The organism is Psychrobacter sp. I-STPA6b, from assembly GCF_020662265.1.
GTDB lineage: Bacteria > Pseudomonadota > Gammaproteobacteria > Pseudomonadales > Moraxellaceae > Psychrobacter.
Map to the genome: position 1 here is coordinate 57,672 of NZ_VEWM01000080.1, position 57,671 is coordinate 115,342.

The 57,671-nt window shown below is 40.5% G+C and carries 55 protein-coding genes (2 of these 55 cut by a window edge); 27 read left to right on the forward strand and 28 right to left on the reverse strand.

Annotated elements, in window-relative coordinates:
- From FHK88_RS10030 to FHK88_RS10070, 9 genes are all read left to right on the forward strand, one after another.
- Positions 1–754: the 3' portion of a hypothetical protein gene (locus tag FHK88_RS10030; RefSeq protein ID WP_227430613.1), read on the forward strand. 5 nt of this gene lie to the left of the window's left edge; only the last 754 of its 759 coding nucleotides appear in the window; the start codon falls outside the window, past its left edge; the stop codon is at positions 752–754.
- Entirely contained in the window at positions 754–1,653 is a 900-nt protein-coding gene (locus tag FHK88_RS10035; protein ID WP_227430614.1) for a hypothetical protein, read from the forward strand. The genes FHK88_RS10030 and FHK88_RS10035 overlap by 1 nt, the downstream gene beginning before the upstream one ends.
- Positions 1,640–2,359, forward strand: coding sequence for a putative nucleotide-diphospho-sugar transferase (locus tag FHK88_RS10040; RefSeq protein WP_227430615.1), 720 nt, complete (start codon positions 1,640–1,642; stop codon positions 2,357–2,359). The genes FHK88_RS10035 and FHK88_RS10040 overlap by 14 nt, the downstream gene beginning before the upstream one ends.
- Before the next feature lie 52 nt (positions 2,360–2,411).
- Positions 2,412–3,491 (forward strand): glycosyltransferase family 8 protein, encoded by a 1,080-nt coding sequence (locus FHK88_RS10045; protein ID WP_227430616.1) that lies wholly within the window; start codon positions 2,412–2,414, stop codon positions 3,489–3,491.
- A 23-nt stretch (positions 3,492–3,514) separates the two neighbouring features.
- The gene (locus tag FHK88_RS10050) at positions 3,515–4,855 is read left to right on the forward strand and encodes a glycosyltransferase (protein WP_227430617.1); all 1,341 of its coding nucleotides are present in this window, start codon (positions 3,515–3,517) and stop codon (positions 4,853–4,855) included.
- Between the two features lie 215 nt (positions 4,856–5,070).
- Positions 5,071–6,606 (forward strand): glycosyltransferase family 39 protein, encoded by a 1,536-nt coding sequence (locus FHK88_RS10055; RefSeq protein ID WP_227430618.1) that lies wholly within the window; start codon positions 5,071–5,073, stop codon positions 6,604–6,606.
- 153 nt (positions 6,607–6,759) lie between these two features.
- Positions 6,760–7,812 (forward strand): glycosyltransferase family 2 protein, encoded by a 1,053-nt coding sequence (locus tag FHK88_RS10060; protein WP_227430619.1) that lies wholly within the window; start codon positions 6,760–6,762, stop codon positions 7,810–7,812.
- The gene (locus tag FHK88_RS10065; RefSeq protein WP_227430620.1) at positions 7,809–8,282 is read left to right on the forward strand and encodes a GtrA family protein; all 474 of its coding nucleotides are present in this window, start codon (positions 7,809–7,811) and stop codon (positions 8,280–8,282) included. Before FHK88_RS10060 ends, FHK88_RS10065 begins: the two co-directional genes overlap by 4 nt.
- The gene (locus FHK88_RS10070) at positions 8,267–9,193 is read left to right on the forward strand and encodes a ChbG/HpnK family deacetylase (protein ID WP_227430621.1); all 927 of its coding nucleotides are present in this window, start codon (positions 8,267–8,269) and stop codon (positions 9,191–9,193) included. The genes FHK88_RS10065 and FHK88_RS10070 overlap by 16 nt, the downstream gene beginning before the upstream one ends.
- 143 nt (positions 9,194–9,336) lie before the next feature.
- Here FHK88_RS10070 and FHK88_RS10075 read toward each other — a convergent pair whose 3' ends face one another.
- The 4 genes from FHK88_RS10075 to FHK88_RS10090 form a co-directional block, all read right to left on the reverse strand.
- Positions 9,337–10,269 (reverse strand): branched-chain amino acid transaminase, encoded by a 933-nt coding sequence (locus FHK88_RS10075; RefSeq protein WP_227430622.1) that lies wholly within the window; start codon positions 10,267–10,269, stop codon positions 9,337–9,339.
- 507 nt (positions 10,270–10,776) lie between these two features.
- Positions 10,777–13,677 carry a bifunctional [glutamate--ammonia ligase]-adenylyl-L-tyrosine phosphorylase/[glutamate--ammonia-ligase] adenylyltransferase gene (glnE, locus tag FHK88_RS10080; protein ID WP_227430623.1) on the reverse strand — a complete coding sequence of 967 codons (2,901 nt, stop codon included), beginning with the start codon at positions 13,675–13,677 and terminating at the stop codon, positions 10,777–10,779.
- 156 nt (positions 13,678–13,833) lie between these two features.
- Positions 13,834–14,379: a phosphatase PAP2 family protein gene (locus FHK88_RS10085; RefSeq protein WP_227430857.1), complete on the reverse strand. Its 546-nt coding sequence runs from the start codon at positions 14,377–14,379 to the stop codon at positions 13,834–13,836.
- Between the two features lie 369 nt (positions 14,380–14,748).
- Positions 14,749–16,185, reverse strand: a complete 1,437-nt coding sequence (locus FHK88_RS10090) for a glycosyltransferase family 4 protein (protein WP_227430624.1) — start codon at positions 16,183–16,185, stop codon at positions 14,749–14,751.
- 183 nt (positions 16,186–16,368) lie between these two features.
- Here FHK88_RS10090 and tusD point away from each other — a divergent pair, with 183 nt between their 5' ends.
- The 6 genes from tusD to FHK88_RS10120 all read left to right on the forward strand — a co-directional run bounded on the left by tusD (position 16,369) and on the right by FHK88_RS10120 (position 20,562).
- Complete coding sequence (tusD, locus tag FHK88_RS10095; protein ID WP_227430625.1) at positions 16,369–16,791, forward strand: sulfurtransferase complex subunit TusD; 423 nt, start codon at positions 16,369–16,371, stop codon at positions 16,789–16,791.
- A gap of 31 nt (positions 16,792–16,822) precedes the next feature.
- Positions 16,823–17,143 (forward strand): hypothetical protein, encoded by a 321-nt coding sequence (locus tag FHK88_RS10100; RefSeq protein WP_227430626.1) that lies wholly within the window; start codon positions 16,823–16,825, stop codon positions 17,141–17,143.
- A 50-nt stretch (positions 17,144–17,193) separates the two neighbouring features.
- A complete protein-coding gene (locus FHK88_RS10105) occupies positions 17,194–17,559 on the forward strand; it encodes a hypothetical protein (RefSeq protein ID WP_227430627.1) in 366 nt (121 codons plus the stop codon).
- Between the two features lie 94 nt (positions 17,560–17,653).
- Complete coding sequence (locus tag FHK88_RS10110) at positions 17,654–18,022, forward strand: TusE/DsrC/DsvC family sulfur relay protein (RefSeq protein WP_227430858.1); 369 nt, start codon at positions 17,654–17,656, stop codon at positions 18,020–18,022.
- A 103-nt stretch (positions 18,023–18,125) separates the two neighbouring features.
- On the forward strand, positions 18,126–19,031 hold the full coding sequence (locus tag FHK88_RS10115; protein ID WP_227430628.1) for a biotin--[acetyl-CoA-carboxylase] ligase: 906 nt from the start codon (positions 18,126–18,128) through the stop codon (positions 19,029–19,031).
- A 109-nt stretch (positions 19,032–19,140) separates the two neighbouring features.
- Positions 19,141–20,562 (forward strand): FAD-binding oxidoreductase, encoded by a 1,422-nt coding sequence (locus tag FHK88_RS10120; RefSeq protein WP_227430629.1) that lies wholly within the window; start codon positions 19,141–19,143, stop codon positions 20,560–20,562.
- Between the two features lie 104 nt (positions 20,563–20,666).
- Here FHK88_RS10120 and FHK88_RS10125 read toward each other — a convergent pair whose 3' ends face one another.
- Entirely contained in the window at positions 20,667–21,842 is a 1,176-nt protein-coding gene (locus FHK88_RS10125) for an isovaleryl-CoA dehydrogenase (protein ID WP_227430630.1), read from the reverse strand.
- 130 nt (positions 21,843–21,972) lie between these two features.
- On the opposite strand from FHK88_RS10125, the gene FHK88_RS10130 reads away from it, so the two are divergent.
- Positions 21,973–22,134 carry a hypothetical protein gene (locus tag FHK88_RS10130; RefSeq protein WP_227430631.1) on the forward strand — a complete coding sequence of 54 codons (162 nt, stop codon included), beginning with the start codon at positions 21,973–21,975 and terminating at the stop codon, positions 22,132–22,134.
- Here FHK88_RS10130 and FHK88_RS10135 read toward each other — a convergent pair.
- The 8 genes from FHK88_RS10135 to FHK88_RS10170 all read right to left on the reverse strand — a co-directional run bounded on the left by FHK88_RS10135 (position 22,096) and on the right by FHK88_RS10170 (position 32,246).
- Positions 22,096–23,013, reverse strand: a complete 918-nt coding sequence (locus tag FHK88_RS10135; protein WP_264480660.1) for a hydroxymethylglutaryl-CoA lyase — start codon at positions 23,011–23,013, stop codon at positions 22,096–22,098. The two genes, FHK88_RS10130 and FHK88_RS10135, sit on opposite strands and share 39 nt — an antisense overlap.
- 53 nt (positions 23,014–23,066) lie before the next feature.
- Positions 23,067–25,289 carry an acetyl/propionyl/methylcrotonyl-CoA carboxylase subunit alpha gene (locus tag FHK88_RS10140; RefSeq protein WP_227430632.1) on the reverse strand — a complete coding sequence of 741 codons (2,223 nt, stop codon included), beginning with the start codon at positions 25,287–25,289 and terminating at the stop codon, positions 23,067–23,069.
- A 116-nt stretch (positions 25,290–25,405) separates the two neighbouring features.
- Complete coding sequence (locus tag FHK88_RS10145; protein ID WP_227430633.1) at positions 25,406–26,254, reverse strand: hypothetical protein; 849 nt, start codon at positions 26,252–26,254, stop codon at positions 25,406–25,408.
- Between the two features lie 23 nt (positions 26,255–26,277).
- Positions 26,278–27,099 (reverse strand): enoyl-CoA hydratase/isomerase family protein, encoded by an 822-nt coding sequence (locus tag FHK88_RS10150; RefSeq protein WP_227430634.1) that lies wholly within the window; start codon positions 27,097–27,099, stop codon positions 26,278–26,280.
- A gap of 66 nt (positions 27,100–27,165) precedes the next feature.
- A complete protein-coding gene (locus FHK88_RS10155) occupies positions 27,166–28,776 on the reverse strand; it encodes a carboxyl transferase domain-containing protein (RefSeq protein WP_227430635.1) in 1,611 nt (536 codons plus the stop codon).
- A gap of 266 nt (positions 28,777–29,042) precedes the next feature.
- Positions 29,043–30,803: an AMP-binding protein gene (locus tag FHK88_RS10160; protein WP_227430636.1), complete on the reverse strand. Its 1,761-nt coding sequence runs from the start codon at positions 30,801–30,803 to the stop codon at positions 29,043–29,045.
- A 249-nt stretch (positions 30,804–31,052) separates the two neighbouring features.
- The gene (locus tag FHK88_RS10165; RefSeq protein WP_227430637.1) at positions 31,053–31,481 is read right to left on the reverse strand and encodes an acyl-CoA thioesterase; all 429 of its coding nucleotides are present in this window, start codon (positions 31,479–31,481) and stop codon (positions 31,053–31,055) included.
- Between the two features lie 186 nt (positions 31,482–31,667).
- The gene (locus tag FHK88_RS10170; protein WP_227430638.1) at positions 31,668–32,246 is read right to left on the reverse strand and encodes a tRNA (cytidine(34)-2'-O)-methyltransferase; all 579 of its coding nucleotides are present in this window, start codon (positions 32,244–32,246) and stop codon (positions 31,668–31,670) included.
- A 210-nt stretch (positions 32,247–32,456) separates the two neighbouring features.
- Between FHK88_RS10170 and FHK88_RS10175 the strand changes: the two genes are divergently transcribed.
- Entirely contained in the window at positions 32,457–32,597 is a 141-nt protein-coding gene (locus FHK88_RS10175; RefSeq protein ID WP_227430639.1) for an entericidin A/B family lipoprotein, read from the forward strand.
- Between the two features lie 276 nt (positions 32,598–32,873).
- Here the strand turns inward: FHK88_RS10175 and hemW are convergent, their stop codons facing one another.
- On the reverse strand, positions 32,874–34,097 hold the full coding sequence (gene hemW / locus FHK88_RS10180; RefSeq protein WP_227430640.1) for a radical SAM family heme chaperone HemW: 1,224 nt from the start codon (positions 34,095–34,097) through the stop codon (positions 32,874–32,876).
- 139 nt (positions 34,098–34,236) lie between these two features.
- Between hemW and FHK88_RS10185 the strand changes: the two genes are divergently transcribed.
- From FHK88_RS10185 to accC, 4 genes are all read left to right on the forward strand, one after another.
- Entirely contained in the window at positions 34,237–34,710 is a 474-nt protein-coding gene (locus FHK88_RS10185; protein ID WP_227430641.1) for an EVE domain-containing protein, read from the forward strand.
- 270 nt (positions 34,711–34,980) lie between these two features.
- A complete protein-coding gene (locus FHK88_RS10190) occupies positions 34,981–36,357 on the forward strand; it encodes an MATE family efflux transporter (protein WP_227430642.1) in 1,377 nt (458 codons plus the stop codon).
- A 225-nt stretch (positions 36,358–36,582) separates the two neighbouring features.
- On the forward strand, positions 36,583–37,011 hold the full coding sequence (gene accB, locus FHK88_RS10195; protein ID WP_227430643.1) for an acetyl-CoA carboxylase biotin carboxyl carrier protein: 429 nt from the start codon (positions 36,583–36,585) through the stop codon (positions 37,009–37,011).
- An 87-nt stretch (positions 37,012–37,098) separates the two neighbouring features.
- On the forward strand, positions 37,099–38,451 hold the full coding sequence (gene accC / locus FHK88_RS10200; RefSeq protein ID WP_227430644.1) for an acetyl-CoA carboxylase biotin carboxylase subunit: 1,353 nt from the start codon (positions 37,099–37,101) through the stop codon (positions 38,449–38,451).
- Positions 38,452–38,544: 93 nt separating this feature from the next.
- On the opposite strand, the gene FHK88_RS10205 is transcribed toward accC, so the two are convergent.
- The 10 genes from FHK88_RS10205 to FHK88_RS10250 all read right to left on the reverse strand — a co-directional run bounded on the left by FHK88_RS10205 (position 38,545) and on the right by FHK88_RS10250 (position 46,813).
- On the reverse strand, positions 38,545–39,066 hold the full coding sequence (locus FHK88_RS10205; RefSeq protein WP_227430645.1) for a hypothetical protein: 522 nt from the start codon (positions 39,064–39,066) through the stop codon (positions 38,545–38,547).
- A gap of 116 nt (positions 39,067–39,182) precedes the next feature.
- Positions 39,183–40,022, reverse strand: a complete 840-nt coding sequence (locus FHK88_RS10210; protein WP_227430646.1) for a sulfite exporter TauE/SafE family protein — start codon at positions 40,020–40,022, stop codon at positions 39,183–39,185.
- 139 nt (positions 40,023–40,161) lie between these two features.
- Positions 40,162–40,386, reverse strand: a complete 225-nt coding sequence (ccoS, locus tag FHK88_RS10215) for a cbb3-type cytochrome oxidase assembly protein CcoS (protein ID WP_227430647.1) — start codon at positions 40,384–40,386, stop codon at positions 40,162–40,164.
- 151 nt (positions 40,387–40,537) lie between these two features.
- Positions 40,538–41,359 carry a YdcF family protein gene (locus FHK88_RS10220; RefSeq protein ID WP_227430648.1) on the reverse strand — a complete coding sequence of 274 codons (822 nt, stop codon included), beginning with the start codon at positions 41,357–41,359 and terminating at the stop codon, positions 40,538–40,540.
- 20 nt (positions 41,360–41,379) lie between these two features.
- Positions 41,380–42,474 carry a UDP-N-acetylmuramate dehydrogenase gene (gene murB, locus FHK88_RS10225; RefSeq protein WP_227430649.1) on the reverse strand — a complete coding sequence of 365 codons (1,095 nt, stop codon included), beginning with the start codon at positions 42,472–42,474 and terminating at the stop codon, positions 41,380–41,382.
- Between the two features lie 2 nt (positions 42,475–42,476).
- Positions 42,477–42,986 (reverse strand): low molecular weight protein-tyrosine-phosphatase, encoded by a 510-nt coding sequence (locus FHK88_RS10230; protein WP_227430650.1) that lies wholly within the window; start codon positions 42,984–42,986, stop codon positions 42,477–42,479.
- Positions 42,987–43,027: 41 nt separating this feature from the next.
- Complete coding sequence (locus FHK88_RS10235; RefSeq protein ID WP_227430651.1) at positions 43,028–43,444, reverse strand: RNA-binding S4 domain-containing protein; 417 nt, start codon at positions 43,442–43,444, stop codon at positions 43,028–43,030.
- Between the two features lie 29 nt (positions 43,445–43,473).
- Positions 43,474–44,004: an energy transducer TonB gene (locus FHK88_RS10240; RefSeq protein ID WP_227430652.1), complete on the reverse strand. Its 531-nt coding sequence runs from the start codon at positions 44,002–44,004 to the stop codon at positions 43,474–43,476.
- A 12-nt stretch (positions 44,005–44,016) separates the two neighbouring features.
- The gene (ilvA, locus tag FHK88_RS10245) at positions 44,017–45,570 is read right to left on the reverse strand and encodes a threonine ammonia-lyase, biosynthetic (protein WP_227430653.1); all 1,554 of its coding nucleotides are present in this window, start codon (positions 45,568–45,570) and stop codon (positions 44,017–44,019) included.
- 145 nt (positions 45,571–45,715) lie between these two features.
- Positions 45,716–46,813 carry a leucine-rich repeat domain-containing protein gene (locus FHK88_RS10250; protein ID WP_227430654.1) on the reverse strand — a complete coding sequence of 366 codons (1,098 nt, stop codon included), beginning with the start codon at positions 46,811–46,813 and terminating at the stop codon, positions 45,716–45,718.
- A gap of 98 nt (positions 46,814–46,911) precedes the next feature.
- Here FHK88_RS10250 and rpiA point away from each other — a divergent pair, with 98 nt between their 5' ends.
- A complete protein-coding gene (gene rpiA, locus FHK88_RS10255; protein WP_227430655.1) occupies positions 46,912–47,583 on the forward strand; it encodes a ribose-5-phosphate isomerase RpiA in 672 nt (223 codons plus the stop codon).
- 90 nt (positions 47,584–47,673) lie between these two features.
- Here rpiA and argF read toward each other — a convergent pair whose 3' ends face one another.
- Together argF and FHK88_RS10265 are read right to left on the reverse strand one after the other, a co-directional pair.
- Entirely contained in the window at positions 47,674–48,591 is a 918-nt protein-coding gene (gene argF / locus FHK88_RS10260; RefSeq protein WP_227430656.1) for an ornithine carbamoyltransferase, read from the reverse strand.
- A 513-nt stretch (positions 48,592–49,104) separates the two neighbouring features.
- Complete coding sequence (locus tag FHK88_RS10265) at positions 49,105–49,617, reverse strand: Lrp/AsnC family transcriptional regulator (protein WP_227430657.1); 513 nt, start codon at positions 49,615–49,617, stop codon at positions 49,105–49,107.
- Between the two features lie 302 nt (positions 49,618–49,919).
- Between FHK88_RS10265 and leuA the strand changes: the two genes are divergently transcribed.
- Complete coding sequence (gene leuA, locus FHK88_RS10270) at positions 49,920–51,683, forward strand: 2-isopropylmalate synthase (RefSeq protein ID WP_227430658.1); 1,764 nt, start codon at positions 49,920–49,922, stop codon at positions 51,681–51,683.
- A gap of 104 nt (positions 51,684–51,787) precedes the next feature.
- Here leuA and FHK88_RS10275 read toward each other — a convergent pair whose 3' ends face one another.
- On the reverse strand, positions 51,788–52,276 hold the full coding sequence (locus tag FHK88_RS10275) for a glutathione peroxidase (protein WP_227430659.1): 489 nt from the start codon (positions 52,274–52,276) through the stop codon (positions 51,788–51,790).
- Between the two features lie 69 nt (positions 52,277–52,345).
- Positions 52,346–52,771 (reverse strand): peptide-methionine (R)-S-oxide reductase MsrB, encoded by a 426-nt coding sequence (gene msrB / locus FHK88_RS10280; protein ID WP_227430660.1) that lies wholly within the window; start codon positions 52,769–52,771, stop codon positions 52,346–52,348.
- A 333-nt stretch (positions 52,772–53,104) separates the two neighbouring features.
- Between msrB and FHK88_RS10285 the strand changes: the two genes are divergently transcribed.
- From FHK88_RS10285 to FHK88_RS10300, 4 genes are all read left to right on the forward strand, one after another.
- Positions 53,105–54,676, forward strand: coding sequence for an aminotransferase class I/II-fold pyridoxal phosphate-dependent enzyme (locus tag FHK88_RS10285; protein WP_227430661.1), 1,572 nt, complete (start codon positions 53,105–53,107; stop codon positions 54,674–54,676).
- A gap of 405 nt (positions 54,677–55,081) precedes the next feature.
- Positions 55,082–56,071 carry a PP2C family protein-serine/threonine phosphatase gene (locus tag FHK88_RS10290; RefSeq protein ID WP_227430662.1) on the forward strand — a complete coding sequence of 330 codons (990 nt, stop codon included), beginning with the start codon at positions 55,082–55,084 and terminating at the stop codon, positions 56,069–56,071.
- 92 nt (positions 56,072–56,163) lie between these two features.
- Complete coding sequence (locus FHK88_RS10295) at positions 56,164–57,258, forward strand: helix-turn-helix transcriptional regulator (protein ID WP_227430663.1); 1,095 nt, start codon at positions 56,164–56,166, stop codon at positions 57,256–57,258.
- A 286-nt stretch (positions 57,259–57,544) separates the two neighbouring features.
- Positions 57,545–57,671, forward strand: partial view of a DIP1984 family protein gene (locus tag FHK88_RS10300; RefSeq protein WP_227430664.1) — the start only. 344 nt of this gene lie beyond the right edge of the window; only the first 127 of its 471 coding nucleotides appear in the window; the start codon lies at positions 57,545–57,547; its stop codon lies off the right edge, out of view.

A 57,671-nucleotide genomic window follows, 5' to 3' on the forward strand; every position in this document is an offset into this window, starting at 1 on the left:
AAAACGTAAAAGAAGCAAATTTGAAAACTTCTTTAATCTTAATCGTTATCGCAAACGCCAAGGCGCTACTGTCATCTCACAGCAACTGGCAGAAGTAGACTATGAACAACTTAAAACTACCATCATCACTGGTGAGCCTGTTGAAAACTTCCAATCATTAATGATAAAAGACCTTAATGAACATTTAGAACATCTCAAGCTCAATTTTATCGGACAGCCTGAAATTTGTTATTACCATGCCAAGCTGATTGTCCTTATTCGCCGAGAAGCACAAACTAAGCAAAACTTTGCACGCTTTAATGAGTTGTGGCATCAGCAAGCTGATTTTTTACTAGAACACCTCAACATGCGCTGGCTAATATCAGCCTGTGATACATTTATTGACCACAGTGATGACGAAACACTAAAAGCTATCTTATTAAATGCCGTCACCATGATAAACACCATCAAACTATATGAAACAGAGTATTTTTTGCTAAACCTGCAAGATACAACTCCCGCAGACTATGTGCCAAAGCAACTACACAAAGCACAGCACTGTTTTAATTTATTTGATGAATTACCTAGCTTTCGAGTCGGCGTTGATGATACTTTGCGTAATATGCGCTGGCGTATGGATGAAATCACTCAAGATCATCCATTAGCGCATAAAATTTTAACTCATATTTTTGATGTGGTGAATACACAAGGCAGTGTGTATACTCGTTTTCGTGCGTGTCATCACAAACCTAGAAATGCTTGGTGGAGTGAATAATGAGCCAGCGCCAGACACAACAGCCTCAGCCCATCACCACCTTGACTTATCATATTGATAATCAACCCTACTCTATTAAAACCATTTGTCACCCACAAAGCCAGCTCAGTCTATTACAAAGCCAACAACCAACCCCCGAAGCCATTAATATTTACGCATCAGGGGCATCTATTGAGCAGGTTGACTTTTCAATACAACGATGCCAAACACCTGCTATCTTTGTGAATGGCAGTATTACATTGACCGAAAAACACTCATTCTCTCAGATTTATGCTTATGTCATCACTGATGCCAGATTTGTCCAAAATGGGCTAGATGTTTTACGGCAACACTATCAAGGACAACCTCTCTATCTGACTCAGCCAGTATTAGAAGCACTTATCACCCATCTGCCCAATTTAGTGACACAATATCATACTCGTATCTGTGTTATTTTTGCCGTTGATCGTCCATTGCTACCACCACCCGATAGCTTATGGCAAAAACTGTGCTCTAAATGGCTTGAAAAACGTAAAAGAATTGCATTAGAGCAAATACAAAATTCTTTTGCCTTTGTCATCGAGTCACAACATACTCCAGTTTTGGGGGTATCTTTGGACATACGACACGGATTCGTGGAGGCAGGAACGGTTGCTTATGTCGCTTGCCAGCTTGCCTTTAGCATGGGTTCAACTGCCATTCATATTTTTGGTGTGGATTTGCTTAACCATAACCAACCCAGATTTTATGAAAGTCCACAAAAAAATGCACCTTGCAAATTAGACAAAGCCATTTATAATCGAATCGCACCTTCTTTTGCACTGTTAGCAACAACCTATGCACAGCATCAGGTCAGTATTTATAATCACTCTCCCATTTCAAAAGACTTATTAACTGGTTTAATTTATGCCGACGACTAGCGTACTGCTTCCTGACAGCTTAACCTTTTCTGGTGATAGCATACTTGTCGACCATCATGACCAAAACTTCTTGGTCTGTTGTTTTTATACACCTAACTATCAACAACATGCACAGCAATTAAAGCAGTCACTAGACAATCTTAACATCAATCACTATTTACAAAGTGTTCCTGACCAAGGCTACTGGGAAGCTAATACTCGAATCAAACCCTATTTTTTGCAACACTGCCTGACACGCTTTGCCAATAAAAACATCTTATATTTAGATGCTGATGCCGTTGTTAAACGCCCATTAGATTATTTTGAAAATATTGATACAGACATTGCTGTTTATGAAACGCATCGAGCAAAAGGTATGTCACATGACTATCTAACAGGTACGATATTTTTACGTCAGACACCAGCCACACATGATCTAGTTGAAAAATGGTGTATGGCACAACAACCAGAGAAAAAAACTCAAGTAGACCAAGATAGCTTTGATAGCGCCATGCAACAAATGAAAGCACAGCTTAGTATCGAACCATTGCCTCTTGGCTATATCAAAATCTTTGATAAAGACTACTCAGGTACAGTATATATCGAGCAGTATCAAGCCAGCCGTGGACAAACCAAACTACGCCGCCAGCGCATACGCCGACGCAATCAAATACTAGCAGGTGTTGTGATTATTCTGATTATCATCACTGCTCTAAAAATATTCTAAAATATTATCTAGACACTACTAATTAGTATAAGAAGACTCAAGGATATTATTCATGCCTCAAACTTCAGTATTATCCCAGCTTAACGCCAACATTACTGAACAAAACCGTCCTGCCACTCATGATAATGCATTGGCATTTTGTGTTGATAATAACTACTTGCCTTATGCCTTATTTGTCGCTCATCAATTTATAGCACATCATCCAGACAATCCTTGTGATATTTGTATTTGTTTACCAGATATCAGTCAAATCCCTCAACACTTGCTATCTTCAAGTATTCGCTTTGTCGAGCTACAAATAGAAGGTATGGATAATCTGCCTGTTGGACGACTAAGCTTAGCAGCCTATCATCGTTTATTTTTACCACAGCTTTTTGCTGAGGATTATGATTATATTATTTATCTTGATGCTGATGCCTATATCATGCGTCCTTTTTATACACAGATTATGCAACTGATACAAAGTTATCCAGAAGACTTTAGTGTGGCCGCTGCAGCTGATGTCATGGAGCTAAAACTACAAATTACTCCTAGTAGAAAATTTAGCAAAGTTGAAAGCTACGTTCTCAAATATCACCAACATAAGCATTTATACCGAAACTCTGGGGTCTTAATTCTTAATACCAAAAACTACCGTCAACAAGATGTCTTACCCAGAGTGTTTGGCTATGCTTTTGAGCATATCAACGAGCTACAGTGCCATGACCAGTCTGCACTCAATGGAGCATTGCTTCATGAGATAGCAATTCTACCTTTTATGTTCAACTGGCAAGTACATAGCCTAACTTATGAGCTAACCGATGAATTTAAGCCTTATATCATTCATTTTATTGGTAATAATAAGCCTTGGCGCTTAACCAACCGCTATACACAGCCCTTTCAAGAGAGTTATCAACAATTTATTGAAAAAAACTTCCCAAAACAAGAGTTTTCAGTTTATACAGAATATGAAAAACGACAAAAACAACCTAAATATGACAACTCAATACGAGAGCTTATTTCACAAAAAAATATTTTATTTCAAAACTTTATTGATAATAAAAGATCATGGTTACCTTATAGTATAAAAAACAGCAAGGTTAGAAACTTGTTAAAATTACCTTCATTCACAGGATGTAATACAAAACTCTAAACTAATTATTAAACTGGAGATTAATGTTGTCACAACCTAATATATTAAAATCAGAAAGTAATAATATTCTTTTTTCTTATCATCGCTTAGATTGTATTGGAGGTATAGAAACTCGGCTAATAGATGAATTTGATTATTTACAGAGGCAAAATTTTCAAGTTTTTTTCTTAACCAATAAAAACCGTTGTGATCCACAAGTTTGTGAGATATTCTCACACTGCCAATTTATCACTATTGATATTGATAATATCTCTTATGCACCTGATTTTATTAAACTAGTTGATAGTACTATCAATGCTATAGAAATACATGGTATCACTCTAGTTAGTATTCATGCCCTTGATCTATTTACCTTAGCCACTGTCATGGCAGCTCAAATATGCAAAGTTCCAGTGATTGCAACTGTACATGGTGTTATTGATATTTATCGACAACCTTTTTATCAAATACTTATTCAACAGTTTACTAATAAAAGCTTCAGCCAGCTCATCTTTGTATCTAAAACCACACAGAACTTAGGAGCACATATTGGCTCTTGCCAGTCATACTTGATACCAAATTTGATTAATCTTGATAAATATCAATTTCATAATCAGGATGAACAAAATGGCTGGCTCATTGTAAGCCGTATTAGCCATGAAAAATTCCCTTCAATTATGGCTTTTTTAAAAGCCGCAGAGACCTGTAATATCAATAAAGTTAGCATTGCTGGGGGAGGTAACCCAGAAGCTCTACAACAACGTATAATACAAGCTAACATAACAATAACCATTGAATTTTTAGGAGAACGTACTGATATTGCCACATTAATCCCTCAATATGAAGGGATTGCTGGTATGGCACGTGTGGCATTGGAGGGTCTTGCCTGTAAAAAGCCTGTCTGTATTATTTCTCCTGAGGGTACATTAAAAGGCTTAGTAATGCCTAATAACTTTATGCGATTAAAAGATTATAACTTCACTGGAAAGTCATTATTAACAATTTCAGAAAATGATTTTGTAAACCAACTACAGAATCTACGCCCAAAAGATATTCAAACAAATTATGAGTTATTAAATCAGCATTTATCTACTAAAAAGTGGCTGGAATATATACCTATCTATAAAAAAGCTAGTTTTATTGACAATCCTGAACTAGAGGCGTTATATCATAAAATTGCTTACTATGCTCCTATGTTACAAACCCCATTTGAAAAGGATGAGTTCTTTCATCAATTATTTATAGAAACACTCAGACAATTTGAATTAAAAGAAGTTGAAAACAGCTGGTGGTTACACAAACAAGATAATGATTTATTTAAATCTTATCCAAGTCCATTTTCACCGAGAAAAAAAGAAAAGTTTTATAAGAAACTATTGAAATAAGATGAGCATATCTATAGTCAATTTAAGATAATACTGTTACAAGGAAAACGAGCGAAGGTGTACAAGTAGTACTGAGAGCGAGTTTGACGATGTAACAGTTTTGTATTGAGCCGACTATAGCTACAACCAAACTACACTTAGATTAATATACAAATAGTTTCAGAAATAGCTAATAATTCAACTCCGTTAAAGTCTACTAGTAAGGCTTATGTATTATGATATCTGGTCAACAATCGACTAAACGAAGTAGTATGCACTCTCGTAAACCTTGGCATTATTTTCTATTTTTCTTAAGCATTTACTTCACCATCTGGGTAGTTGCTCCAACCTTACTTGCCAGCAGTGTGCCACTAGATGTCAGTGAGGGCGTAAATTGGGGCAGTGAGTGGCAGTGGGGATATTATAAGCATCCTCCACTTTCGTCATGGGTTTTGTATTCGTTTTATGCATTGTTTGGACATCTAGGGGTATATCTACTTAGTCAGTTAACTGTCATACTGACACTGGTGCTGGTTTACGCTCTGACAACCAAGTTATGGTCAAAAACAACAGCTTATCTGGCAGTTTTATTTACCCTATTGATATTGTACTATGGCTATCCTAGCCTAGAGTTTAACCATAATGTCGCTCAGTTTCCGATTTGGGTGGGCTTATGTTTGTGTTTTTTTAATGCCGTCACCCGCCAGCGTTTATCTGACTGGCTATGGGTGGGTGTAATTGGTGGCATTGGTATGCTCACCAAATACAGTGTGATTTTTTTATTACTTCCCATGGCGTTATATCTGCTTTACCCAAAACAATGGCACTTACTAAAAAGCCCTTATCCGTGGCTGTCTGCACTGGTTATGCTCGCAATTTTTTCGCCTCATTTTTATTGGTTAATGCAACATGACTGGCTACCACTCACCTATGCACAAGGGCGTACTCATGAGGCAACCGCTTCTGCCAGTGCTATCAGCAGTCACTTTAAATTTATTGGTTTTAGCTTAACGCAAATATTGGCTCATCTGCCATTATTAGTCATACTTCTACTAAATAGACAGCATTTGCTAAGTAGAAGCACCTATAAACAGCAATATAATCAGTCTCAACAGCTATTGTATTATTTATGGCTTGCACCATTAATGGTTTTGATTGCGCTAAATTTGTTATTAGGCATCGGCTTGCGAGATATGTGGGGCATGCCAATGTGGGGGCTATCTGGTATTTTAGTCGCATCGTGGCTAATACCCAGCTCAAAAGTTCTGCAAAGAGTGAGTAAAATGGTGATGATATGGCTAAGTATGGTCACTATTTTAATGATGGCTTATATCGGCTATGGTCATCAACTGCGTGATAAGCCTTCTCGTATGGACTGGTCTGAGCAAGCTCTTGCCAAAAAAGCAGAGCAAACTTGGAGTTCTGTTAGTAGTTGTCCGTTAGATAGCGTCTCTGGTGACCGATGGCTCTCTGCTCTGGTCGCAATGAATCAGCCAGATTCAATGCCATCACAGATGATTTCTGGGTCAGCCAGCCATTCTCCATGGATGTCTACTGAACGCCTGCGACAACACGGTACCCTAGTCATGTGGCTGGCAGATGATAAGGTATCCCTACCTTTATTAGATGATATCAATGCTCAACACTCTTCAGACTTTAAAGTCTATCAAGGACAGTGGCAAATTAGCTGGATGGGTAAAACAGATGCCAAACCCTTGATTGTTCATTGGCAGGCATATATACCAAAGAGATGTAGCCAGTCTTTACCTTAAATCTACCCATATTAAACTTCTCAATACTTAATTTATAAAATCCAGTTTAGAGAGACATAGCGATGATGTATTGGATGTAGTAAAGTATCCCAATCAAGTAAAGCCTACAGACCGTATAAATTATCAGCCCCTTTTTGATTGTGTGACTGCCTTATGAGTATCCAGCCGATTTATCTATCTATTATTCTACCTACGTATAATGATGCTGATGCATTGACACACTTTTTGCCACAAGTGCTAGACTTTGCCACCACCTTACAAGGGCAACAGCAAGTACTGGTGATTGATGATGGCAGTCGTGATACCACAACAGACGTGGTCAAACAAATGATGTCCAGTTGTCCAGCATCCATCCAGCTACAGCTTATCAGTCTGTCACGTAACTTTGGCAAAGAGTCGGCGCTAAGTGCTGGGCTGGCTCATGCCAACGGACAATATATCGCCATGCTAGACGCTGATGGTCAGCATCCACTCAGTGTCCTGCAGCAAATGCTGACCATGATGGAGCAACAGCCACAAATTGATATGGTGGCAGGCATTCAGGCAAACCGCCCACATGAAAGCAAGTTAGCAAAAACGTTAAAAAGTGGCTTTTACCACTTTATCCAAGATACTCGCCGTTATGAGATTCGCCCCAACGCAGGGGATTTTCGCTTAATGAATCAAAAAGTATTGCAAGCACTACTTTCATTGCCTGAACGACAGCGTTTTATGAAAGGGTTATATGCTTGGGTCGGATTTCACACTGTCTATTTACCATTTACTGCTGAAATGCGAGAGGCAGGTGAAAGTAAGTTTAACTATGCCAGCCTATTTGAGCTAGCACTGGTTGGTATCACCTCATTTTCGCAAAAGCCACTACGTCTAATTTCACGTATGGGCTTTGTCGTATCATTATTAGCCATTTTATATGGTATGTATATCGTTTTAGAAACCCTATTATTTGGCAATGATGTTGCTGGCTGGGCAACCGTTGCGGCTGGGATTATGTTTTCAGCGGGAATACAGCTGATTTGTATCGGTGTGATTGGTGAATATATAGGACGTCTGTATGAAGAAGTCAAACAACGCCCTTTATATTTAATTGCAGAAAATATCAGTAGTCATCAAGCATCTGAGCATAAACAAAATGACATAGCCAGTGAAACAAACTCAACAGATACACCCCGTAAAATAATGGATGCCTCAAAGGCAACAACACCATGAATAATGCTTTAAATGATAAGTCATCCCATAACACCAACCATGCTAACCATACAATGAGCCAAAAACTTTCACAGCAAGCATTTTGGTTTACCATTGTTGGCGCTATGGCAGCTTTGGTACATTTTTTAATATTGGTGATGCTGGTTAATATCTGGCATATCCCTCCTGCATGGGCAAATGTGGGGGCATTTTTATTAGCATTTTTAGTCAGCTTTTCGGGTCATTTTTACCTGACTTTTCGTCACGATTCTACAGTAAAAGCCACTTCTGGCACACAGCCAGCTTCTGCACTCCATAAACTAGGTAAATGGTTTGCCAGCTCGGTTGCTGGATTTGCATTGAATCAAGCGTTATTTGTTCTTGGCTTAGCATGGCTGGGGCAATCATATTATATTGTCATTTGGTTTTTAGTCACTGCCATCGTGACAATAATGACTTTTTTATTAGGCAAATTATGGGCATTTCGCTAATGACTTCTGCACCGCATATATCCAACGCACCTCAGCAAGTAGATGACAGTAATAATCGTACTAATCACAACAAACGCCACGTGATTATTAATGTGGATGATTTGGGATTATCTCCTGCGGTAAATCAAGCTGTGATTCATCTTGCTAAGAATCAACGCATCAGCGCCACCAGTTATATGACTGGAGGACATCTGAGTGCAGATGAATTACAAACACTGTTAGCATTGCCCATTGATATTGGCTTACATTTTGATTTAACAGGTATTTTTAAGTCTACCTTGACCCATCCACTCAAACAGTTAATCATCAAAAGCTATTTACGACAGATTGATAAAAAACAAGCACAACAAGTGATTAACCAGCAACTAGACGAGTTTGAAGACACCTTTGGTCATGCCCCTGTCTTTATTGATGGACATCAGCATATCCACCAATTACCGGTTATTCGTAACTGCTTAACCGACATTCTAGTGTCACGTTATGGACAGGGCAATATCGCTGCCCGAGTCACAACGCCTCTCCGTTATGACATAAAGTCATGGATTATTTATCTACTGGGTGGATATGCATGGCGCCAACTGTGCCAACAAAACCATATTGCTTATAATGATGTATTTGGTGGGGTATATGATTTTAATGCTTCCATTGAGAAACTGGCAACGCTTTGGGACGACTGGTTACAACACAGCCCAAAGATAACCTCCACTCATAGCACGACCAATCATCTAGCACATACCACCCTAATCATGTGCCACCCTGCCCTACCAGTGGGTAGTGGCAACCCTACTATTACACCATGGGAAGATGAAATCAAACCTGCCCGAGAATGTGAATATCAGTGGTTGATGAGTGACGACTTTGCTCAACTCTGTACTCATCATCAGGTGGCACTGAGCCGGTGGTCTGCTTAAATATATCAGCAGTTATCGTCAAAGAACGACTATAGTCAGCGAATTTAATAACTGTTACAGTGTAATTTCTGATATCAGCTCATATAAAAAACCGACCAAATAAGGTCGGTTCTTTTATACTATATCAAGCACTTACAATAAGATTACTCATCAATAAAGCTTAACCAGTCTTTGTACTTCTCATTACGACCATGTACCACATCAAAGTATAAACTTTGTAGCTGTTCGGTCAGCTCACCGCGACCACCATTACCAATTACGCGGTCATCATACTCACGGATGGGGGTCACTTCAGCAGCAGTACCTGTCATAAAGATTTCATCGGCAAGGTAGAACTCATCACGAGTAATACGACGCTCAACTACTTTGATACCTAAATCATTAGCAAACTCAATGATAGTACGACGAGTAATACCATCTAATGCACCACCCGCCAAATCTGGAGTGTGCAACTCACCACGCTTCACTAAGAATAAGTTTTCGCCTGAGCCTTGGCACACATAGCCTTGTGGATCCATTAAGATGGCTTCGTCATAACCCTGACGAGTCACTTCTTGGTTTGCCATGATAGAGACAGGATAGTTGCTTGATGCTTTGGCTTTACACATGGTGACGTTTGGCAAATGGTGCGTATATGATGAAGTTTTAACTCGGATACCATTTTTGATACCTTCTTCACCCAGATAAGCGCCCCATTTCCACGCAGCCACCATCGCATTAATGCTGTTGTTACGTGAAGATAGACCAAGACTCTCTGCACCGACCCAAATTAAAGGACGAATATATGCTTCTGCCAAGCCGTTTTGTTTAACAACGTCTTTTTGTGCTTGCTCTAGGGCAGCTTGGTCAAAAGGTACTTTTAACTGAAAGATTTTTGCTGAGCCAAGTAAACGCTCAGTATGCTCATTTAAACGGAAAATCGCAGTACGACCATCATCTGTCTGATAAGCACGTACACCCTCAAATACTGCCATACCATAATGCAAGCTATGAGTTAATACATGCACGTAGGCATCAGGTTGCTCTATCATTTCACCGTTAAACCAAAGTTTTCCCTCATTTGTTGCCATATTCATAGAATAATCCTCATTATTTTAAATCTTCGAATGTATCATTCGAGTTTGTGAAAATGTTTGTTGTGGTCAATTTGAGACAATCAACCTAGAGAGTTTATCCCTATACTAGGGTTTGTTTTTTGATTTGACCATACTTTATTTAGAAGCTGGAACTGAGAGCTTATATTCACCATCTATGATGATGGGCTGTACCTAGGGTCTGTTGAATTTTCACCCTGTTAGGCTAATATCTACAGGGGATACAGCTACTTTTACTTTCATATCAAAATTGGCTAAATTTGCCTTATTCTGTGTTAATGAACTGGTTAATATCCCGATATTACCTGCGTTCATTTCCTTGACTAAGTCAAATTTATATCAATTTTTCCTATGAAGATGAATGTTCAACAGACCCTAAAACTTATCTAAAAAAGTAGTTATGTTATTGAATATAGGCTCTTAAAGTTGCACCACAATCAGCGATTATAGCACCCTGCTCAGTATGAAATAAATGTTTTTATATTTCTACTACATATCATCTACTTTATCAGTTTGCACCACAGCCTTTTGCTCTACACACTCAGCCCCGATAAAGTGTTGCCATTGTGCTTGCACAAACTGGCGAGTCTCACGCCAATGCACCTCTTCAACCAGTAGTGTTTCTTTGGCTAAAGCAAGCTGATGCGTAGCTGCTCGAATCCGTAAATAAGCATCTGTTAGCTGTTGGCAAGTCTGCTCAGACCAAATGCCCAACTCTGCCAACATCTCAAAGATACGCACATTATCTGTCCATCGAGTCAAACTTGGATACTCATGCGCATACGCCAATACAGCAAACTGTGCCAAAAACTCAATATCAATGATACCGCCTGCATCTTGCTTTAAGTTAAACATGCCTGCCTGCTGTGTTGATTTGTCACTACCCAGATGATTTTGCATTTTAATACGCATACTGGCGACTTCGACACGCACTTGCTCTAAAGGACGAGGCATGGTCAAAACAGAGTGACGGATTTCACGAAACTTAGTCATGACGTTTTTGTCACCACAAATCGCCCTTGCACGTACAAGCGCCTGATGCTCCCATGCCCACGCTTTTTCACGCTGATAATGCTCAAAAGACTTGCTAGAGACGACCATCATGCCTGCATTACCAGAGGGACGTAGACGCATATCAATCTCATAAGCACGTCCATCTCGTGTTTGTGTATTAAGATAGTTCATCAGCTTTTGTGCCAAACGGGCGGCAAACTTCATACCACTAACGGATTTTTCACCTGTCGTCATCTCCTGCTCTTTAATCTGATGAATAAATACCAAATCTAAGTCTGAAGAATAGCTCAACTCTAATCCGCCCAACTTACCATAGCCAATAATGGCAAACCCGCTATTTGCCTCTGTCACTGGCGCACCTGTGATACCAATTGGATAACCATGTCGCTTCACCAATTCGGCAAACGCTCGCTCAAGCGCTTTTTCTAACACCACCTCGGCAATATAAGTTAACGAGTCGGACACTTTCATAATTGGACGCTCGGCAAGTACATCACTGGCTGCCACAGCCAATACCTGATTATTTTTAAATAAGCGCAACACACTAAGCAGGTCTTCTTCATCATCTGGCTCTACACGTAGTAGACGCTGACGTAAGATGTCTCTTAGCTCATCTTTATCGGGTAAATGGCGATACCGTTGTTGTAAAAAAGAATCCAACAATACAGGATAACGTGCCAGTTCTCCTGCAATCCACGGACTCACCGACAGCATAGGAATCAGATTTACCGTGGCATTGGGGTTTTCGGTCAACATCACCAAATAAATAGAACGGCGACAAATCGCTTCAAGCAAAGTTAGCAATCGTGGTAGTGCCACATTTGCCATACCCAGCTCACGCTCATGCTCAATCAAAGCATATACCAAAGCAGGATACGCATCATCCAGCCGTGTTTTTGCCTCTTCTGACAGCCCTGCGACCAGTTTACTATCCCAAAACTGTTGTAATTTGACTTTATTCTCTTCTGTTAAAATCTCTTCAAGCATTGCCAGTTGATTTTCATCTGTCTGGGCAAGATTTTGAGAAGCACTTTGACGCTCAGTTACCATACGGTCAAAGGGAACATGGACATTTTGACGATGTTGATTTAAGACACTCATAAACTGAGCATAATCATCAAAGCCTAATGTAACCGCTAAATTATGTTGCCACTGTGGGTCTGTTGGTAGCTTTTGGGTCTGCTGGTCTCGTATCGCCTGAATACCATGCTCAACCCGACGCAAAAAACGATAGGCAGACTGAAGGTTGGCATAAGTTTCATCATCCAAAAAGTCAAACTCATGCAAGGCTTGCATTGCTTGTAGACAAGCCTTAACCTCAAGCTGACTATGGCGCCCACCATAAATCAACTGGAACGCCTGTACGATAAACTCAATATCACGTATGCCTCCAGCCCCTAGTTTGACATTATCCAAATCTTCACGTTGTGCCACTTGGTTTTGAATCAAGGACTTCATCTCTCGCAAAGCAGAAAAAGCGCTATAATCCACATAATAACGAAACACAAAAGGCTTAATCAGTGCATTAAGCTGATGCGCAAACTCATCTGACACTGGATTAACAATACGTGCTTTTAACCAAGCAAAGCGCTCCCATGCCCGCCCATGATTGGTAAAATACTTTTCCAAAGCAGACAAATGAATTGCCAAATCACTACCATCACCCCACGGTCTTAGACGCATGTCGACTCGAAACACAAAGCCATCTGCCGTATTGGTATCCAGTAGCTTAATAATCCCCTGCCCCAGCCGAGTCATAAAGCGTTTATTATCAATGCTTTTCGTTCCTTGCTCACGACAGCCATCTGTCTCACCACGTGCCTGATGTACAAAAATCAAATCAATATCACTGGATAAGTTTAACTCCTGCGCTCCAAGTTTTCCCATCGCCATAATTGCCATGTCATCATATTGGCGGTTACCGTTGGCATCAATAAACGTGGGTCTGCCATAACGTGCTATCAGATGTTCATAGGTATATTTTTTTGCAAAGCTAATACAACCATCAGCGAAGTCTGACAGCTCTTCAGTCAATTTTTCTAATGAAATTATGCCTATGGCATCTTGCCAAATCCAACGCGTCATCAATAGTTGTCGCAAATGACGTAGCCCTTGAATCACGCCTGCCTCATCAGCCACTTCAAAATTATCATCCAAAGTATAGTCTTGAATTAAATCATCAATTTGCTGGCGGGTTAAAGTAGCGTGTAACGGATAACTGCGTAAAAACTGCTGTACAGACTGTGACTTATTTTGCCAAATCTGATACGCATACTCACTGGCAGTTTTTAATTGCTCGACTTGATGCTCGCTTGGCTCAATAGATGCTGATACATCTAAAACTGTGGACTGGCTAGGGTCAGAGGAAACAGACATGATAATACTCTCCTGATATGGCTGTCGAATAAGGCATAGAATCTATCAGACTATCATATCTAGCTGTCTGCATGAATAACGATTATTTGATTATTATTAACCCATCAGGCATTAGAGACTATATACAAGTATAAAAACTCATTATTTACATCAAGTTTACAAAACACTTAACAAAAATGATGCTAATAACGGCGCACAGCTAGCCAGTAGATAGCCAATCATCGCACCCACCACAACATCAGTTGGATAATGCAAACCTAAAACCATACGAGACAGTGCCACACATAGCACAAATGGCAACATAACCCATAGTAACGGTGGATAATAACTGCCTAATATTGTGGTAAATAATACTGCCTGCAACGTATGTCCCGAAGGAAAGCTAAACATATCTAGTGGGCGTTCACCAAGTACAATAACCTGATGCACTTGATAAGGGCGAGGACGCACAGTTTTGAGTTTTAGCAACTTATAAATAATGAGTCCTACTAAACTAATCAGTGCTGTTGTTAAAAGTGGAATCAATGCAGACTTACCATAAGTCACAGCCACTACCAGTAGCATGGCATACCAAAACCACCCATCACCCAGACGACTAATCACCTTAAAAAACTGTGCAATTCTGCCATTATGTGAATAACGATTGATACGAATACATAACCGTGTATCCCAGTGTAGTATCTGATTGGCATATGTCAGCAAAGCGGGGTAACGGTTAATATAAAAGGCAATGGGATTTGCCGATATATCTAGATATGGTAAGTCATATTGTAATGGCTGAGATAGTTGGGGTAGTTGAGACGGTGTGTCTTTTTGAGTTTTTAGGTTTTGTTTGTGGCTTTGTTTGCATATATTCTTTAGGTCAAACTGACAGTTGGAGTTGGGAATAAATACTGCTTGAGTGGTATCAATGGGAGGTATTTTTTCCTTTTTGGAGTAGTGCCTATCAGCAGACAGTAATGGTGGGTGACATATATTAAGCTGACATTTTTTTACCATAACTGACTCCTAAATTTGCAGAAATTATATTTATAATCAAAGAGCAACAAACCAGCTTTATATGAAACCTTTTTAAGTGGACAATGCTGTATCACGCTCCTTTTGAGCAATTGCTGGCTTCACTACTTTTTTGTTTATCATTTCTCGATTTTTAGCATCTAGATATACATGAGATTGAGCAGATGACGGTATTGATAAACTGAGACTGGTAGCAGATAAATCTGGCAATGGCATACTATCAACTTTTGGATGAGATTCAGTGCAGTTTATCGGTAAATTATGTATGACCGACATAAACATATGTTGCATTTGCTCTGCAGGGCGTTGCCATGAATAAGAAGCAACTTTTAAACGAGCCTGCTTACCCATCTTTTGTAACTGGCATGCTTTGGGCAATCCAGCCACCATATCAATAAATGCCTGTGATTTACCAAGTGGTACTAGTTGACCACACTGACTATCAACCAACAACCCTGCACTGGCATCATCAAAGGCAAAGACAGGCAAGCCACTTGCCATCGCTTCGGTCACCACATTACCAAATGTCTCTACCTGACTGGCAAACACAAACGCATCGGCACTGGCATAATGCTCTGCCAACTCTTCTCCCACCTTCATTCCTGTAAATATAATGTCATCACTGCTTTGTATCGCCAGTGCTTCTAAACGAGAACGGTCTGGTCCATCCCCGACAATAATTAGCTTCATCGCACGGTGTAACTGCATACTCTGTAATGATTTAAATGCTTGAATAACCAAGTCAACGCCCTTTTCTGGTGACAGCCGACTGACCATTAAGAGTACACTATGATGTTGTTGCACCTTCCATGAGTCACGCAGTTTTTGACTGCGTCGGCAAGGGTGATACTGCTTTGTATCCACACCTCGCCCAACCTGAACTAAGCGTTTAAACCCTAGCTGATGCAGGTCATTTTCTGTTTTTTGACTGGGGACACAGGTTGCATCTGACCAATTATGCAACCACTTAAAATATGCCATCATTGGACGAGCCACCACACCCAAACCAAAGTGGCGACTAAAATCATGAAACTGGGTATGATAGCCTGTCGTGACCGGTAACTTAAGTTTTTTTGCCACACACAAAGCAATCAAACCCAAAGGACCTTCTGTCGCAATATGAACCACATCAGGGCGGATTTTTGTTATATAATTTTTTAATACTTGATAGCTGGGCAGACCAAATTTTAACTGTGGATATCGAGGAATGGGAACACCTTTAACAAATGCATGATGGCGTAAAGGTGACTGCTCAGCAAGTAAAGTTTGTGCTGACTTTTCTTGCAATGTTTTGATGCGTTTTACCTCAAAGCTGGGTTGTAGTAAGCTGATTTGATGTCCCATATTTACCAGTTGGCACACTATCTGATATAAACTCATGGCAACACCGTTTATATCTGGTTGCCATGTCTCTGTGACTAATAAAATATGCAGTGTCTCTGTTGCTGAGCTAGCTGAAGATGACTGTAAAAAAGTATGTGAAGCCCTCATAACCCTATCCTTTCTTATTTTTATCATCCTCACTGTAGCAATGCTGATTGACAATTTGATGGCAGTTTTATCGCAGTTTGATGACAGTTATCTAGCTTGCACTTAGCATTTATCTAGGTTTTTGGCTTATTTTTTGTCATAATAGAGACAATAAATAACCCTTTATAAAACTGATTGATTATCATGGCTGAACCTACTGCAAAAGACTCTATATTACTGCTGATTACCAAGCACCCAAATCACCCACTTGCTATCCAAGCCATTGATTATGCACGCACTTATTTACAGATGCAGTCTCAAGCTAACCGCCCACTACCCAAACTAGATATTTTCTTTTATGCAGAATCTGCCCAGATTGCTAACTGCTTACGTTGGCAACCAGCCGACCAAGTGAACCTCACCAGTCAATGGCAAGCACTACATCATACATTTGCTATTGAATTACCAGTTTGTGTGAGTACCGCACTGGCTCGGGGAGTTTGTGATACAGACAATGCCAGCCGACATCAACTACAAGGGGAAAATCTGGCAGATGGCTTTCAGCTGGTTGGACTAGGTGACTTAGCCGATAAAATGCACCATGCACAAAAAGTCATTCAGTTTTAAAACTGAGCGCTAACTCAAGGATACAGCCAGTATGCTACTTATTCGACTCACTACACCCACAGAGCAGGCTTGCTATGAAGGCTGTGCATTGGCACTAACCCTTGCAACCTTTGGGCATGAAGTTCAGCTATATTTAGACAGCGCAGTCTTTGGTGTTTTACTCCAGCCCAGCAGTCGCCTACATGGTATGATAAAATCACTAGAGCTGTATGACTTACCACCTGCATGGCTTCCGCAAGAGAATAGCAGTGGTTGGCTAATTGGTATGCTACCTGCTGGCGTTGCCTCGCAAGTGTGTTTAGTACCGACAGACGCACCAATAAAAAATGCCACACAAGTACTTAGCTTTTAACCCTTTATCTATTTTCTTCCACATTTACCATCATCTAATATTAGACCAATATGACTACTTTATTTCAGTTTCATAGCACAATTGACCGACTACAAGATGATATCTACCAACTCGCCACCTTATGGCGTCATGGTGACAAACTGCTGTTATTAGGTGATAGTATCGCTTATATTGACTGGATAATTGCTTATATTGATGAAATCAAAATAAATGAGATAGATACGAAAGAGAGCCTGTCTAACTTTGATATTGATACTACCACTGCCCTTTATGTTCGGGTACAAGATGTCGAACAGCTCGATAACAACACTGTTTCCATGCTAGAGCTAGAAAAAAAAGGCATACATCTATTAGATAATCAGGATTGGGTTGAGTTAACTTTACAAGTGGATAAAGTCATCACCTTGTCATCTTAGTTTTGTCGTCTTAATTTTGTCATCTGAGTCTTATCGTATATTTACTAGAATCAATAGTCACCCTTAAAACCAGCATAAAGGTATGTCTCAAGCCATGTCTCAAACTCAGTCCAACCCAGAATCTGTATCCAACAATACTACTGCTACAACAAACCTGACTCTAGATAGTGAAGGACACCTTTGTGACCACAATGAGTGGACAATCGAGGTTGCCCAACAGCTTGCCGATACCTTAGAAGTGACCTTAACTGAAAAACATTATCGTATCTTGGCACAAGTTCGCCAATTTTTTACTGAGTTTAATCATCCCCCTGCCACGCGTCCCCTAATCAAATACTTAATGCAGACCCTACCTGACGACAACATCAGCAATCAAGAGTTACAGCGTCTTTTTAATACAGGTTTGGTTGCCCGTCATGTTAATCGTATTGCAGGATTACCCAAACCACCCAACTGCCTATAGTCAGCTCAATATATTTAACACTAACCACTTTCAAATCTAACTGGCAGTGTTTTCTCTAACTTTGAGTCACTACTTTTTACCCAACTCATATTATTTAACTATCATGACTTCATTGCTTACCCGTCTCAATCATTATCATGTCGAAGCCATTGACTCAACCAATAGCACTTTAATTCAACGTGTTAAAACACAGCAAATAGAGTCAACCCTACCCCACCTATTGACCGCATCCACCCAAAGTGCAGGACGAGGGCAACACCAGCGTAGTTGGCAATCTCCAAAAGGCAATGTCTATCTTTCCCTATACTATCCATATCATTCTGCCATCACTGGTCTATTATCGCTGATTGTTGGTTGTGAATTGGTGCAAATGCCTGTCATCACCGAGCTCAATCAACTTCGTCAACATAAGAACCTGCCCAAAATAGGCGTAAAATGGGCAAACGATATTGGCTTTTATGAACACACAAGTGATGCACACGGCTTGTACTTATTTAATAAACTGGCAGGCATTTTAATTGAACCCGTGTGGCAAGTTGGTCAACTTTTTGGTGTGGTTATCGGCGTTGGCATGAATATTCATACCGCCCCCATACTCAACTCTAAAACCCAAGAAGGTATGAGCTATCAAGCCACAGCACTGGCAAATCTATACCCAAGCAAACCAAGTAAAGAGGATAACAGCCAGAATCAGGATAATAGAAATCATGGTCATAGCAGCCAGTCTATGATTGAGATGACCGAGCTTTATACTCAAATTGCACAAGCACTGACTAACGCTATGCAACGCTTTGACCACCTACAAAAAACACCTGAAGCCATTGACTTATTTTTATCAAAATTTGCGCAAACTGATGTTTTAGCAGGGCGACAAATTCAAGTCAGCCAAGATAACAAAACACAACAAGGTAGCGCTCAAGGCATTGATAGACATGGCTGTCTACAGTTACTCAACACTGATGGTAACATCATGCCCTTATTTACAGGTAGGATTGATGTGACTGGATAAAATGATGATACCTTACCATACATTAAAAAGTGTATCATTTTGACCTATCCCATTGAAAAATATTAAGATATATACAATCAGCATTTAATCAATAAGGTGACTTATTATTATGATTCAAGAATCCACGCAAACCGCCCAGCCAAAACGCACCTCACAACAAGCCATTGAGCTATTAAAACAACGCTTTGGCAATCAACTTAGCACCAATATGACCGTTCGAGAGCAACACGGACATACCATGACATGGCTACCCAATCAACCACCTGATGCTGTCCTAACTGTTAAAAATAAACAAGAAGTGAGCGAAGCGGTGAAAATCTGCCATGAACACGACATGCCTGTTATTGCCTTTGGTATCGGCTCATCATTAGAGGGGCATTTAAATGCTCCGCATGGTGGCTTATGTATAGACATGCACCAGATGGATGAGATTTTGCAGGTGAATAATGAAGACTTAACTGTGACCGTTCAGCCCGGTGTCACTCGGGAACAGCTCAATCATTACCTACGTGATACAGGGCTATTTTTCCCCATCGACCCCGGTGCAAATGCCAGTATCGGTGGTATGGTCGCCACTCGTGCCTCTGGTACTAATGCAGTGCGATACGGCACAATGAAAGATGTGGTACTATCGCTAGAAGTGGTGATGGCAGATGGTGAAATTATCCGTACTGGCACGCGTGCGAAAAAATCTGCCGCTGGTTATGACTTAACCCGATTGTTTATTGGCTCAGAGGGTACACTGGGTATTGTCACCGAAATCACCTTAAAACTGTTTGGTATTCCAGAAACCACAGGCAGCGGTATTTGCCACTTCCCCAGTATTGAAGATGCTTGTGGGGCAGTGATGACAACCATTCAGATGTGTTTGCCGATTGCTCGTATTGAGCTGTTAGACGCTTTGCAAATTAAGGCGTGTAACCAATATGCTAATTTAGAGTTGCAAGAAACGCCGACCTTATTTGTGGAGTTTCATGGCACTGAAAATGGCGTCAATGAGCAAGCCGAACTATTTGCCGATATTATCGAAGAGTTTGGTGGTACAGACTTTCATTGGGATACCAATGAAGCAGAACGCAAACGCTTATGGACAGCCCGCCATAATGCCTATCACGCTGCCTGTGCCTTAAAGCCCAATGCCCGAGCATTATCGACCGATGCGTGCGTGCCAATCTCTCGCCTTGCTGAGTGTGTCAGTGCTACCGCAAAAGATATTGCCGATGCTGGCATGATAGGTCCTATCGTTGGACATGTGGGTGATGGTAACTTCCATGTGCTACTACTGGTTGATAATGACAATCCTAAAGAAGTACAAACGGCTGAAGAGATTATCGGACGCTTGGCGGAACGAGCCATTGCGATGGACGGTACTTGCACAGGTGAGCATGGCATCGGGCAAGGTAAGCAAAAATATATGCCCAAAGAGCATGGCAATGCTCTAGCTGTGATGCAGGCAATCAAATCTGCCCTTGACCCAAAAAATATCATGAATCCGAGTAAGATTTGGGATACGGGAATGATTGGAACATAAGGTTTTGCTATACAGGCTTTTATACTTCTAACACTAAAAAACCCGACCATAAAATCGGGTTTTTTAGTGTTAACTTATATAAGATAAAATCTATCTATTGCTATTTATTTCGTCTCATTAAATAACTCACGCCCAATCAGCATACGGCGGATTTCGCTTGTACCTGCACCAATCTCATACAGCTTAGCATCACGCCATAGGCGACCAAGTGGATATTCGTTAGTATAGCCATTACCACCAAAGATTTGGATGCCCTCACCTGCCATCCAAGTGGCTTTTTCGGCACACCACAAGATAACACTGGCACAGTCTTTACGCACTTGACGGCTATGCCCTGCTCCAAGCTGGTCAAGGTTTTTACCGACAGTGTATAAATAGCTGCGTCCTGCCTGCAAGACGGTATACATATCCGCCACTTTACCTTGGATAAGCTGAAACTCACCGATGGACTGCCCAAATTGTTTACGGTCATGAATATATGGAATGACGTTATCCATCACTGCCTGCATGATACCCACAGGACCTGCCGCCAATACCGCACGCTCATAGTCCAAGCCACTCATCAATACTTTAACGCCATTGTTTAGACCACCTAGGATATTTTCATCGGGAACAAAGACATTTTCAAAGGTCATCTCGCCTGTGTGACTGCCCCGCATACCCAGTTTGTCGAGTTTTTGTGCAGTACCAAAGCCTTCCATGCCTTTTTCGACCAAAAAGGCGGTGATACCTTTTGCCCCAAGTTCAGGGTTGGTTTTAGCATAGACGACCATTACGTCCGCATCAGGACCATTGGTAATCCACATTTTGGTACCGTTTAATACATAGCCACCATCTGCTTGGGTCGCTTTTAGCTTCATACTGGTCACATCTGAGCCAGCACCGGGCTCACTCATCGCTAATGCACCGATAAATTCACCACTAATCAGTTTGGGCAAAAACTTTTGCTTTTGGGCTTCATCGCCATTACGTTTGATTTGGTTAACGCAGAGGTTGGAATGAGCACCATAGCTTAAGGCAACTGAGGCAGAGGCTCGGCTAATCTCTTCCATGGCGACCATGTGGGCAACATAGCCCATATCAACTCCGCCATATTGCTCAGGTACGGTGATGCCATGTAGTCCAAGCTCACCCATTTTTTGCCATAAGTCCATTGGGAACTGGTCACTGCTGTCAATTTCGGCAGCTCGTGGGGCAATTTCACTGTCTGCAAAGCTACGTACGCTGTCTCGTAGGGCGTTGATGTCGTCACCAAGTTGGTAGTCTAGTCCTAAGTTCATAAGTATTTCCTTGTGTTGGATGGTTGATTGGTTGTTATATACAGCTATGTATCGTTATATACGGAATATACGGAGCGTTGCTGTTATAAGGCTTTTTAGCCCCGATAGTAGCGGTATCCTGACGCAGACGATGGCGATGCGGACTGTGGCAGGGGGTGGTGTCGAGGTAACAGCAACACCCGCTGACACATTAGTACGCACGCCATCGGCTCGGCAGATACAAGCGGATAGCGGGATTGGCTACTATTTATTTCTATTTACGTTTGTTAATCAAGGCACGGGCGACTCGTGAGCCATTGTCTCTGCCTAAAAATTCACTGATGCGCTCGCCAACGCTGACCAGTTTGTCAAGGTCGATGCCTGTTTTGATGCCCATGCCGTGGAGCATATAGACGACGTCTTCGGTGGCGACATTACCCGTTGCCCCTTTGGCATAGGGACACCCGCCCAAACCTGCAACTGAAGTATCAAATTGACTGACACCAAGCTGTAAGGCGGCAAGGGTGTTGGCAAGGGCTTGCCCGTAGGTATCGTGAAAATGCCCTGAGACGTTGGCAACATCAATATAATCAAAGGCGGATTTTAGGGCGTTTTGTACTTTGATGGGCGTGCCAACGCCAATGGTATCAGCGATGCCCAAATGCTCTGCACCAATGTCAATCAGTTGTTTACAAACATAGGCAACTTGACTGGGGGTAACCTCACCTTCATAAGGACAACCTACCGTACAAGAGATAACACCTCGCACTTTAAAGCCTTGGGCTTTGGCAGCGGCAGCAACGGGAGCAAAACGCTCAATGCTTTCAGCAATGCTACAGTTGAGGTTTTTTTGGCTAAAGGCTTCACTGGCTGAAGCAAAAATCACCACTTCATCGGGGCGATAGGTGACAGCATTGTCAAAGCCGCGCATATTGGGTACGAGTACGGAGTAGCAAACATCGTCACGGCGGTTTTGGGCAATGTGTGCCATGATGTCGCTGTTATCTGCCATTTGCGGTACCCATTTGGGCGAGACAAAGCTGGTAGCTTCGAGTTTTTTGATACCTGCATCAATCAAACCATCAATAAGCTGTAGTTTGACTTCTGTGGGGACGGGCTGTTTTTCGTTTTGTAAGCCGTCTCTTGCACCCACATCAATAATGGTGACTTGCTGGGGGTAGTCTATGCTCATAGCAATATCCTTATACCTTGCGATGGTTAAAAATTGGCAACTTAGTCGGCAACTTAGTCATCAATCGGGGTCAGGCGTAATAGCTCATCGCCATCGGCAACAAGGTCGCCTGCCGCAAATAATAGCTCTGCGACCACGCCATCGCTTGGGGCAGTGATGGTATGTTCGATTTTCATCGCTTCGATAACGGCTAATGGCTCACCTTGTTTGACACTATCCCCCACAGCGACTTTAAAGGCAACCACTTGCCCCGGCATGGGTGATTTTAGGCTACCGCCTGCTTGAGCTTCTTCGCCTGTGTTGGCTCTTGGGTCGATTAGGATAATGTGTCCGCTACCATTATCAGCAAATACGGCGATATTTTCACCATTATGAGAGGCATTTGCACTACTTGGGTGTTGCCAACTTTGCACGCTTTGGCGTATGCCATCAAGCCATAAGATATGGCTATGTTTATCTTGATTTTGATACTCAATCTGCCCTGTATATAGTGGCTCGCTGTCTTTTTGCTCACTGGCTTTTTGCTGATTCTCCTCTTTCTCGTCGCCTTCTAACGCCTGATTTTGATAAATGGTTAGGGTAAATTGTCCCTGACTTTGACTCTGACTTTGAATATCAGCAGTGGTGTTATCTTTAGGCTGCCAGTTACTAAGGGTTGCGGTTAATGTTAATTCCTTATTGCTACTTTGAGCATTTTGGTCATCTTGTGAATCGCTCTGATAATCCTCAACAATCAATTGGAAATGGCGTTGATACGGGGTATATGCTCGCCAGCCTGACTGTTTACTAAATGGGTCATTGCTTTGTCCAGTCGCTTGTCCTGTACTTTGACCGCTACATTCGCTGGCAAGTTTTTGGCTAATGGCAGTTGTCACCAATAACGGCAATGATAACCGTTGCTGATGGAACAGATGCTGTTTTTCTCGCTCAATCAGTGCAGTGTCTAAGTTGGCTTGTGAAAAAGACTCGGTTGCCAAGATATGACGCAAAAATGCCACATTATTAGGCAGTCCGACAATACGAGTCTGAGCTAAGGCTTGGTCAAGTTTGGCTAGGGCTTGCTCACGACTGGGGGCATGCACAATCAATTTGGCAATCATCGAATCATAAAAGGGGCTAATCACATCACCTTCACCAACACCATCGTCGATGCGTACATTAGCGATGGCAAAGCTTTGATGTTCAGGCTTTTGATAAGTAAATAGCGTACCTGTGGCAGGTAAAAATTGATTATCAGGGTTTTCGGCACAGATACGCGCTTCGATGGCATGACCGTTAATTGTTAGCTCATCTTGACGCTTGGGCAGTGGCTCACCTGCTGCCACTCGCAATTGCCATTCGACCAAATCCACACCTGTGATGGCTTCCGTGACGGGATGCTCCACCTGTAAGCGGGTATTCATCTCCATAAAATAAAAGCTCATCTGACCTTGACGCTGCTCAACGATAAACTCTACCGTTCCTGCACCGACATAGTTAACGGCTTGGGCAGCATTAATGGCAGCTTGCCCCATTGCTTGACGCATATCTTCATCAACATCAGGGGCGGGGGCTTCTTCTAGTACCTTTTGGTGGCGACGCTGTACTGAGCAATCACGTTCAAACAAATGCACATAGTTACCATGTTTGTCACCAAAGACTTGAATTTCAATATGGCGAGGCTTGAGAGCATATTTTTCTATTAATACATTGTCATTACCAAAACTGGTAATGGCTTCACGGCGACACGAATCCAGCAAGCTAATAAAATCTTCACTACGCTCAACGAGTCGCATACCTTTACCACCACCGCCTGAACTGGCTTTGATAAGTACAGGATAGCCAATTTGATCAGCTTGCTGATGCAAAAATTCGGGGTCTTGATTATCTCCATGATAACCGGGGATAAGCGGTACTTGTGCTTGTTCCATTAATCGTTTGGACTCAGCTTTTAGCCCCATCGCAGTAATTGCCGAGGCTGGAGGCCCAATAAAAGCAATACCTGCATCTTCACAAGCTTGAGCAAAGGCATCATTTTCACTTAAAAATCCATAGCCGGGGTGAATGGCTTCGGCATTGGTTTGTTTGGCAATCTCAATAATGGCATCACCACGCAGATAGCTGTCTTTGGGCGATGAGCCACCCAAATAGACGGCTTCATCACAGACACTAACGTGCTTGGCATCACGGTCAGCATCTGAGTACACCGCTACGGTTCGAATACCCATGCGTTTGGCTGTGGCAGCCACACGGCAAGCAATTTCTCCACGATTGGCAATTAAGATTTTTGAAAACATAACCTTCCTTGTTTTGGCTAGACCTTGTTTTGGCTAAATAAATATATTGCGACTTATTTGGCTACTTAAACAACTTTCTACTTATTTCTACTTAAATTTATAACTGAGTCGAGGTATTAACGTACATACTTATTACTGTGTGCATCAAATGTTAACCAATAGCTTTCTCGGGTTGTCGTCGTTTTTGACTCTACTGGCTCACCCTCAATGGCTGGGGTCACCTGATGAATTAAGTTCACTCGTAATGGATAAAAACCATTACTCATTTTACTTGTATCTAATATTTTGACGTTACCTTCCGTTTCTGTCCACTCTTCATATCCCATATAACTGTGGCTAAGCTCCAATTCAGCAACGTCTTGAATTTTATTGCCAATCGGTGCATACATCACCCATTGACTGCTGCTTTCTCCACCTGCTCCTGAGCCATAAAACTCACCAACCCAGCCAAATTTATCGGCTCCCACAGCCACCAACTTAAAGCCATCATCACCATTACTCATACTCATTTGTGACTTGCCCCATTGTCCATTGGGAATATAAGGGGTACTGGCAGACAAGCGCCATTGACCATTAGTTGGCTGTTGACCTAATATAAATAAGCCATCCAATCCTTGACTGACATGTCCTATAGGCTGCTCGTCATCTTCGACCATGTCACTTGATACCATCATATACAGAGTAGGCTCACCATTGACTGTTTTTTGGGTGATGCTATCAATCTTCATGCAATATCTATCTTGATAAGTAGTGCCATAATCTGTGGTGTATTTATAGGTATATCGCAAACATTGATGCTGATTATCATAATCATTGCCATAATATTGAGTCAAAATCTGCTCAATTTTTGTCACCGCCTCGGTGGGTAGTTTTTCAGATGGCGTTGGCTCAGCTTGCACTACATGGCTAGTTGCCAATAATGCTAACGATATCAGCAAATAACTAACATTTTTTGAGTATTTCATATATAAATTTGCCTTATCTATATCTATCCCAACCAATTTGGCTTACGCTTTTGCAAAAATGCCTGTACGCCCTCTTTACCTTCATCAGAGGCACGAATATCGGCAATGCCTTCTACCGTATACTGTATCAATGACTCATCAATGTCTTGATAAGCCACATCATCGAGCAGTTTTTTACACACACTGAGGGCATTGGGGCTTACTTTACACAGTCTTTGGCTAATATCGGCTACCACATCCTGTAACTCTTCTTCACTGACCCGCTCATGAATTAAACCAATTCGCCTTGCTTCTTTGGCATCAAATACTTCTGCGGTCAAAAAGTAACGTCTAGCAGCACGTACACCCATCGCCTGTACCACATAGGGGCTAATGGTCGCAGGTACTAAACCCAATCGAACTTCACTTAAGCAAAAGCTGGCAGTTTTCACAGCGATTGCCACATCACAAACTGCGACCAGTCCAACACCACCTGCGTAGACATCACCTTGAATGGCAGCCACTGTTGGCTTAGGGCAATGATAAATGGTGCTAAGCATCTGTGCCAGTTTGTCCGCATCAGCAAGGTTCTCACTACGGTCATAATCTGCCATCGCCCGCATCCAGTTTAAATCTGCCCCTGCACAAAATGCCTTGCCCGCCCCTGTTAATACAATGGCTCGTACTTGAGTATCTGTACCCAACTGACTAAAGACTTGCTGTAACTCAGCAATGACTTCATCATTAAAAGCATTGCGTTTATCAGGACGGTTTAGAGTGACAGTTGCCACTTGATTGTCAATAGTGACCAATAATGTATTAAAGCCCTGATAGCTGTTTTTCTGGCTATTTTTCTGATTGCTCATAATAGATTCTCTTTTTTATGCCCTTTTATTTTATACCCTATTATATTGCTATGTTACAGATTCACTTTACATTCTAAAAATACCATACGTGGTATCGTCAATTGGTGCGTTATACGCAGCACTTAGCCCTAATGCCAATACTTGTCTGGTATCTGCTGGGTCAATGATACCATCATCCCATAAGCGAGCCGTGGCATAATAAGGATGTCCTTGAGCTTCGTACTGCTCACGAATGGGGGCTTTAAAGGCCTCTTCATCCTCCACACTCCAAGTCTCACCCTTACGCTCAAAGTTATCGCGTTTCACCGTTGCCAATACGGAGGCGGCCTGCTCTCCTCCCATCACTGAAATGCGGGCATTGGGCCACATCCACAAAAAGCGTGGACTGTAGGCACGACCACACATACCATAGTTACCTGCCCCAAATGAGCCACCCACTATCACTGTAAATTTCGGAACACTAGCATTTGCCACCGCCATCACCATTTTTGCCCCATGACGCGCAATGCCCTCATTTTCATATTTACGCCCGACCATAAAGCCCGTGATATTTTGTAAAAAGACCAATGGAATTTTTCGTTTACAACACAGCTCAATAAAGTGTGTGCCTTTTTGTGCCGACTCACTAAACAAAATACCATTATTGGCAATAATACCCACTTTCATACCTTCGATATGGGCAAAGCCACATACCAGCGTCGTGCCAAAACGGGCTTTAAATTCATCAAACTCACTGGCATCGACAATACGAGCAATAATCTCACGAATATCAAAAGGTTTGCGGGTATCCGTAGGAATAATACCGTATAGCTCTTTGGCATCATACTTAGGTGGACGAGGGCTGATTTGATTGGGGATTTGCTTAGCAGGACGATTTAAATTAGCCACAATATCCCGTGCTAGTGATAAAGCATGCGCATCATTTTGTGCCAAATAATCGACCACACCTGACAAGCGGGTATGCACATCTCCACCGCCTAAGTCTTCAGCACTGACTTCCTCACCCGTAGCAGCTTTGACCAGTGGTGGCCCACCCAAAAAGATGGTACCTTGCTCTTTGACAATGATGGACTCATCACTCATCGCTGGTACATATGCCCCACCCGCCGTACAGCTACCCATCACCACCGCAATTTGTGGTATACCTGCCGCCGACATATTGGCTTGGTTAAAAAAGATACGCCCAAAATGCTCTTTATCAGGGAATACTTCGTCTTGGTTAGGTAGGTTTGCCCCCCCTGAATCCACCAAATAGACACATGGTAAGTTATTTTCTCGGGCAATCTCTTGCGCACGTAGATGTTTTTTCACCGTCATTGGATAATAAGTACCACCTTTAACCGTGGCATCATTACACACAATCATACACTCAACGCCTGCAATCCGCCCAATACCAGCAATCAACCCTGCCGCAGGAATATCAGCATCATACATATTAAAGGCTGCCATCGGCGAGATTTCCAAAAATGGCGTACCCGCATCAAGCAATTGCTCAACCCGCTCACGAGGCAACAACTTACCTCGAGCCAGATGCTTTGCCCTTGCCCGCTCTGAGCCACCAACAGCAATGGTTTTTAGATGTGCATACAAATCATCCACCACCGCTTGCATGGCAGCCGCATTTTGCCCAAATTCGGCAGAATTAACACTCAATTTACTGGTAATTACAGAAGTCATAAATGCTCTTTTTTAGTGAATATTGGTTAATACTAATAAATAAATGGGATTATCTATAATTTGCCCAATGTCTTTTCTTTATAGTCTGCCTAATATAAATCCACCACGGTGTTAACCTCACTTGATGTACTACTTGTACTATCTTCACTCAGTTGCCTTGTGGTGAAATTATATTAGATTGACTATATCAAAAAGTCTTAATCTCAAAGCTTTAAATCAAAAGCTTTCATTTAAACGCCTTGATTTACTGACCTTTAACCAAAAGACTATTCTAATCCCAACTCTGCTATCATCGCTTCAACAATTTTGTATTTTTGGATTTTACCCGTAATAGTCATCGGATATTCCTCAACAAAGCGATAATATTTCGGAACTTTATAATGGGCGATGTTATCTCGGCAGAATTGCTTGACCTCTTCCTCGGTCAACTCAGCATCTTTTTTGGCGATAATCCACGCTGCTAATACTTCGCCATAATGGTCATCTGGGACGCCGACAATCTGCACATCACGAATTTTTGGATGGCGGTATAGATAGTTTTCAATCTCCACAGGATAGATATTTTCACCACCACGGATAACCATATCCTTACTACGTCCAACAATCTTAATATAGCCTTCTTCATCCATCACTGCCAAATCACCTGTGTGCATCCAGCCATCTTGGATTGCCTCTTTGGTTTTAAAGCGACTGCCCCAATAGCCTTTCATCACCGAATAGCCACGAGTCAGTAATTCACCAGTCTCCCCAATCGGCACAACTTCGCCTGTTTCAGTATCGACAATTTTCACCTCAATATTAGGTTGTACCAAACCCACAGTTGAGACTTGTTTTTCAAGCGGGGTATGCTCATTGGTTTGGCAAGACACAGGGCTGGTTTCGGTCATACCATAAGCGATGGTGACCTCATTCATATGCATCTCATTAATGACTCGACGCATCACCTCAATCGGACAGCTTGAGCCTGCCATAATGCCTGTACGTAGTGTCGATAGGTCATATTTTGCAAAGTCTGGATGGTCAAGCTCAGCAATAAACATCGTTGGGACACCATGTAAGCCCGTACACTTCTCTTCCTCAACCGTTTGCAACACGGTTAACGGCTCAAAACCATCATTTGGATAGACCATACAACCGCCATGGGTTAGCACTGCCAAATTGCCCAGCACCATACCGAAGCAGTGATATAACGGCACAGGAATACACAGCCTGTCTTCATGGGTTAGGTTCATCGCCTCACCGATAAAGTAGCCGTTATTTAAAATATTGCGATGAGTCAGCGTTGCCCCTTTGGGTGTACCAGTTGTGCCACTGGTAAACTGTACGTTAATTGGGTCAGTATTTTTAAGGGTTGCTTGACGCTCCGCCACTCTGGGGTCATCGGCATCACCTTCAGCAAGCCAGTTAGAAAACTTCTGCATAAAGCCAAAGGTTTCATCCGTATCTGGCTCATCAATCCAAATGATACGCTCAACGGTCGGAATTTCTACCAAATCAAGCTGATGATATGGCTTGTGGTAAATCTCAGGGCATAGCTCACGGATAAGCTGAGCATAATCACTGCTCTTAAAATGACGCATCAGCACCAATACCGAACAGCCCAACTTATTTAACGCATATTGCAATTCAAAGGTACGATACGCAGGGTTAATATTCACCAAAATCACCCCAACCTTTGCAGTAGCAAGCTGTAGCAATAGCCACTCAGCATTATTGTGCGACCAAATACCCACACGGTCACCCACCTCAAGCCCCATTTCAATCATGGCACTGGCAAGCTGATTGACCTGACGTTGAAGCTGACGATACGTCCAGCGAATATTTTGCTGACGTACTACTAAGGCTTCACGCTCGGGATATTTATCACAGATGGCATCAAAAAAATCACCAATGGTCGCCTCAATTAACGGTACTTGAGGTCCTTTATCATGGCTCATGGTCAGCGGGGCATTGGCAGATTTTGCCCCCATATTGATTTTTGGTAGGTTATCTAATAAGGCTAGTGTGTCTGAATTTGCAGAAGTCATAACGAATCCTTTCGTTGAGTGTGTATTTTATAGTGAGTTGTATAATGAATTATCATATTCCATTATGGATTATTAATTAATATACCGTTACCTAATTATTAATGTCAACAATAATGATACAAATAATCTCATTAAATACATTAAGTTTATTGGTATTCAACATAAAGAATGACAACTTTTTCCCTCAGGTTGTTCTTACTTTATCATACAAATAGCATCGAGTTTGATAATAAGCTCATCCACATTTACCTAGGGTGCGTTAAACAAAAGTGACTGTCCTTTTTTATAAATATCAGCAGGAAATGGGCAAGCTTTGCGTTTGTGTGGGTCAATACAAACAGCAGTGAGTGTGCAAGAAGCACAATGTATATCCGTTTCAGCGTTATATAACTTCTGCTCTACTGTCACTGACTTTTCACTTATTTTGGCAATATAAGACTCAATATAAACCACATCACCTGCCAGCAACTCTTTAAAATAACGAATATTCTGCTCAACTGTTGCCATAGCAATATCACCTTGACGCAATAAACTTGGCGTAATACCCATCTGGTTAAATGCGTGCCAAATAGACTGCTCAAATAACTCACCATAAGCCCGAATATTAACATGACCCATGTGATCACATTGCCAACTATGCACCATGCCACGTCCTGTGGCAAATACCTTGTCACTCATTTTATCTTCCCTTTTTATACCATCCCTTTTTATAATAACTAAATTATCATCGCTATATTCGTCACTATGGTCAATTCAAGATAATACTGTTACATCGTCAAACTCGCTCATAGTACCTGCTTTTATAAGTACAGTTACACCTTCACTCGGTTGCCTTATGGTGAAATGATATTAGATTAACTATAGCTACTTAGGGTCATAAGGGGTTAAATCCTCATAACCGACACTTGCACCCATATCTCCAACAAATCCCTGCTGTCGCCATACCTCATACAGACAGATTGCTACCGTATTTGCCAAGTTTAGGCTCCGAGAATCTGGCAACATTGGTAATCTTAACCAATTACTTGTACCAATATCTGTCCGCACTTCTTCTGACAGTCCTGCTGTCTCTGAGCCAAAAACCAACGCCACATTTCGTGTCTGCGACTGCATCTCATGTTCACTTTTATCCGTGTCCCTCTTTTGAGATAACATATCAAAGTTATACTCATAAAAAGGCAAACTTAACTTCGTTGTTAAAGCCACCACCGTATCACAACCCTGCTCTTTTAAGCAGTGATAAGCACTTTTCCAGTCCTTATGAACATTAAGATGAGCATACTCATGATAATCCAAACCAGCACGGCGCAATTTTTTATCTTCTAACTCAAATCCTAATGGCTCAACCAAATGCAATTTTGCGCCTGTATTCGCACACAAACGAATAATATTACCTGTATTACTTGGCATCTTTGGATGAACCAATACAATATGAATACTCATAAATTTTTAGCCTTTTAACCTTTTATAACAACAACTTAACATTTATAAATTTCTTTACATTTTATACTTTGACAAAGTAATAATTTACTCTATGATGAATAACTAAGCTCAATTTAACTTATAAATATTGTATTACTTTTATTGATATTTTAATTAATAAATTGGCTTAAAAACTCACTAAATATGATGTTTGTTTATAAGGAATAAATTATGAAAAAAGTTATTCTTGCTTCTTTAGCCGCAATGATTGTACTAACCGGTTGCAATACATTTAAAGGTATGGGAAAAGACATTTCAAATGCAGGTAATGATGTTACTAAAGCAGCTGAGGATGTTGAAGAAAGACTATAAAATATGATTTACATCGTTTTTTGATTAATATCATACTTTACATCTTTCCTGTTTGATTAAATTAAAGACTTGTCGTTATATGGCAAGTCTTTTTTATTGTTATTTAAACATTCAAACATTTTTTCTTTACTCATTTCATTAAACTATCAACTACTGACACTATCAATTATTTTCTTATATAAAAGTAAAATATAACCATATCCCTTATTGATATTATCCTGAAGTAGTAACGGGTGGAATATCAACAGACCCTAGTTATAGACCCTAGTTATCAGTCTAAATAAAAGCTTGCATCACATGATTTAAATAACGCTGTCCCATCATTGTCGGTGCAATAATGTCATCATCTTCTATCAATAGCCCACGTTTTTTTAACGATTGCCAAATATCTTCTATTTGGGAAAAATCTTGTCCTGTACGTTGATAAAATAATGACTTATCAATACCTTGTGTAAGACGTAATGTATTCATCATAAACTCACCTGCCAGCTCATCTTGTTTGATTGCCTGCCAACCAATCAATTTTGGATACTGCACAAAGTTTATATAATCTTTTGGCTGTCGAGAGCGACTAAAACGATAGATACCACCTGCTTGCTTATCTTGTCTTTGTAGACTTATTTTACCATGCGCCCCTGCTCCGATTGCTAGATAATCTCCAAACTGCCAATAATTCAGATTATGGCGACAAGGATTATCATCTCTACCTACCCAAGCAGAAATTTCATAATTATGATATCCCATTGCAAGTAACTGCTCACGTCCACGCTCTTCAATATCTGCCAGTGTATCTTCACTCGGTAATACAGGGGTTTGACGATAGAACACTGTATTTGGCTCAATGGTAAGCTGATACCATGATAGATGGGTTGCACCAGCTTCATGCGCTCGTTTTAGATCATCGAAAGCTTCTGTCACGGTTTGATTAGGTAAGCCATGCATTAAATCGACGTTAACTCGCCTAAACCCTGCTTTTCTGGCAGAAGCAATGGCTTTTTCAGCTTGCTGAGGATTATGAATACGTCCCAACTTTTCTAAGTGCAGAGTAGAAAAGCTCTGCACACCAATAGATAGCCGATTAATGCCCACCTCTAGATATTGGGCAAAAGGGGCATGCTCTAATGTACCGGGATTTGCTTCCATTGTGACTTCAATATCATCACTAAGAGGTAAGTTTGACTGTAAATATGCAAATAATCTTTTATATTCTACAATAGGTAGTAATGAAGGCGTACCACCCCCTATAAATATGCTACTAATTTGACGATTTTGTAGCCACGGTATTTGCTCATCAATATCCGCCATCAAAGCTGTCACATAGTCGTGATACACCCGCAAGTCTGGTGTTTTTTGAGCATGCGAATTAAAGTCACAATACGGACATTTACGCACACACCACGGAATATGAATATATAGTGCCAATGGTATTTTTGAAATATCCAAAACAGGCTGTACATGATGATGAAGGGTCGGACGGGTATCAGTATGCTCAAGACTCATAAAACTGGCAAATATATCAATTCAAAACTCTGCTAGGATACTCTGTATCTGTTACAATGAACACCCTATTGCAACGTTTTTTCTACTTATTACTATTTATATAGGAAGCTGTATCAACTTCCTAACAAAAGGAATATAGATGAACTACTGGTTAATGAAGTCTGAGCCAAGCAGTTTTAGTATTGATGACCTACAACAAGTTGACTTTGAGCCGTGGGATGGGGTGCGTAACTATCAAGCACGTAATTTTATGCGAGATGATATGAAAGTCGGTGATAAAGCATTTTTTTATCATTCTAATGCAAAAAAAATTGGCATTGCGGGTGTCATGAGTATTGTTAAAGCAGGTTATCCTGATCCCACTCAGTTTAATCCAGAATGTGGTTACTATTATGATCCAAAATCTAGTGAAGAAAACCCTCGCTGGTATTTAGTCGATGTCTGCTTTGAGCAAGCATTTCATGATATCCTACCCCTATCTGAGATAAAAAAACTGCCAGAGCTGGATGATTGCCCATTGACTCAAAAAGGTAACCGTCTGTCTGTTATGCCTCTACAAGAGAAACATTGGCATGCCATCATCACATTGGCACAACAAAAACAACTCATCTAAAACTTTCTAGTTGTAAACTAGGGTGTGTTAAATAGCCCCTAACATACATCGACTGTCATAAAAACTTTATAAACTGAGCGAAGGTAGTTACCCTATCTTCGCTCAGCTTGTTTAAAAGCCATCAGAGAGCATGAAAGCGCCTTTTATGCCTTTATAATTGCCAGTTTATGATTGTTCGTTTTAGGGTCTGTTGCAGTCAGCTTTAATGATGGGTAGATTTTAATTTATACAAATTTTTTTAGTAATTTTTTAGCAATTTTGGTCATCGTTATGCACACATTTTTGTCATGGGCAGAGTTCCGTCAATATAGCCGCCGTCTTTGGGTATTAGCACTACCTATCTTGATTACTCAATTTTCACAAGCAGCACTTGGGGTCATTGACTCTATCATGGCAGGACGAGTATCTGCACTAGATTTAGCTGCTGTTTCTATTGGCTCAGGCATCTGGTTGCCTTTATTTCTACTCGCTACAGGTATTTTAATCGCCACCACACCACTCATCGGTGAGGCACTGGGGCAAGACAATCATCACCATATTCCCCATATTACCCAACAGTCACTATGGTCAGCCTTAGTTATTGGCTTAATGGGATTTGTGATTGTCAACCTAATGCCAAATGCACTTGGTGTTTTAGGTGTACCCGAAAACATTCAACCACAAGCCACACAATATCTACATGGTGTTTCCTTTGGCTTTCCTGCGATTGCTGCTTATGCTGTATTGCGTAGCTATTGTGAAGCCCTATCTCGCCCAGAACCAGTAACAGTCATTAGTTTAATTGGTCTGGCAACAGATATTCCCTTAAACTACTTATTTATTCATGGTGGCTTTGGAGTTATACCCGCCATGGGTGGTGCAGGCTGTGGTATCGCAACTGCCCTAGTGCTATGGATAAATGTGGGACTATTAGCGGCTTATCTACATTGGTCATCCAACCCACTATTTACTAAGACTCATTTTTTTCATGCGTTTGCCCGTCCCAATGCAGCACAAATCCGTAAACTATTTCGCTTAGGTCTGCCTATTGGTATTGCCATATTCTTTGAAGCCAGCCTATTTAGCCTTGCGTCACTGGTCATTAGTCCTTTAGGTGAGCTTGCCGTCGCCGCACACCAATCTGCCCTATCTGTAACCTCACAGCTATTTATGTTACCCATCTCTATTGCCATGGCGCTGACCATCATGGTCTCGAACCGTTATGGTGAAAAAAACTGGCTAGCACTGAGACATGTGCAGCAAACTGGACTTATCTGGACAGTTATGATTGCCTGTGTCAGTATGCTATTTGTTTGGTTTTTACGCCCACAACTGGCCGCTGCATTTACTAAAAATATTGATGTACAACACCTTGCCATGCACTTAATGCTTTATGCCATTGCCTATCAGATTTTTGATGGCTGGCAGGTCAATGTTGCAGGTATTTTACGAGGCATGCAAGATACTGCCATACCGATGTGGATTACTTTATTTTGTTATTGGTTGGTTGCACTACCACTTGGTATCTATTTAGTACGCTTTACTGATGTTGGGGTGCAAGGGTTTTGGATGGCGCTGGTTACAGGCTTATTTTTAGCAGCAGTATTACTGACGTTCAGACTACGCTATCGTCAACGACAGCTTTTCTCTTCCATATCTAAGAGATAACCTAAAGAAAAGTTATTTTGCGTTCCATTTCAAGTATTTTATGAAAAATTTTGTTACAATGTGCTATAAGTGACTCAAATAAGGGTATTATATCCACTTATCAGTGTACAACTGTATCATAACGTTTTAAAATGAAGCCTCTAAAGATAACAGCGCTTGTCACTTGACATAACAACTTGCATAGCAATGACGCTAAAGCAGAGACCAATAACCAAAGGTAAGCTAATGGATATTGAAAAGATTCGTACATTAATTGAACTGATGGAAGAAAAGGACTTAGTCAGTATGGAAGTGGCCTCAGGTGATGAGCGAGTCAGCCTCACTCGTCACTATGCAACGCCTGCTCCCACGATGATAAGTGCGCCTCCAATAGAAACAACTTCCACTCCAAACACTACAACAACCTCACCAAAGCCAGGTACTCTTGAGACTGCACCCATGGTCGGTGTATTTTATGCTGCACCTAGTCCAAATGACCCTCCATTTGTTAAAGTTGGTCAAACTGTACAAGCAGGAGATACACTGGGTATCATTGAAGCCATGAAAATTATGAATCCCTTAGAAGCGACTCAAAGTGGCATCATTGAGGAAATATTAGTACAGAATGGTGATGTGGTACAGTTTGGTCAACCTGTGGTGCGTTATAAAGCTTAAACTTGCTCTCAAGCAATATATGCTAATCACCTAGACAAGCCATGGATTTATGAATAAAAGGGAAACTGCTAGTGAGAGAGTGGAAGAATGATTAAAAAGCTACTCATTGCCAATCGTGGTGAAATTGCACTACGTATTGTGCGTGCCTGTAAACAACTGGGTATCCAAACTGTTGGAGTATATTCAACAGCTGATGAAAATCTAATGCATCTACGTTTTGTGGATGAAGCCGTTTGTATTGGCAAGCCAAATGCCAACCAAAGCTATCTGAACATCAATACCATTCTAACGGCTGCTGAAGTTACAGGTGCTGATGCCATTCATCCTGGATATGGTTTTTTATCAGAGAATGCTGAGTTTGCAGAGCAAGTTGAAGAGGCAGGTCTTACGTTTGTTGGACCGCATCCTGACCATATCCGCTTGATGGGTAATAAAATCTCTGCGATTAATGCCATGAAAAAAGCAGGTGTACCAACTGTACCTGGCTCTGTTGGTACAGTCACTATCCATAACGCCGAAGAACAGGCCAAAAATATTGGATTTCCACTTTTAATTAAAGCTGCTGCAGGTGGTGGTGGTCGTGGTATGCGTATCGTTGAACGCTTTGATGAGCTTAAAACACAAGTGCAAGCTGCTAAGCAAGAGGCTGAGTTGTGGTTTGGTGATGACAGCGTCTATATGGAGCGTTACCTACAAAATCCCCGTCATGTAGAAGTACAAGTTCTTGGTGATGGTAAAGGCAACGCCATTCATCTATATGATCGTGATTGCTCTTTGCAACGTCGCCACCAAAAAGTGCTAGAAGAAGCACCAGCACCAGACATTCCAGATGATGTGCGAGAGCCTATCTTGCAAGCATGTGTTCGAGCTTGCGAGCAAATTGGCTATCGTGGTGCAGGCACATTTGAGTTTTTATTTGAAAATGATGAATTCTTTTTTATCGAAATGAATACACGGGTACAAGTTGAACACCCTGTTACAGAGATGATTACTGGTATTGATGTAGTCGTAGAACAGCTTAAAATTGCCTCAGAATATGGTCTTTCATATCGCCAGAATGAAATCGTTATGCATGGACATGCCATTGAGTGCCGTATTAATGCAGAAGACCCTGCTACTTTTATGCCCTCACCAGGACAAGTCACACAACTTTTTGCACCTAGTGGGGCTGGTGTACGATTTGATTCTCACCTATATCCTAACTACGATATTCCAACGTTTTATGATTCTTTGATTGGCAAACTGATTTGTCATGGACAAACTCGCCAGCAAGCCATCGCAAAAACACGTCATGCCTTAGATGAACTTATTATCAGTGGCATCAAAACCAATATTCCTTTACATCGGGATGTCATTTTACCAGATGACAACTTCTCTCAACGCGCCCAAAACATTCACTACCTTGAAAAGAAGCTACTAAAGAAGCCAGAGGACTGTTAGCTTTTACTTAGTCATGAATACACATGTATAAACAAAAAAGGATAATCATAAAGATTATCCTTTTAACTTTTCTCTCAACCTAATTTTATAAAATTAAGGCAATTGACGTTTTAATGTCATAAAACATTGAGTACCATCTTTATCATTACACCAGTGCATATACGAGTCATCTGACTCATAATCTACAAAAGCAAACATGATATTCCCTGTTTGATCTACCTGATTACCTGAACAGTCTACTTTATTATTATCATGGAGTGTATTCATTGCAATGATGGGTAAGCCTTCATCTTGATGACTAACCACATATCGACCATAAGTCCACTCTTCCCCACTAACTGTCCACATCTTGTTATCTTCAGCAAATGTATAATACTCTTTACAATCAGAAACTCTACTAGTAGAAGCAGATGGTGTCATCTCTTCAATACTTGCTACATCAGGTAATGGCGACTGTGTTGATTTTGATGGTAACTGCAATACCCATGAGCCTGCTATGGCTGGGCTGATATGAGTACGAATGACAGACTGACTCACTGCTTCATACTCACCAGCTGAAGGAAGCCCAGCAAGAATCGTTGCTAATGACAATGACGCAAGAGATAAAGTTTCCATGACGTTTAAACCATTATTAGAAATATCTACCCTAGAGTAAAGTCAAATAAGAATTATTACAAGGTATTTCAGTCAACAACTTACTTTATACGTCACTAAGTGTCGTGAAACACACCCTACTCACTCATATGGTGATGATGGTGATGCTCATGCTCTGACATCTGTTGATCATCTGAGTCCATCATCATATGTTCACTATGATTCATATGCTCAGAATCCATATCATGTTGCATAGACGCCATATCTACTTGATGCGAACCATGTCCATGATGACCATGCCCACCGTGCATATTAGTCATCATAATAGGAACAGCAATCACTGCCAATCCAGACAGCACCATCAAGCCACCATTTAGTTGGCGTAGACGAAAGCGACCTATCTGCTGTCGTAACCAACCCACCGTTTCATGAGTTGCTACTAGCATTGGCACTGTACCCAAGCCAAAAGCAAACATCAACATTGCACCAGTCGCCACACTATGACCAACCACTGCCATTAACAATGCACCATAAACCAATCCACATGGTAAAAATCCCCAAAGTAGCCCAGCAGCTAATGCTCGAGGGAACGTTGTTAATGGGAAGACTTTTTGGCGAATGGGAGACAGTTTTTGCCAAAAACGCATGCCAACACGCTCAAGCTTGTTTAAAAAAGGCATGCCCAGCATGGCCATACCAATAAAAACCAGCACCATGCCTAATAGAACACGTGGCCAGTTATTATTCATAATGGGTGCTAGTAGAGCAGTACCAACCAGTCCGGCTACCAAACCCAATAACGCGTAACTGCTCAAGCGTCCAAGGTGATAAGTAGCAATCAATGCCCGTCGCTTGCCAGCGCTAACACCTTGCATTGACATACCAAACGCAGTTACCAAACCACCACACATACCCAGACAGTGTGGTGAGCCAAATAACCCCATAGCAAAAGCAGCTACTAATAATGCAACAGACATATCATTACTCCAAAATCATCAGTAACTACGAAAAGCAAATATCAACACACGAGCATATACAATATACATCGTTTATATGATTACTTAGCACAATCTTACTAAAGAAAATCCAAAAGGAAGACCTAAAGTAAGGAAGCGCTTATGGGTTATCTTTCTGCTGATGCTGGGGTGTTGGCTGCTCTTTCGTATCTTGAGTGGCTTGTGTTAAATTCTGCCGTCTTTCCTGTCTATCATCTAATATAATACGTTGCGAAGCATTATCTAAATCCTCGAATTGATTGGATTTAACCGCATAGCGAATTGCCCAGATACCAACAACAAATAGCATTAGACTGAGTGGAATTAACAAATAAATACTTTCCATACAGTACTCCTAGGACATTAAAAAATGCTTTACATTATAAAGATAAAACAAGAAACAGCACTTATATAAATCAGTGTAATATAGTGTAACACTAATCAAAGCCCTACAGATAGTAGGTATTTGAACTGACAAGATATACTTATTAATCACACTAAAATGTTTTTAAACTATTTGGCTTGCGACTTTGCATTAAAGTCTGAATACTAACATCATCAGCATGACGGCAGTCATCTTGTGGCTTAATAATATCCCGTAAATAGGCACCAATCTCATATAAAGTGCGTCTAGAGTGACGCATATTGGCTTGGATTTGCCACCACTTTGCGGGAGATGGTAATGGTGCAGAGATAGGCGTAGTTGTAACACCATTTAAGGCAAACTGGCGTCTGGCTCGACTCATATGGTAGGCATCTGTAATTAAATAGACATTCTGTACAGCCACACGTTTAGCAGTAAAACGAGCGTTTTCACAGGTATTCATACTGGCATTTTCAGTAATAATATTATCAGTGCTGACGCCTTGCTCTATTAACCAGTCTTGCATCCATGGTGACTCTACACCCGATAATATAATCGGTAAGGACTTATTATGATAATAAGTAAGCAAAGTTTTTAAACGCTGACGAGTAAAGTCATTGATCACAATATTATGTTTATCCTGCTGTATATCAGCCTTACTGCTATTGTTTGGAGAATAATTGTTTGAAGAACCTTCTCCTTTGGTCAGACCGCCTCCTAATAACACATAAGCAGTTGGTGCTGTATCAGTATCTTTTTTGTTATTTTGTGAATGAGCTTGTGGAACAGGTAAGTTTTTTAAAACGAACAATCCCACTTTAGAAAATAAAGGTGTGATAAAGCTAACGGCAAATAATAAGGAAAGAAAAATAAAAAATTGACACAATCGACATACTCTTTGCCGAAAAGATAGCTTTTCTTGTCGTGGGCGGAGCAACTTTTTAAAAAATAGCATATTAACAATCTATCATAGATTTATAAATTTTCATCAATCCAAACAGGCTCACGTTGCAGTAGTACGCCAAATTTATCGAAAACAGTCTGACTAATATACTGCTGACTAGTTTGGATATCAGCTTGACTGGCTTGCTTGGGAGCATGATTGGTCAAGACTAACGCCTGATTTTTATGAGTCAAAATCGGCGCAATACCGCCACCCTTTAACCCTGCCTGTTCAATCAGCCAACCTGCTGCCACTTTAACCTGTCCATCTGACATGGGATAGCCCACAATATCAGGATAGTCAGCTTGTAATTGCTTAAATTGAGCTTGAGCAATGATAGGATTTTGGAAAAAACTACCACAGTTTGGTAAGTCTTTGGGGTCTGGTAATTTCTGTTTACGAATATCAATAATGGCATTCATCACATCAACAGGCTGGATACTTATACGCTGATGTTGTTGCGCATGCTTTTGAGCCACTTGCTGCACATCACCATAATTAGCGCTGACTCGCTGTGGGTCTTTGTGCAATCGCAATAGCACCCGACTAATCAGCCAAGTATTGGGCTGGCGCTTAAACAAACTGTCTCGATAAGCAAACTGGCAATCTTCACAGCTGATGGTATGCCAAACGCCAGTAGGCAGATGATAGGCTTTGACCGATAATAAAGAATCTTCTAACTGCACCCCATAAGCGCCGATATTTTGTACTGGTGAAGCTCCCACCAAGCCCGGAATTAACGCCAAATTTTCTAACCCAAACCAACCATTATTGACACTACTGACTACCAATTCATGCCAATTTTCCCCTGCCATCACCTCAATATCAATATAATCAGTAGTTTCATTTAATACAGTAATACCCTTTAGAAGTGGGCGTAACACAGTAATATTTAATTGTTTGGGTAGTAACACATTACTACCCCCTGATAACACCAATACAGATGGCTTTTTACTATTATCAGTAGTAGTTTGTTGTAAAATCTGACTGGCTTGTTCAATATCCTGCTCTGTATGCAAGTCAATCACTCTATCTGCGATACAAACCAAACTCATGGTATTGTAAGCTGACAGGTCGACATTGGATTGAATATCAAGGTTTGATGGTATTGCGTTTGATGTTGTCATATTTAGCAACTTTTCCAGCTTTCTATCCACGCATTCGCCCCTGACTCAATATAGGCAATACAACGCTCAAATGCCTCATCACCACCATAATAAGGGTCTGGCACATCTTCACCTGCATGTATTGGGTCTTCCTCACTAAATAATGCCAATTTGGCTAATGCTTCGGATTGCTCAGGATTGTCATTGATTAAGCGGTCTTTGATGACTTGCAAATCCTGCAAGTTTTGCTTATCCATTGCTAAAATAAGCTCAAACTTTTGGAAATCTTCTGGCTGAACTTGCCTTGCAATGAGTTTATGAATAGCATAACCATTTGCTTTGGCATGACTAATGGCTCGTTTATCGGGATGCTCACCTGCATGCCAGTTACCTGTACCTGCTGAATCAATATCAATAGAAAACCCTGCTACTGCCGCTTTTTGTCGCAATACTTCCTCGGCAGTGGGTGAACGACAAATATTACCCAAACAAACCAGTAATATTGACTTTGGGGCGCAAGTTTTTATTGGCATAATATGACCTTTGGTTGTGGCTAAAGATAGAATCAGAGAAACTAACCTTGCTGTTTAAAGCGTTGTAGTTCACGGCGTTGTTTTTTGTTAGGTTTGGTATCAGGGCGGGCAAGATTCGCCAGTTTGCGTTGCTCGCTATAATACTCACGTTGTTTGATACTCTCTTCGGTCTCTTCATAAAGCGTTTGTGCAATGGTTGCATTACCACGCTCAGTCGATAACGCTTTGACTACCACGGTTTTTTCATTCATTGAGGAGGCTGATCCTTGGCGAATGGTTAGAGTATCACCAACGCTGACTTCTTTACTGGTTTTTACCCGACTACCTGCAAAGTGTACCTTACCACCTTCAATGGCTTGTTTAGCAAGGCTACGGGTACGAAAAAACCTTGCTGCCCATAGCCATTTATCAATACGGACTTTGTTGGGAGTGTTGGAGGATTGATTATTTTGTGTCATAGATTTTTGCTTCAATTATCCAAAATTAATTATTCTGTTGATTGATTGCCCTGCAAACTCTGCCTTAGCTCATAACAACTATGTGACATTCTTGGATTATATGGATGAGTAATAGGAACTGTAATCCTACCTTGAACTTGCTGTCCATCTTTTATAAAAGGATACAGCTTCGCTTGTCTTAGCCCTCTCATCACTATTCTATCAAAATAAGGCTCACCACTACTTTCTGATATATTAACCCTTTCAACATCACCTTCTGGACTAACTATCATATCAGCAACCATAGTTATCTTTTGTGGCTGACAGTTAGCAAGCGGTTGCCCTTGAGCATCACAATCACAGATAGATAAGCGATCATGTAGTCGATACAAACTTCGAGTATCAAAAGTAGGTCTCCGCCTCCATCGACCCTCAGCATATTGGGGTAAAGTTGTTTGCTGCTCAATACTCTCCATACCACTGCTCATTGTCGTACGAATAGATGAATTATCAATCAACTCTGCCTGAGCAGTCATGGCTAGTAGTAAACTTCCTGTTAATCCTAATAATATTTTTTTCATATTTTTTCCTAATTAACGCAAAAATAACTGATAACCCACATTATCATTGACTGGCTCACATTCATAGCCAATATCTTGCAGTGCGTCTTGTAGCTTGCGTGAGTTGCTATTTGAAGCTTGCAACCCAACTAATACTCGCCCCTCTGCCGCTCCATGATTGCGATAATGGAATAAGGTAATATTAAAATCTTGCCCCAATTTTTCCAAGAAATTGAGTAATGCGCCGGGGCGTTCAGGGAAAGTCACTTTAAATAACTGCTCATCATTTAGCTCAGGATGTCCACCAATCAAATAACGAATATGGGTTTTAGCAATCTCATCATCAGTCAAATCATGCGTATCATGCCCTGCATCTGCCAAAGACTGAGCAATAATTTGGCGCTCTTTATTGCCTTCTTTAAGAGCAATACCAACAAAAATTGCCGCAGGCTGCATTGAGTCAGGTGATTGGCGACTACGCACTCGATAATTAAATTCAGTGATATTGCGACCTTTTAGGGTACGACAGAAGTTTAAAAATGCACCCGTCTGCTCAGGAATACTTACCGCAAAAATTGCCTCTTTTTTCTCACCGATTTCGGTGCGCTCAGCGATATAACGTAAGCGGTCAAAGTTCATATTTGCCCCACTGACCACCGCCACGCAGTTTTTGTTTGTCAAACCATGTTGCTGAATATATTTTTTCATACCAGCGACCGCCAATGCCCCTGCTGGCTCAACGATACTACGATTTTCTTCAAACACATCTTTAACGGCTGCACAAACCTCATCATTACTACAAGTGACCACTTCATCTTCAATAAGTGTGCCTGAGCCATCGCTTTTTTGCATTTGCACCACATCAAAAGGCAGTTTACCAATTTGAGCCACTGCCACACCATCAACAAATAAGCCAACTTGTGGCAAGCGTACCCGCTCACCATGCTCTAAAGCTGCTTTTAAACAAGCCGCCTCTTCTGGCTCAACGGCAACCACTTTGACATGTGGGGCAACTTCACCTAAGAAGGCAGCAATACCAGCAATCAAACCGCCACCACCTGTCGCCACAAACACATAATCCATGTCTCGCCATTGTTGGGTTAGCTCTAGCCCAATCGTACCTTGTCCTGCAATCACCAATTCATCGTCATATGGTGGTACAAAGGTTAAGCCTTCTTTTTCGGCTTTTTCGATGGCATAGCGATTGGCATCATCAAAGCTATCACCATACAAGTCCACATTACCACCCAATGCCTTAACTGCATTGACCTTAATATCAGGGGTGGTGGTAGGCATAACGATGACATTATTCAGCCCTAATTTAGCAGCAGAAAAAGCTACTCCCTGTGCATGATTACCTGCAGAAGCACAAATCACCCCTTGAGTTTTTTGCTCATCACTTAACTGGCTGATACGGTTGTATGCGCCACGCAGTTTGAATGAAAAGACGGGCTGTAAATCTTCACGCTTAATGCGAATGTCATTGCTAAAACGTTTGGATAATTTAGGGGCTTTCTCTAGCGGTGTTTGAATGGCTGCGTCATAAACGGTGGCTTGCAAAATGGCTCGAACCCAATGTGATAACATAAAAAATCCTAAATTTGTGTGTGTGGTTTACTGGCACAGAATGTGTCGTTTGTTATATTCAAATTTCATCTCTGCCCATTATAAAGGAACTGGCTGATAAAGGACAAAAAAAGTACACTGATAGGCTCAGACTTTGGATTTTTGCTTACTTTTGTAAGATATCCACATATTCTATCGTTTGTAGAAATGCTTTGATGGTGGGTGGTAGCTCGTTTAAGGGATTGCCACTAATAAAAAGTTGTTTTAGATTGCTAAGCTTGGTGATAGATTGAGGTAAACACTGAATTTGATTGTCACTGATATTGAAATTTTTTAGTTTTTTAATGTGTGTAATATGCTCTGGAAACTCTGTTATTTGATTTGTATTGATATAAAGACACTCTAGGTTTTTTAAATTAGTAATAAAGTCTGGTATTTTGGTTAATTGATTATAATCAAGATAAAGTGTTACTAAATGGTTCAGTTTACCGATACTTTCAGGAATCTTAGTAAGATTAATGTCACTAACATCAAGAAAAGTCAAATTATTAAGATTACCAAAAAGATTCGGTAATTCTGATAAATTATTACTATCAATATCAAGTCTTTCTAAGCTATGTAGTTTAAATACTATTTTTGGCACTTCATTGAAGGAATTATAGCTAAGTATTAAAGTATTTAAATGTTTAAGCTCTATTATAAAATCAGGTAAGCTAGTAAGTTTATTAAACCCAACACTAAGCCATTCTAATTTTTTTAAATAACGTACAAAATTAGGCACTTGGGTTAAGTTATTAGAAGATATGTTAAGATATACTAAATTTTTAAGGTCTTTGATAAAGCTAGGTGAGTTTTTAGTTTCTATACCACCAATACCAAGACATTCTAAGTTATTGAGGTTTCTAATAAAGTCAGGAATTTGAGTAATTGGATTACTGCCAATATAAAGCTCTTTTAACTGTCTAAAATCACCCATAAAATCAGGAATAATAGTGAAATTATTTTCCTGAATATTAAGTGATGCTAATTTGGTAAGCTGTATAAAGGTTTTTGGCAATTCACATAACTGATTATAGCTCACATCTAGTGCAGTTAGATTACTTAAATTACCAATCTCATCAGGAAGATACGTGATGCTATTATCTTGAAGATTTAGCTCAGTCATTTGTAATAATTGCAGTTTATCTCGAGGTAGTTGAGTATCTGCAATCTCAAATTCATCAGCCCAGTCAAATATTTTGCTCATCCAGTAATCATGTTGCATAACTATTCCTCTTTGTTCCCCCCATTCTTTAGATGAATTATTACTGCAAATTGGCTAAAATAATAGCTCCAACTACTAAAAATATAGGACCTTGCTTTATGAGCGAACCACAAGCCAACCAACAACAACTCAAACAAGCTGTCGCTTCGGCGACATTAGCCCATATTGAAGACGGCATGATACTAGGTGTAGGCACTGGCAGTACAGTGAATTGCCTGATTGACCTATTACCCAAAGTTCGCCTAAAAGGGGCAGTTGCCAGCTCTAAAGTCACTCAAGAAAAACTAGAGGCTTTAGGTATTGAAGTGATGGATTTAAACTTTGTTGGTGAGTTGGATTTGTATATTGATGGTGCAGATGAAGTCAATCCAAACTTACAACTTATCAAAGGTGGTGGTGGGGCATTGACTCGGGAAAAAATTGTTGCAGCTGCCTCTAAAAAGTTTATCTGTATGGTCGATGAAAGCAAATGGGTAGAGACCCTAGGTCGAGCATTCCCTGTTCCTATCGAAGTGCTACCACAAGCACGCTCTTATGTGGCTCGTGAGTTGGTGAAGCTAGGTGGTGAGCCTGAGTACCGAGAAGGCTTTGTTACCGATTATGGCAATTTAATCTTAGATGTTTATGATTTAAAGATAGACAGCCCCAGTGAGATGGAGCAACGACTAAATAATATCGTCGGTGTGGTATGTAATGGTATATTTGCAGCCAATCAAGCTGATACTTTGTTGATTGCCAAACCTAGTGGCATTGAGACCCTAAAACGCTAATCTTCGCTCAATCTATAAATACAAATACTAAAAAGCCCCTATATTTATATTGTTAGGGGCTTTGTTATGTTTGATAAACCAACTAAAACGTTAAACTTTGATTTTATCCTGCAATAACAACTCCATCAGTGCCTTTTGTGCATGCAGGCGGTTTTCTGCCTCATGCCAAACAACTGAGCGTGGATCATCTAATAAATCTATTGAGATTTCTTCACCACGGTGCGCAGGTAGACAGTGCATAAATAAAACCTCTGGGTCTGCTTTATCCAGCATCGAAGGGGTTACTTGATAGGGGGCAAAACGTCTGGCTCGGGTGTTTTGCTCACTTTCTTGCCCCATACTTGCCCATACATCGGTAACAATCAAATGTGCATCTTTGGCAGCATCTTGTACATCTTCAACAAGAGTCACACAATGCGAAAATTTTTCAGTCAACTCAGGATTTGGTTCAAATCCATAAGGGGATGCCACTCGCAACTCAAAACCAAATTGATGTGCTGCATGCATAAACGATGAACACATATTATTACCATCGCCCACCCAAGTAACAATTTTATTTTCAATACTGCCACGCAACTCATAAAATGTTTGCATATCAGCCAATAGCTGACAAGGATGAAAGTCATCAGTCAACGCATTAATAATCGGCACAGAAGAATATTCAGCAAATTTTTGTACTTTTTCATGCTCAAAAGTACGTATCATAATGATATCTACCATGCTTGAGATGACCCGTGCAGAGTCTTCAATCGGCTCACCACGACCTAATTGGGTATCTTTAGGCGATAAAAAAATCGCTTGACCGCCAAACTGCCCCATACCTGTTTCAAATGAGATACGGGTTCGGGTTGAAGATTTTTCAAAAATCATACCCAAGGTTCGTCCGATAAAGGGCTGATAAATCTCGCCTGCATGTTGCATTTTTCGCAGTTCACTTGCCCGCTTAATCAACTGGTCAAGTTCATTTTTTGAAAGGTCAAGTAAGGTTAAGAAATGGCGCACACTCATGATGATCCCAAATTCAATGGTAAGTAAATAGTTGTCAATAAGTAATTGTTAAAGAAACAAAAGTATAAACCTCCAGTATAGCGAAAATAACCACAATGTAAATTAGGTTTTTGATGTAAGTGACTTTTATCTCTTCTATCTCTTGCTCTATCAATAAAAAACCAATGTGTCTTCGCTCCGTATATCTTTACAAAGAGACAAAAGACTCTCAAACAAACTCAACTTCAAGCATAACCATATCACTGGTAAATAAGCCATCTTTTTAAATATCAAAGTTATCTCTTATTTCTTGTATCCAAGTGGTTATTCATATCAACAAAAGTAATTTATAGGCTCTGTTGAGCTTTTACTCTATTAGACTAATATCTACAAGGGATATCGCTTCTTACTTTTTTATACAACCGATTTTATATAGTCAATCTAATATCATGTCACCACAAGGCAACCAAGTGAAGATGGTACAAGTAGTACATCAAGTGAGGTTAACTCCGTGGTGGATTTATAGTAGGCAGACTATACAACCGAACGGCTAAACACCTCTCTTAGCTCAAAGCTGGTATGCACTTGCGACACCCCTTCAATACGATTGAGCCGATGCAACAAAAATTCTTCATAATGTGCCATGTCGCGCACCACCACTTTGATTAAATAATCTTCACTACGTCCTGTGACAATGCTACAGCTCACCACCTCTTCAAAACTTTGGATTTGCTGTTCAAACTGCTCAAAACGCTCTGCGGTATGCTTATCCATACCCACAGCAATAAAAATAGCCAAGCTATAACCTAGCTTTTGTGCATTAGTATGTGCATGATAACCTGTGATTACTCCCTGCTCTTCTAACTGCTTAATACGCCTAGCACAAGGTGTGGGTGATAAATTGACGTGTTCTGCCATCTCAGTAATGCTTAAACGGGCATCTTGTTGTAATAATGCCAATAATTGCTTATCAACTTTATCCAGTGGCTTATCTAATGGCTTGTCTAAACTTTTTTCTCTTGTTTGCACAGATAGGTCAGTCTTCATCTACTCACACCCATTAATAATAGGAAAAATTAAAGTAATCCTCTAATATTAGCGTAAAAATTAGATAAATCCATCAAATTCTCTGAATTTTATAAATATTTTGCCGTTTTTCACTATTCACTTTTTGATATCATATTCACAATCAAAAATCAGTTATAAATTCTGATTTAAGGTGATGCAAATTTGCTAATAACTGCGACTTTCCATAGCAACTTGTAACATCAATCATTTTTTATTTATTAAACGCTTTATTTATTCATAAGTACTGTGGTTATTATTCGCCACTCATTTAAGGAACTTCCATGAGCAGCCCAGCACAAACAAATACTCAATCAGTAGCCGAACCTAAAATTACTCCAAAAAACCCTGCTTTTGACTTTAGAAAATATCGTCCTTTTGCGTTTGCACCAAAGCTGACAGACCGTACATGGCCAGATAAAACCATGACCAAAGCACCAATTTGGGCAAGTGTGGACTTACGAGATGGTAATCAGGCGTTAATTGACCCGATGACCATTCCACAAAAAATGACCTTTTTTAAGCTATTACTTGAAGTAGGTTTTAAAGAAATTGAGATTGGTTTTCCCTCAGCAGCACAGGTTGAGTTTGATTTTACTCGCAAATTGATTGAAGAAAATCATGTGCCTGATGATGTGACATTACAGGTATTAGTACAAGCGCGTGAACATTTGATAGCCCGTACATTTGAGTCATTAAAAGGCGCAAAACGAGCCATTGTCCATGTCTATAACTCTACCAGCCGTGTTCAACGAGAAAAAGTGTATGGTAAAAATTGTGATGAAATTAAGCAAATCGCTATCGAAGGTGCAAAGCTAGTCAAACAATATGCCAGTCAATATCCAGAAACAGAGTGGGTATTCCAATATTCCCCAGAGAGCTTTAGCCAGACTGAGACAGATTATGCTGTCGAAGTGTGTGATGCGGTGATTGACGTCTGGCAACCACAGAATGGACAAGAGGTGATTATTAACCTACCTGCAACTGTAGAAGCATCAACACCCAATATTTTTGCTGACCAAGTCGAGTATTTTTGCCGTCACCTAAAACAACGCGACCTCATTACTGTCAGCTTGCATACGCACAACGATAGAGGCTGTGCAGTTGCTGCTGCTGAGCTGGGGGTATTGGCAGGAGCGGACCGTATCGAGGGTACACTTTTAGGAAATGGTGAGCGTACAGGTAATATGGATATCATCGTGATGGCGATGAATTTATATAGCCAAGGTATCGACCCCGAGCTTGATTTTAGTAATATGAGTGAGATTGCTCAGATAGTCGGTGAATGTAATAACTTGCCATTACACCCACGTCACCCTTATGTGGGCGAGCTGGTATTCACTGCCTTTAGTGGCTCACATCAAGATGCCATCAAGAAATCTCTTGATTACAATGAAAAACACCTTGCAGAAACCGAAAACTTCTGGGATGTTGCTTATTTGCCAATTGACCCTGCCCATGTTGGACGCACCTATCAAGATGTGGTTCGCATCAACAGTCAATCTGGTAAAGGTGGTGTGGCATACATTCTACAGCGCCACTATGGCTTTAACTTACCTCGCTGGATGCAAATTGACTTTAGCCGAGTGGTACAAAACCAAGCCGAAGAAGTGGCACGTGAGCTAAAAACAGAAGAGCTTATTCAGACCTTTGAAGATACCTATTTGACTCAAACAGCCTTAAATCTACAAGACTATAGTGTCAATAATAAAGGCGGTGAAGTTATGTTTACAGGTCAAGTTGAAATGAACGGTGATATCATTGACCTTGAGGGTAAAGGCAATGGACCACTTTCCTCATTTATTGATGCCTTGGCACAACATACCAATAAACGCTTACACATTGCCAACTATGCTGAACATGCCATCAGTCAAGCACATCACCTAGATGACGACTTTGACAGTAGCAGTGATAAAACCAATGCCAATGCAGTTGCTTATATCCAGCTCAATGTTGATGGTGAAATTTATTCTGGCGTAGGTACATGCACCAGTACTGTTTCTGCCATGCTAAAAGGTGCATTATCAGCATTGGCACAAACCTTATAGCAACAAGGCATAAAGCTCAATAAATCGTTTTGTCCGTTATTCAACCCTTGCTAACGACTTGTTAATTTGTTAGCAAGGATTTTTCTATATCATATTGCTAAATTCTAAGCTCGGCTAGCTAATGCCATTTCAATATCATTTTTCAATGCTTCTGGCTTGGTTGTTGGTGCATAGCGGTCTATTACTTGTCCATCACGTCCAATCAAAAACTTCGTAAAATTCCACTTAATGGCATCCACTAATAAACCACCTTTTTGCTGTTTTAGCCATACATAAATTGGGTGTGCATTATCACCATTAACGTCTATTTTCTCCATCATTGGAAAACTAACCCCATAGTTTTTTTGACAAAATTGACCAATTTCCTCATGACTCCCAGGGTCTTGATGACCAAATTGATTGCATGGAAAACCAATCACTACCAATCCACTGGCCTTATATTGATGATATAACGCTTCCAATCCTGCAAATTGTGGTGTTAAACCACACTGACTGGCAGTATTAACAATCAATAAAACATCACCTTGATAATCACTGAAATTTATGGGATTGCCAGATAAATCTTGTGCGCTAAAATCATATATGCTACTCATTGCTACTCCTTGATAGGAATTTATTTTGAGAGATAATTTTTTAAGAGATAGTTTCTATATTTGCTTAGGCTATTTATCAGATGTATCCAACTCAATCGCTACTGAGTTGATACAATAACGCATCCCTGTGGTCTCTTGTGGTCCATCTGGAAATACATGCCCCAAATGCCCGCCACAGTTGCGACACGTTACCTCTGTTCTGTGCATACCAAGAGAGGTATCTAAATGCTCCTCTACCACACTATCATTAATAGTCTGATCAAAACTTGGCCAACCACAACCAGAATTGAACTTATTTTCAGAAGTAAATAACGTCACTCCACAGCCTTTACAGCGATAGACACCCTTGTCATCATTATCGACATAAATACCAGAAAATGGACGCTCTGTACCCTTTTCTCGTAATATGTGATAACTCTCATCATCAAGGCGTTCTCGCCAATCTGACTCTGTAAGTTGGGCAATCTGGCTGGCTGATAACTGATTGTCTTGCATCTTAGCTCCTAAAAATAAAGATTATAAACCGTTGATAAGGTTAAATACGTGGTAATAATATCAGCATAAATCACTTCAAGATAGAAGTTAGGTTATTGAAATTGTAATAAATCCATCACTAAATAATAAACAATTATCTAATAAATACAAAGATACAGGCGCATCTATTCTTTGGTTTATCCTTCTTATGCAAGATTTTCTTTCATTTATTAAGTATCAAAAATAATTTTTTCTATTTTTTGCAATAAAATCTTGCATGAAACAACATAAACTTGTATAAATAGTCTAATAATATTCAACATTCAACCAGTTAGATAAGAGAATGTCTCTATAATGCAAAATCAAAACGAACAGCTTGAATATATTGAGCAGGGTAAACGACTGGCACAGCTTAGAAAAGCGCAAGGACTAACGGCTGAGCAATTGGCATCATGTATGACCAAAGCAGGCGCAAAAGTCAGTCGAGGTGCTATCTCAAACTGGGAGCGTGGCATTAATGGTATCGTCTCATCAAAACTGCCCACACTCGCCAAAATTCTGCACTGTAGTGAAGGCTATCTATTACGTGGTGACACCAACACTTCCCCTTACCAAGATATCAATATTCCTGCTGATAGTAAGACAAATACCACTTCCGAACAATCACAATTTTATGGTAATGCTATGCAAAACACCCACACCTTAAAAAAATCGAATAAACTTCAAAATGTCTGTTATGACATTCGTGGTCCTTTGCTAAGAACAGCAACAGAAATGGAAGCATCAGGTCACCGTATCATTAAGCTTAATGTCGGTAATCCTGCTCCTTTTGGCTTGCAAGCCCCTCAAGAAATTATTCGTGATGTCGCCATGAATCTCACCAAAGCTGAGGGCTATTCAGATTCACAAGGCATCTTTTCAGCACGTAAAGCCATCTTGCAATATTACCAAGCCAAAGGGCTTTTATCTGCTGTTGATGTTCGTGATGTTTATCTGGGTAATGGCGTATCAGAACTGATTGTGATGACCATGCAAGCACTGATGAATGATGGTGATGAAGTGCTAATCCCCATGCCTGATTATCCATTATGGACAGCATCAGCAAATTTAGCAGGTGGTACAGCCGTACATTATCGCTGTAATGAAGAAGATAATTGGCAACCTGATATCGCCGACATTAAAGCTAAAATCACTAATAAAACCAAAGGCATCGTGGTGATTAATCCCAATAATCCCACGGGTGCTTTGTATTCTGATGATAAATTGCGTGAAATCATTGCCATCGCCAAAGAGCATAATCTGGTTATCATGGCAGATGAAATCTACGACCGAGTGTTATACGATAATGTCACTCATACGCCGATGTGTACCTTGAGCGATGAGGTGTTAATCTTATCTTATAATGGACTATCTAAATCACATCGTATTGCAGGCTTTCGGGCAGGTTGGATGATGCTATCGGGCAAAAAAGACCACGCCAGCGACTTTATTGAAGGGCTGGATATGCTTGCCTCGATGCGTCTATGTGCCAACGTCCCCGCACAATATGCCATTCAAACTGCCATGGGTGGCTACCAAAGTATGCAGGCACTGACTGCTGAGACAGGGCGACTATATAAACAACGTGAGATGGCAATTGAGCGTCTTAATGCCATTAAAGGTATCTCTTGTACCATGCCACAAGGGGCATTTTACTGCTTCCCTAAGATAGACCTTGAGGTGTATCCTATCAAAGATGATATGCAGTTTATGATGGACTTATTAATCGAAGAAAAAGTGCTGATGGTACAAGGCACAGGCTTTAATTGGGATAAACCTGACCATTTCCGCGTGGTATTTTTGCCCAATTTGTTGGATTTAGAAGATGCGATGGACAGATTGGATCGCTTCTTTGCCAAAAAACGGAAGGAGTTTGGCACGGAATAACTGACTTAAACAAACAACTTAGAAAAATCCCTTAAATAGGTTGAACCTTTGCTTAATGATTAAACAAAGGTTCAATATATTCAATACAGCTCGTTAATAATAGCTAACTTAAGCAATTAATCACGCAATTTATTCAACTAATCTATAGGCTAAATAGCACCTCAACAATGACTGTCTGACCACCAGTATTTTCTCGCCTTTCTTTTATCAATGTTAACAATATGTCTTAATCCTAAAATATTTCTTAACCTTAAAATATTATATACCCTAATAAATAAGAACAATTGTTGCATAAAAAAATTTAAAAACTTCTCCTAAACCTAGATAAATACATTCTAGGTTATGCTATATAATTGCGACCATTACTCTCCATAATATCTATCTAGAATGAAAAGGGAATATTCTATGAATAACACACCGTCTAACAATACTAATAAACCTAATTATATTACTAGTACCTCTTCCCTACCCTCCACCAATAACAATCACTTTATTAAAAAAATACAAACCTGTGCCATCACCTTTCAAGGTAATGCCAGTAATGGATTACAACAAGATGCCTTTTTCTTTTTAGATGATTGGTATCAAGAAACGCTAGGCATTATGCCAATACAAGACATTGACGGGCAGTTTTGCCTTGCGGTATCCGATGGCGTTGCCAGCTCAAACTATTCACAGCACTGTGCCAAAGCGGTAGTAAAAGCCATCGCCACTCTTTGGCAACAACAGCACAGCGTCAGCATTAACGACATTTATCAATGGATAAATAACCCCAAAAACATCTGCAAAAATGGCAAAAAACTTAACCCAAAATGGTTGGGTGCTTGTGCCACATTGGCTATGGTACAAGCCTATCCCCTTATCCATAAAAGCAATCAAAATAATGACGATAATGAACAATTGCAACAAAGCTATGACATTACCATTACCCATATGGGTGACAGTCGGGTGTATTTGCAACGGCTAGCAGACAATCAACTGACAAACAAACAAAACACAAATGGCTGGCGTTGGCTGACTCGTGACCATAACTTACTTAATGAACTGGTCGAACAAAAAGCAAACGAGCAAGGCATAGCCGTTAACCCTAATGACTACAATAAAGATGGTATGGCAGGCAGTCTATATGGCTTAACCGAATGCTTTATGCTTGGCAGTTCTAATGAAGAAGACATTGATAATGAAGGTACACAGCAAACACTTAACATACAAGCAGGCGACTGTTTGCTGATTTGCACCGATGGTATTCATGACCTTGTACCCTGCCAAGACTGGCAAAGCATTGATGCAAACACTGAGCTTGATACATGGCTTAAAGCCCTAAAAAAACAAGTCTATCACTCCAAAGGCAGAGCTTATGACAATGGTACTGCAATTGTAGTGCGGTTTTTATAAATTATAAATCTTCCCTCTTCATGTAAAACGTTAACTCAAAAATTTTATAGCGACTTATAAAAATAGCCACTTGTAAAAAAGGATAACCAATCATGAACATTGCAGAACTTCCCAAAACTGCCCGCTTATTTTGGCTGTATCAATACTTACCCAGAAATGCTAGTCAAGCACAATCACTTACAGAAATTATGGAAGAATACAGCAAAAACGACCCAACAAATCCCTCAAAACGCAAAAACTTAGAAAATGACCTAAAAAGTCTATATTTGGCACTGAGTGAAATTAGCCACCAAGAGGCACTGTATCGAAAGCCTAGCTGGGACAATGATAACATCAATGGTAAAACTGCCTATTACCATATCAATCCTGACTTTAGCCTAGATATTATCAATGATGAAACCCTATTTTTTTGGCAAATGCTTGCCAACTACACCACCGATTATTTACCCAAAACTTTACAAAATACTCTTGAGCAAAAATTAATCAATATGCTAAAGAGTAATAAAAAATTCTCTGACAGTAAACTTGGACAGTGGCAACAGCACCTGATCACTCTACCCAGTGTCATTCATGCCCCTACATTAGATAGCGAAGTTGTTGCCACCATTCATCAAGCATTGCTCAATCAACAAATCCTTGAAATCTACTCTTGCAACAAATGGGAACAGCAAGGCAAAACCCGCATCATTTATCCGCATGGCTTGGTATTTATTGACAATATGATGTACCTGTCTGCCTTTAATCCCGCTGATGATCACATTGATGATGATGTCTTATTAGACCAGTACCGCAACTTTGCCATCTGTCGCATTCAATCCGCCCGTATTATTGATAAACCTATTCCAGATTGGGTCACTCGTGATGGACTATCACTAGAAAATCTTAAAAGATTTGGCAAATTAGAACCCACTGAAGACATTCAAATAAAACTGGTATTAAAGGTAGAGCATTATGCTTGCCAGCATCTTTATGAACGCCCCTTATCTACTGACCAAATCATCACCGATATAGATGATACCTATAAGCAAGTCACCGCCACTGTTGCCAATACCACTCGTTTGCAAGATTGGCTGGTGGGTATGTCGCAACGGGCAGTGGTGTTAGAGCCAAAGCATGTACGCGACACAGTTTATGCAAGGCTACAAGAGGCAATGGATTTGTATCAACAAACGGATGATAAAAAGTAGCAAAATAAAAAAGTAAAAAATGGATTTATTTTGACAGCTAGAATATAGCTTTCTAGGTCATAAGATATAATAATTCACAAGTTACGATGAGTAGCTAGCAAAGATTAAACAATGGATTATTTAACAGCTTATTGGATGCAATGATATGGTTATTAATATACACAATATTGTAATTATGATAACGACTATTTTAGTTAATTAATTTATTAGCAGGTTATTTTTAGTCAACTGATATTTTATCAAACTATTAATAAACCATTTACCATAAGCAAATAGGAGCAATATAATGAAACTTGCTAAAGCCTTAATCATTCGTGGTGATTTGCAAAAAAAATTAAGCGACACCAAAAATATAATCCAAAAAAATTCGGTGGTTCATAAAGAAAGCAACCCCAACATTGACCCCAATGAAA

Excerpts from the sequence above, each read along its gene's own strand:
- FHK88_RS10145 (WP_227430633.1), bottom strand. The coding sequence starts at position 26,254 with ATGAAATACTCAAAAAATGTTAGTTATTTGCTGATATCGTTAGCATTA.
- leuA (WP_227430658.1), top strand. The coding sequence starts at position 49,920 with ATGAGCAGCCCAGCACAAACAAATACTCAATCAGTAGCCGAACCTAAA.
- FHK88_RS10130 (WP_227430631.1), top strand. The coding sequence starts at position 21,973 with ATGGCGATGCGGACTGTGGCAGGGGGTGGTGTCGAGGTAACAGCAACA.
- FHK88_RS10185 (WP_227430641.1), top strand. The coding sequence starts at position 34,237 with ATGAACTACTGGTTAATGAAGTCTGAGCCAAGCAGTTTTAGTATTGAT.
- FHK88_RS10090 (WP_227430624.1), bottom strand. The coding sequence starts at position 16,185 with ATGAGGGCTTCACATACTTTTTTACAGTCATCTTCAGCTAGCTCAGCA.
- FHK88_RS10120 (WP_227430629.1), top strand. The coding sequence starts at position 19,141 with ATGATTCAAGAATCCACGCAAACCGCCCAGCCAAAACGCACCTCACAA.
- FHK88_RS10275 (WP_227430659.1), bottom strand. The coding sequence starts at position 52,276 with ATGAGTAGCATATATGATTTTAGCGCACAAGATTTATCTGGCAATCCC.
- FHK88_RS10075 (WP_227430622.1), bottom strand. The coding sequence starts at position 10,269 with ATGAATATGGCAACAAATGAGGGAAAACTTTGGTTTAACGGTGAAATG.
- tusD (WP_227430625.1), top strand. The coding sequence starts at position 16,369 with ATGGCTGAACCTACTGCAAAAGACTCTATATTACTGCTGATTACCAAG.
- rpiA (WP_227430655.1), top strand. The coding sequence starts at position 46,912 with ATGAGCGAACCACAAGCCAACCAACAACAACTCAAACAAGCTGTCGCT.
- FHK88_RS10210 (WP_227430646.1), bottom strand. The coding sequence starts at position 40,022 with ATGTCTGTTGCATTATTAGTAGCTGCTTTTGCTATGGGGTTATTTGGC.
- FHK88_RS10070 (WP_227430621.1), top strand. The coding sequence starts at position 8,267 with ATGGGCATTTCGCTAATGACTTCTGCACCGCATATATCCAACGCACCT.
- FHK88_RS10165 (WP_227430637.1), bottom strand. The coding sequence starts at position 31,481 with ATGAGTGACAAGGTATTTGCCACAGGACGTGGCATGGTGCATAGTTGG.
- accB (WP_227430643.1), top strand. The coding sequence starts at position 36,583 with ATGGATATTGAAAAGATTCGTACATTAATTGAACTGATGGAAGAAAAG.
- argF (WP_227430656.1), bottom strand. The coding sequence starts at position 48,591 with ATGAGTGTGCGCCATTTCTTAACCTTACTTGACCTTTCAAAAAATGAA.
- FHK88_RS10235 (WP_227430651.1), bottom strand. The coding sequence starts at position 43,444 with ATGACACAAAATAATCAATCCTCCAACACTCCCAACAAAGTCCGTATT.
- FHK88_RS10205 (WP_227430645.1), bottom strand. The coding sequence starts at position 39,066 with ATGGAAACTTTATCTCTTGCGTCATTGTCATTAGCAACGATTCTTGCT.
- FHK88_RS10250 (WP_227430654.1), bottom strand. The coding sequence starts at position 46,813 with ATGCAACATGATTACTGGATGAGCAAAATATTTGACTGGGCTGATGAA.
- FHK88_RS10055 (WP_227430618.1), top strand. The coding sequence starts at position 5,071 with ATGATATCTGGTCAACAATCGACTAAACGAAGTAGTATGCACTCTCGT.
- ccoS (WP_227430647.1), bottom strand. The coding sequence starts at position 40,386 with ATGGAAAGTATTTATTTGTTAATTCCACTCAGTCTAATGCTATTTGTT.
- FHK88_RS10135 (WP_264480660.1), bottom strand. The coding sequence starts at position 23,013 with ATGAGCATAGACTACCCCCAGCAAGTCACCATTATTGATGTGGGTGCA.
- FHK88_RS10175 (WP_227430639.1), top strand. The coding sequence starts at position 32,457 with ATGAAAAAAGTTATTCTTGCTTCTTTAGCCGCAATGATTGTACTAACC.
- FHK88_RS10065 (WP_227430620.1), top strand. The coding sequence starts at position 7,809 with ATGAATAATGCTTTAAATGATAAGTCATCCCATAACACCAACCATGCT.
- FHK88_RS10290 (WP_227430662.1), top strand. The coding sequence starts at position 55,082 with ATGAATAACACACCGTCTAACAATACTAATAAACCTAATTATATTACT.
- FHK88_RS10125 (WP_227430630.1), bottom strand. The coding sequence starts at position 21,842 with ATGAACTTAGGACTAGACTACCAACTTGGTGACGACATCAACGCCCTA.
- hemW (WP_227430640.1), bottom strand. The coding sequence starts at position 34,097 with ATGAGTCTTGAGCATACTGATACCCGTCCGACCCTTCATCATCATGTA.
- FHK88_RS10045 (WP_227430616.1), top strand. The coding sequence starts at position 2,412 with ATGCCTCAAACTTCAGTATTATCCCAGCTTAACGCCAACATTACTGAA.
- FHK88_RS10115 (WP_227430628.1), top strand. The coding sequence starts at position 18,126 with ATGACTTCATTGCTTACCCGTCTCAATCATTATCATGTCGAAGCCATT.
- FHK88_RS10190 (WP_227430642.1), top strand. The coding sequence starts at position 34,981 with ATGCACACATTTTTGTCATGGGCAGAGTTCCGTCAATATAGCCGCCGT.
- accC (WP_227430644.1), top strand. The coding sequence starts at position 37,099 with ATGATTAAAAAGCTACTCATTGCCAATCGTGGTGAAATTGCACTACGT.
- FHK88_RS10240 (WP_227430652.1), bottom strand. The coding sequence starts at position 44,004 with ATGAAAAAAATATTATTAGGATTAACAGGAAGTTTACTACTAGCCATG.
- FHK88_RS10285 (WP_227430661.1), top strand. The coding sequence starts at position 53,105 with ATGCAAAATCAAAACGAACAGCTTGAATATATTGAGCAGGGTAAACGA.
- FHK88_RS10035 (WP_227430614.1), top strand. The coding sequence starts at position 754 with ATGAGCCAGCGCCAGACACAACAGCCTCAGCCCATCACCACCTTGACT.
- FHK88_RS10110 (WP_227430858.1), top strand. The coding sequence starts at position 17,654 with ATGTCTCAAACTCAGTCCAACCCAGAATCTGTATCCAACAATACTACT.
- murB (WP_227430649.1), bottom strand. The coding sequence starts at position 42,474 with ATGACAACATCAAACGCAATACCATCAAACCTTGATATTCAATCCAAT.
- FHK88_RS10040 (WP_227430615.1), top strand. The coding sequence starts at position 1,640 with ATGCCGACGACTAGCGTACTGCTTCCTGACAGCTTAACCTTTTCTGGT.
- FHK88_RS10050 (WP_227430617.1), top strand. The coding sequence starts at position 3,515 with ATGTTGTCACAACCTAATATATTAAAATCAGAAAGTAATAATATTCTT.
- FHK88_RS10220 (WP_227430648.1), bottom strand. The coding sequence starts at position 41,359 with ATGCTATTTTTTAAAAAGTTGCTCCGCCCACGACAAGAAAAGCTATCT.
- FHK88_RS10150 (WP_227430634.1), bottom strand. The coding sequence starts at position 27,099 with ATGAGCAATCAGAAAAATAGCCAGAAAAACAGCTATCAGGGCTTTAAT.
- FHK88_RS10265 (WP_227430657.1), bottom strand. The coding sequence starts at position 49,617 with ATGAAGACTGACCTATCTGTGCAAACAAGAGAAAAAAGTTTAGACAAG.
- FHK88_RS10170 (WP_227430638.1), bottom strand. The coding sequence starts at position 32,246 with ATGAGTATTCATATTGTATTGGTTCATCCAAAGATGCCAAGTAATACA.
- FHK88_RS10155 (WP_227430635.1), bottom strand. The coding sequence starts at position 28,776 with ATGACTTCTGTAATTACCAGTAAATTGAGTGTTAATTCTGCCGAATTT.
- msrB (WP_227430660.1), bottom strand. The coding sequence starts at position 52,771 with ATGCAAGACAATCAGTTATCAGCCAGCCAGATTGCCCAACTTACAGAG.
- FHK88_RS10060 (WP_227430619.1), top strand. The coding sequence starts at position 6,760 with ATGAGTATCCAGCCGATTTATCTATCTATTATTCTACCTACGTATAAT.
- FHK88_RS10105 (WP_227430627.1), top strand. The coding sequence starts at position 17,194 with ATGACTACTTTATTTCAGTTTCATAGCACAATTGACCGACTACAAGAT.
- FHK88_RS10140 (WP_227430632.1), bottom strand. The coding sequence starts at position 25,289 with ATGTTTTCAAAAATCTTAATTGCCAATCGTGGAGAAATTGCTTGCCGT.
- FHK88_RS10160 (WP_227430636.1), bottom strand. The coding sequence starts at position 30,803 with ATGACTTCTGCAAATTCAGACACACTAGCCTTATTAGATAACCTACCA.
- FHK88_RS10230 (WP_227430650.1), bottom strand. The coding sequence starts at position 42,986 with ATGCCAATAAAAACTTGCGCCCCAAAGTCAATATTACTGGTTTGTTTG.
- ilvA (WP_227430653.1), bottom strand. The coding sequence starts at position 45,570 with ATGTTATCACATTGGGTTCGAGCCATTTTGCAAGCCACCGTTTATGAC.
- FHK88_RS10100 (WP_227430626.1), top strand. The coding sequence starts at position 16,823 with ATGCTACTTATTCGACTCACTACACCCACAGAGCAGGCTTGCTATGAA.
- FHK88_RS10295 (WP_227430663.1), top strand. The coding sequence starts at position 56,164 with ATGAACATTGCAGAACTTCCCAAAACTGCCCGCTTATTTTGGCTGTAT.
- glnE (WP_227430623.1), bottom strand. The coding sequence starts at position 13,677 with ATGTCTGTTTCCTCTGACCCTAGCCAGTCCACAGTTTTAGATGTATCA.